Source organism: Kitasatospora sp. NPDC091276 (assembly GCF_040684355.1).
GTDB lineage: Bacteria > Actinomycetota > Actinomycetes > Streptomycetales > Streptomycetaceae > Kitasatospora.
This window is the reverse complement of sequence record NZ_JBFBFU010000015.1, coordinates 111705-166558: the sequence shown is the minus strand read 5'-3', so window position 1 is coordinate 166558 and position 54854 is coordinate 111705. Positions and strand designations below refer to the sequence as shown.

Annotated in this window: 55 protein-coding genes and 5 tRNA genes (2 of these 60 cut by a window edge); 30 read left to right on the top strand and 30 right to left on the bottom strand. The window is 73.1% G+C overall.

Going from position 1 to position 54854, the window contains the following annotated elements:
• The 7 genes in view from AB0O19_RS20730 to AB0O19_RS20700 are tightly spaced (at most 43 nt apart) and all read left to right on the top strand, a layout consistent with a single transcriptional unit that may run on beyond the window.
• On the top strand, positions 1-580 hold the end of the coding sequence (locus AB0O19_RS20730) for a sensor histidine kinase (protein WP_363621301.1). Its footprint begins 689 nt before the window's first position; the window shows 580 of its 1269 coding nt (coding positions 690-1269); the start codon falls outside the window, past its left edge; its stop codon occupies positions 578-580.
• The gene (locus tag AB0O19_RS20725; RefSeq protein ID WP_363581351.1) at positions 564-977 is read left to right on the top strand and encodes a roadblock/LC7 domain-containing protein; all 414 of its coding nucleotides are present in this window, start codon (positions 564-566) and stop codon (positions 975-977) included. Before AB0O19_RS20730 ends, AB0O19_RS20725 begins: the two co-directional genes overlap by 17 nt.
• Complete coding sequence (locus tag AB0O19_RS20720; protein ID WP_350880532.1) at positions 974-1321, top strand: DUF742 domain-containing protein; 348 nt, start codon at positions 974-976, stop codon at positions 1319-1321. The genes AB0O19_RS20725 and AB0O19_RS20720 overlap by 4 nt, the downstream gene beginning before the upstream one ends.
• 22 nt (positions 1322-1343) lie before the next feature.
• Positions 1344-1934 (top strand): ATP/GTP-binding protein, encoded by a 591-nt coding sequence (locus AB0O19_RS20715; RefSeq protein WP_363581620.1) that lies wholly within the window; start codon positions 1344-1346, stop codon positions 1932-1934.
• The gene (locus tag AB0O19_RS20710) at positions 1931-3379 is read left to right on the top strand and encodes a cytochrome P450 (RefSeq protein WP_363581353.1); all 1449 of its coding nucleotides are present in this window, start codon (positions 1931-1933) and stop codon (positions 3377-3379) included. Before AB0O19_RS20715 ends, AB0O19_RS20710 begins: the two co-directional genes overlap by 4 nt.
• Positions 3343-4449 carry a cytochrome P450 gene (locus tag AB0O19_RS20705; RefSeq protein ID WP_363621270.1) on the top strand — a complete coding sequence of 369 codons (1107 nt, stop codon included), beginning with the start codon at positions 3343-3345 and terminating at the stop codon, positions 4447-4449. The genes AB0O19_RS20710 and AB0O19_RS20705 overlap by 37 nt, the downstream gene beginning before the upstream one ends.
• A gap of 43 nt (positions 4450-4492) precedes the next feature.
• The gene (locus tag AB0O19_RS20700) at positions 4493-4750 is read left to right on the top strand and encodes a hypothetical protein (protein WP_350880538.1); all 258 of its coding nucleotides are present in this window, start codon (positions 4493-4495) and stop codon (positions 4748-4750) included.
• A 156-nt stretch (positions 4751-4906) separates the two neighbouring features.
• On the opposite strand, the gene AB0O19_RS20695 is transcribed toward AB0O19_RS20700, so the two are convergent.
• Both AB0O19_RS20695 and AB0O19_RS20690 read right to left on the bottom strand, forming a co-directional pair.
• The gene (locus tag AB0O19_RS20695) at positions 4907-5722 is read right to left on the bottom strand and encodes an isocitrate lyase/phosphoenolpyruvate mutase family protein (protein ID WP_363621268.1); all 816 of its coding nucleotides are present in this window, start codon (positions 5720-5722) and stop codon (positions 4907-4909) included.
• Between the two features lie 20 nt (positions 5723-5742).
• The gene (locus AB0O19_RS20690) at positions 5743-6228 is read right to left on the bottom strand and encodes a carboxymuconolactone decarboxylase family protein (RefSeq protein WP_363621266.1); all 486 of its coding nucleotides are present in this window, start codon (positions 6226-6228) and stop codon (positions 5743-5745) included.
• A 242-nt stretch (positions 6229-6470) separates the two neighbouring features.
• On the opposite strand from AB0O19_RS20690, the gene AB0O19_RS20685 reads away from it, so the two are divergent.
• From AB0O19_RS20685 to AB0O19_RS20675, 3 genes are all read left to right on the top strand, one after another.
• A complete protein-coding gene (locus tag AB0O19_RS20685; RefSeq protein ID WP_363621265.1) occupies positions 6471-7283 on the top strand; it encodes an NRDE family protein in 813 nt (270 codons plus the stop codon).
• Positions 7284-7495: 212 nt separating this feature from the next.
• Positions 7496-8416 carry an undecaprenyl-diphosphate phosphatase gene (locus AB0O19_RS20680; protein WP_363621263.1) on the top strand — a complete coding sequence of 307 codons (921 nt, stop codon included), beginning with the start codon at positions 7496-7498 and terminating at the stop codon, positions 8414-8416.
• Between the two features lie 51 nt (positions 8417-8467).
• A complete protein-coding gene (locus AB0O19_RS20675; RefSeq protein ID WP_363621261.1) occupies positions 8468-9895 on the top strand; it encodes a PLP-dependent aminotransferase family protein in 1428 nt (475 codons plus the stop codon).
• Positions 9896-9917: 22 nt separating this feature from the next.
• On the opposite strand, the gene AB0O19_RS20670 is transcribed toward AB0O19_RS20675, so the two are convergent.
• From AB0O19_RS20670 to AB0O19_RS20635, 8 genes are all read right to left on the bottom strand, one after another.
• A complete protein-coding gene (locus AB0O19_RS20670) occupies positions 9918-10115 on the bottom strand; it encodes a DUF6126 family protein (protein WP_363621259.1) in 198 nt (65 codons plus the stop codon).
• A gap of 32 nt (positions 10116-10147) precedes the next feature.
• Entirely contained in the window at positions 10148-10780 is a 633-nt protein-coding gene (locus tag AB0O19_RS20665; RefSeq protein ID WP_363621257.1) for an XRE family transcriptional regulator, read from the bottom strand.
• Between the two features lie 79 nt (positions 10781-10859).
• The gene (locus tag AB0O19_RS20660; protein WP_363621255.1) at positions 10860-12593 is read right to left on the bottom strand and encodes a pyruvate dehydrogenase; all 1734 of its coding nucleotides are present in this window, start codon (positions 12591-12593) and stop codon (positions 10860-10862) included.
• A 114-nt stretch (positions 12594-12707) separates the two neighbouring features.
• Positions 12708-15113: a glycosyl hydrolase family 65 protein gene (locus AB0O19_RS20655; protein ID WP_363621253.1), complete on the bottom strand. Its 2406-nt coding sequence runs from the start codon at positions 15111-15113 to the stop codon at positions 12708-12710.
• Between the two features lie 22 nt (positions 15114-15135).
• Complete coding sequence (locus tag AB0O19_RS20650) at positions 15136-15882, bottom strand: beta-phosphoglucomutase family hydrolase (RefSeq protein ID WP_363621251.1); 747 nt, start codon at positions 15880-15882, stop codon at positions 15136-15138.
• A 170-nt stretch (positions 15883-16052) separates the two neighbouring features.
• Positions 16053-16853, bottom strand: a complete 801-nt coding sequence (locus tag AB0O19_RS20645) for a VOC family protein (RefSeq protein ID WP_363581377.1) — start codon at positions 16851-16853, stop codon at positions 16053-16055.
• Between the two features lie 197 nt (positions 16854-17050).
• The gene (locus AB0O19_RS20640; RefSeq protein ID WP_363581379.1) at positions 17051-17500 is read right to left on the bottom strand and encodes an SRPBCC domain-containing protein; all 450 of its coding nucleotides are present in this window, start codon (positions 17498-17500) and stop codon (positions 17051-17053) included.
• 248 nt (positions 17501-17748) lie between these two features.
• Entirely contained in the window at positions 17749-19497 is a 1749-nt protein-coding gene (locus AB0O19_RS20635) for an LCP family protein (protein WP_363621249.1), read from the bottom strand.
• Between the two features lie 465 nt (positions 19498-19962).
• Here AB0O19_RS20635 and AB0O19_RS20630 point away from each other — a divergent pair, with 465 nt between their 5' ends.
• Positions 19963-21045, top strand: coding sequence for an acyl-CoA desaturase (locus tag AB0O19_RS20630; protein ID WP_363621247.1), 1083 nt, complete (start codon positions 19963-19965; stop codon positions 21043-21045).
• 129 nt (positions 21046-21174) lie between these two features.
• Here AB0O19_RS20630 and AB0O19_RS20625 read toward each other — a convergent pair.
• Both AB0O19_RS20625 and AB0O19_RS20620 read right to left on the bottom strand, forming a co-directional pair.
• Positions 21175-21247, bottom strand: a tRNA-Lys gene (locus AB0O19_RS20625).
• Positions 21248-21284: 37 nt separating this feature from the next.
• Complete coding sequence (locus AB0O19_RS20620; RefSeq protein ID WP_363621245.1) at positions 21285-22058, bottom strand: nucleotidyltransferase domain-containing protein; 774 nt, start codon at positions 22056-22058, stop codon at positions 21285-21287.
• Between the two features lie 172 nt (positions 22059-22230).
• Between AB0O19_RS20620 and AB0O19_RS20615 the strand changes: the two genes are divergently transcribed.
• Together AB0O19_RS20615 and AB0O19_RS20610 are read left to right on the top strand one after the other, a co-directional pair.
• Complete coding sequence (locus AB0O19_RS20615; protein WP_363621243.1) at positions 22231-22995, top strand: SDR family oxidoreductase; 765 nt, start codon at positions 22231-22233, stop codon at positions 22993-22995.
• A gap of 55 nt (positions 22996-23050) precedes the next feature.
• A complete protein-coding gene (locus AB0O19_RS20610) occupies positions 23051-23746 on the top strand; it encodes a tyrosine-protein phosphatase (protein ID WP_363621242.1) in 696 nt (231 codons plus the stop codon).
• Between the two features lie 17 nt (positions 23747-23763).
• Here AB0O19_RS20610 and AB0O19_RS20605 read toward each other — a convergent pair whose 3' ends face one another.
• Positions 23764-24213 carry an RICIN domain-containing protein gene (locus tag AB0O19_RS20605; protein WP_363621240.1) on the bottom strand — a complete coding sequence of 150 codons (450 nt, stop codon included), beginning with the start codon at positions 24211-24213 and terminating at the stop codon, positions 23764-23766.
• Positions 24206-24514: a hypothetical protein gene (locus AB0O19_RS20600; protein ID WP_363621238.1), complete on the bottom strand. Its 309-nt coding sequence runs from the start codon at positions 24512-24514 to the stop codon at positions 24206-24208. The genes AB0O19_RS20605 and AB0O19_RS20600 overlap by 8 nt, the downstream gene beginning before the upstream one ends.
• On the opposite strand from AB0O19_RS20600, the gene AB0O19_RS20595 reads away from it, so the two are divergent.
• Positions 24498-24833: a hypothetical protein gene (locus tag AB0O19_RS20595; RefSeq protein WP_063348325.1), complete on the top strand. Its 336-nt coding sequence runs from the start codon at positions 24498-24500 to the stop codon at positions 24831-24833. The genes AB0O19_RS20600 and AB0O19_RS20595 overlap by 17 nt on opposite strands.
• A gap of 80 nt (positions 24834-24913) precedes the next feature.
• On the opposite strand, the gene AB0O19_RS20590 is transcribed toward AB0O19_RS20595, so the two are convergent.
• From AB0O19_RS20590 to crcB (AB0O19_RS20565), 6 genes are all read right to left on the bottom strand, one after another.
• Positions 24914-25780 (bottom strand): TIGR02452 family protein, encoded by an 867-nt coding sequence (locus AB0O19_RS20590; RefSeq protein ID WP_363621236.1) that lies wholly within the window; start codon positions 25778-25780, stop codon positions 24914-24916.
• Between the two features lie 204 nt (positions 25781-25984).
• Positions 25985-28321: a DEAD/DEAH box helicase gene (locus AB0O19_RS20585; protein WP_363621234.1), complete on the bottom strand. Its 2337-nt coding sequence runs from the start codon at positions 28319-28321 to the stop codon at positions 25985-25987.
• A gap of 196 nt (positions 28322-28517) precedes the next feature.
• Positions 28518-28949, bottom strand: coding sequence for a hypothetical protein (locus AB0O19_RS20580; protein WP_363621232.1), 432 nt, complete (start codon positions 28947-28949; stop codon positions 28518-28520).
• A gap of 484 nt (positions 28950-29433) precedes the next feature.
• Entirely contained in the window at positions 29434-29808 is a 375-nt protein-coding gene (gene crcB, locus AB0O19_RS20575; protein WP_363621230.1) for a fluoride efflux transporter CrcB, read from the bottom strand.
• Positions 29805-30155 (bottom strand): DUF190 domain-containing protein, encoded by a 351-nt coding sequence (locus AB0O19_RS20570; RefSeq protein ID WP_063348329.1) that lies wholly within the window; start codon positions 30153-30155, stop codon positions 29805-29807. Before AB0O19_RS20570 ends, crcB (AB0O19_RS20575) begins: the two co-directional genes overlap by 4 nt.
• Complete coding sequence (crcB, locus tag AB0O19_RS20565; RefSeq protein ID WP_363581401.1) at positions 30152-30643, bottom strand: fluoride efflux transporter CrcB; 492 nt, start codon at positions 30641-30643, stop codon at positions 30152-30154. Before crcB (AB0O19_RS20565) ends, AB0O19_RS20570 begins: the two co-directional genes overlap by 4 nt.
• A gap of 70 nt (positions 30644-30713) precedes the next feature.
• Between crcB (AB0O19_RS20565) and AB0O19_RS20560 the strand changes: the two genes are divergently transcribed.
• The 4 genes from AB0O19_RS20560 to AB0O19_RS20545 all read left to right on the top strand — a co-directional run bounded on the left by AB0O19_RS20560 (position 30714) and on the right by AB0O19_RS20545 (position 31484).
• Complete coding sequence (locus AB0O19_RS20560) at positions 30714-31055, top strand: metallopeptidase family protein (RefSeq protein WP_350880588.1); 342 nt, start codon at positions 30714-30716, stop codon at positions 31053-31055.
• A gap of 126 nt (positions 31056-31181) precedes the next feature.
• A tRNA-Glu gene (locus AB0O19_RS20555) sits at positions 31182-31254 on the top strand.
• 55 nt (positions 31255-31309) lie between these two features.
• Positions 31310-31383 (top strand) — tRNA-Asp (locus tag AB0O19_RS20550).
• Positions 31384-31410: 27 nt separating this feature from the next.
• Positions 31411-31484 (top strand) — tRNA-Phe (locus AB0O19_RS20545).
• A gap of 265 nt (positions 31485-31749) precedes the next feature.
• On the opposite strand, the gene AB0O19_RS20540 is transcribed toward AB0O19_RS20545, so the two are convergent.
• Together AB0O19_RS20540 and AB0O19_RS20535 are read right to left on the bottom strand one after the other, a co-directional pair.
• Complete coding sequence (locus AB0O19_RS20540) at positions 31750-32730, bottom strand: hypothetical protein (protein WP_363621228.1); 981 nt, start codon at positions 32728-32730, stop codon at positions 31750-31752.
• Positions 32727-33257 (bottom strand): SigE family RNA polymerase sigma factor, encoded by a 531-nt coding sequence (locus AB0O19_RS20535; protein WP_350880600.1) that lies wholly within the window; start codon positions 33255-33257, stop codon positions 32727-32729. Before AB0O19_RS20535 ends, AB0O19_RS20540 begins: the two co-directional genes overlap by 4 nt.
• Positions 33258-33444: 187 nt before the next feature.
• On the opposite strand from AB0O19_RS20535, the gene hrpA reads away from it, so the two are divergent.
• The gene (gene hrpA / locus AB0O19_RS20530; protein WP_363621226.1) at positions 33445-37431 is read left to right on the top strand and encodes an ATP-dependent RNA helicase HrpA; all 3987 of its coding nucleotides are present in this window, start codon (positions 33445-33447) and stop codon (positions 37429-37431) included.
• A 118-nt stretch (positions 37432-37549) separates the two neighbouring features.
• A tRNA-Asp gene (locus AB0O19_RS20525) sits at positions 37550-37623 on the top strand.
• Between the two features lie 358 nt (positions 37624-37981).
• Here the strand turns inward: AB0O19_RS20525 and bldC are convergent.
• Together bldC and AB0O19_RS20515 are read right to left on the bottom strand one after the other, a co-directional pair.
• Positions 37982-38188 (bottom strand): developmental transcriptional regulator BldC, encoded by a 207-nt coding sequence (bldC, locus tag AB0O19_RS20520; protein WP_014137253.1) that lies wholly within the window; start codon positions 38186-38188, stop codon positions 37982-37984.
• Positions 38189-38673: 485 nt separating this feature from the next.
• Complete coding sequence (locus AB0O19_RS20515) at positions 38674-39570, bottom strand: hypothetical protein (protein WP_363621224.1); 897 nt, start codon at positions 39568-39570, stop codon at positions 38674-38676.
• A gap of 199 nt (positions 39571-39769) precedes the next feature.
• Between AB0O19_RS20515 and AB0O19_RS20510 the strand changes: the two genes are divergently transcribed.
• Complete coding sequence (locus AB0O19_RS20510) at positions 39770-40927, top strand: Glu/Leu/Phe/Val dehydrogenase dimerization domain-containing protein (RefSeq protein ID WP_363621222.1); 1158 nt, start codon at positions 39770-39772, stop codon at positions 40925-40927.
• A 416-nt stretch (positions 40928-41343) separates the two neighbouring features.
• Positions 41344-41601 carry a DUF3073 domain-containing protein gene (locus tag AB0O19_RS20505; RefSeq protein WP_063348338.1) on the top strand — a complete coding sequence of 86 codons (258 nt, stop codon included), beginning with the start codon at positions 41344-41346 and terminating at the stop codon, positions 41599-41601.
• A 161-nt stretch (positions 41602-41762) separates the two neighbouring features.
• Here the strand turns inward: AB0O19_RS20505 and purM are convergent, their stop codons facing one another.
• The 3 genes from purM to AB0O19_RS20490 form a co-directional block, all read right to left on the bottom strand.
• Entirely contained in the window at positions 41763-42848 is a 1086-nt protein-coding gene (gene purM, locus AB0O19_RS20500) for a phosphoribosylformylglycinamidine cyclo-ligase (protein WP_363581413.1), read from the bottom strand.
• 79 nt (positions 42849-42927) lie between these two features.
• Positions 42928-44511 carry an amidophosphoribosyltransferase gene (gene purF / locus AB0O19_RS20495; protein ID WP_350880611.1) on the bottom strand — a complete coding sequence of 528 codons (1584 nt, stop codon included), beginning with the start codon at positions 44509-44511 and terminating at the stop codon, positions 42928-42930.
• A gap of 242 nt (positions 44512-44753) precedes the next feature.
• Positions 44754-45608: a diacylglycerol kinase gene (locus AB0O19_RS20490; RefSeq protein ID WP_363621220.1), complete on the bottom strand. Its 855-nt coding sequence runs from the start codon at positions 45606-45608 to the stop codon at positions 44754-44756.
• A gap of 126 nt (positions 45609-45734) precedes the next feature.
• On the opposite strand from AB0O19_RS20490, the gene AB0O19_RS20485 reads away from it, so the two are divergent.
• From AB0O19_RS20485 to AB0O19_RS20475, 3 genes are all read left to right on the top strand, one after another.
• Entirely contained in the window at positions 45735-47018 is a 1284-nt protein-coding gene (locus AB0O19_RS20485) for an adenylosuccinate synthase (RefSeq protein ID WP_063348342.1), read from the top strand.
• 123 nt (positions 47019-47141) lie between these two features.
• Positions 47142-47771, top strand: a complete 630-nt coding sequence (locus tag AB0O19_RS20480) for a GNAT family protein (RefSeq protein ID WP_363621218.1) — start codon at positions 47142-47144, stop codon at positions 47769-47771.
• A gap of 60 nt (positions 47772-47831) precedes the next feature.
• Positions 47832-48032, top strand: coding sequence for a DUF397 domain-containing protein (locus AB0O19_RS20475; RefSeq protein WP_350880617.1), 201 nt, complete (start codon positions 47832-47834; stop codon positions 48030-48032).
• A gap of 51 nt (positions 48033-48083) precedes the next feature.
• Here AB0O19_RS20475 and AB0O19_RS20470 read toward each other — a convergent pair whose 3' ends face one another.
• On the bottom strand, positions 48084-48242 hold the full coding sequence (locus AB0O19_RS20470) for a hypothetical protein (RefSeq protein WP_350880619.1): 159 nt from the start codon (positions 48240-48242) through the stop codon (positions 48084-48086).
• A gap of 309 nt (positions 48243-48551) precedes the next feature.
• Between AB0O19_RS20470 and AB0O19_RS20465 the strand changes: the two genes are divergently transcribed.
• The 4 genes from AB0O19_RS20465 to AB0O19_RS20450 all read left to right on the top strand — a co-directional run bounded on the left by AB0O19_RS20465 (position 48552) and on the right by AB0O19_RS20450 (position 52026).
• Positions 48552-49403, top strand: coding sequence for a helix-turn-helix transcriptional regulator (locus tag AB0O19_RS20465; protein ID WP_363581421.1), 852 nt, complete (start codon positions 48552-48554; stop codon positions 49401-49403).
• Positions 49400-49600 (top strand): DUF397 domain-containing protein, encoded by a 201-nt coding sequence (locus tag AB0O19_RS20460; protein WP_063348346.1) that lies wholly within the window; start codon positions 49400-49402, stop codon positions 49598-49600. The genes AB0O19_RS20465 and AB0O19_RS20460 overlap by 4 nt, the downstream gene beginning before the upstream one ends.
• 197 nt (positions 49601-49797) lie before the next feature.
• A complete protein-coding gene (gene metG, locus AB0O19_RS20455) occupies positions 49798-51531 on the top strand; it encodes a methionine--tRNA ligase (RefSeq protein ID WP_363621216.1) in 1734 nt (577 codons plus the stop codon).
• 183 nt (positions 51532-51714) lie between these two features.
• On the top strand, positions 51715-52026 hold the full coding sequence (locus AB0O19_RS20450; RefSeq protein WP_063348348.1) for a metalloregulator ArsR/SmtB family transcription factor: 312 nt from the start codon (positions 51715-51717) through the stop codon (positions 52024-52026).
• Between the two features lie 45 nt (positions 52027-52071).
• Here AB0O19_RS20450 and AB0O19_RS20445 read toward each other — a convergent pair whose 3' ends face one another.
• The gene (locus tag AB0O19_RS20445; protein WP_363621214.1) at positions 52072-52980 is read right to left on the bottom strand and encodes a class I SAM-dependent methyltransferase; all 909 of its coding nucleotides are present in this window, start codon (positions 52978-52980) and stop codon (positions 52072-52074) included.
• A 147-nt stretch (positions 52981-53127) separates the two neighbouring features.
• Complete coding sequence (locus AB0O19_RS20440; protein ID WP_363621213.1) at positions 53128-54126, bottom strand: NAD(P)/FAD-dependent oxidoreductase; 999 nt, start codon at positions 54124-54126, stop codon at positions 53128-53130.
• A gap of 224 nt (positions 54127-54350) precedes the next feature.
• On the opposite strand from AB0O19_RS20440, the gene AB0O19_RS20435 reads away from it, so the two are divergent.
• Positions 54351-54854, top strand: partial view of an aldo/keto reductase gene (locus AB0O19_RS20435; protein ID WP_363621211.1) — the beginning only. 552 nt of this gene lie beyond the right edge of the window; only the first 504 of its 1056 coding nucleotides appear in the window; the start codon lies at positions 54351-54353; its stop codon lies off the right edge, out of view.

Below are 54854 nucleotides of genomic sequence, written 5' to 3'. Positions count from 1 at the left end.
GGCCGCCGCCGCCCTCGCCGGCGGCACCAGCCTGGAGGTCTCCCGGCTCGGCGAGGTGCCGCAACTGGGCCTCGCCGCGGTCGGCCGGCTGGCCGAGCAGTACGGCTTCCGGGTCACCCTCAGCTCGGCGCCCTCGCCGTACGGCGGCGTCCGCGTCGTCGTGATGCTGCCGAACGCCCTGCTCACCGAACCGCTGCCGCCCACCGTCCCCGGCCTCGGACCGGACGACCGGGCGTTCAGCACCGACCTCCGGCCGACCGGACACCCCGCCGGACACCCCCTGGTGGAGACCCCGCCGACCGGCCGACCCCCCGCGGCCGCCGACACCCCGCCGCCGCTGCCCCGCCGGAGCCACCGACGCGACCGCGCCGCCCGCCCCGCCCAGCACGCCTCTCCCGCGCCGCCGCCCGCCCCGCCGTACCGCTCGGCCCGGGACGCGCAGGCGTTCATGGCGATGTTCCAGGCCGGCACCGCCAGCGGCCGATCGGCCGCCCGGGCCCAGGCCCAGCCCGACCCTTCCCTGCCCGCTTCCCCCCGACTTCCCCAGCGCTCCGGAGAGTTCCATGACCACCACCCCTGATCTCGGCTGGATGCTCGCCGACATCGTCAACGTCCCGCAGGTCCAGCACGCCGTCGTCGTCTCCAACGACGGCCTGGAGATCGGCCGCAGCGCGAACATCGCGCGCGAGGACGCCGAACGGCTCGCCGCCGCCTGCTCCGGACTCCAGTCGCTGGCCCGCGGCGTCGCGACCGGGTTCGGCGGACCGGGCAGCGCCACCCGCCAGATCATCATCGAGTACGGCGGCGGCTACCTGTTCATCGTCGCCGCCGGGGTCGGCGCGCACCTGGCCGTGGTGACCAGCGACGCCGTGGACGCCGGCCTGGTCGCCTACCAGATGCAGGTCCTGGTCGAACGGATCGGCAGCCACCTCACCAGCCCGCCGCGGGTCGACCACGCGGCGGGGGGACACCGGTGAGCGGGCCGGTCCGGCCCTACGTCATCACCGGTGGCCGCAGCCGGTCCACCCGGGCCGAGCTGGCCATCGAGAGCCTGGTCAGCGCGTTACCCGAGCCGCCGGAGCTCCCCGACCACGCCCTGCTCAACCGCGAGCACCGGCGCATCCTCGCGCTCTGCCACAGCCTGCTGTCGATCGCCGAGGTGGCGGCCCACCTGGGGCTGCCGCTCGGCGTCGTCAAGGTGCTGGTCGGCGACCTCTGGGACCTCGGCGCCGTCCAGGTCCTCCCGCCCGTCCCGCAGGCCGAACGCCTGCCCGCAACCCTTCTGGAAGAGGTGCTCGTTGGCCTCCGCCAACTCCGCTGAAGCCCCCGGGGCCACCGCCGACCTGCCCGCCGAGCCGCGGTACCTGCCGTCCTCGGTCCAGGGCGCGGTGAAGATCCTGGTCACCGGTCCGTTCGGGGTCGGCAAGACCACGCTGGTCGGCTCGCTCAGCGAGATCACTCCGCTGCGCACCGAGGAGACGATGACCGCCGCCAGCAGCGGCATCGACGACCTCACCGGGCGCGGCGACAAGACCACCACCACGGTCGCGCTCGACTTCGGCCGGATCACGCTCAACCCGCGGCTCGCGCTGTACCTGTTCGGCACGCCCGGGCAGCGGCGGTTCTGGCCGCTCTGGGACGACCTGTCGCGCGGCGCGCTCGGCGCCATCGCCATGGTCGACCTGCGCCGCCCGGACGAGAGCTTCGACGTGCTCGGCCGCCTGGAGGAGCAGCGCATCCCGTTCGCCGTGGCGGTCAACACCTTCTCGGACACGCCGAGTTACCCCGAGGAGGAGCTGCGCTCCGCCCTCGACCTGCTGCCGGAGGTACCGATCCTGCACTGCGACGCCCGCGACCGGCGGCAGTCCTACGACCTGCTGATCGACTTCGTCGACCACCTGCACCGCAGCTCGATCCTGGAGCTCCAGGGATGACCGCGCCCGAACCCGGCACCGCCTCCCCCGGCTGCCCGGTCCCGCACGGCGGCAGCCTGCCCACCGGCATCCCGCTGACCCCGCTGTACGGCCACGCCGTCGCCGAGGACCCGCACGGCCTGTACGCCCGGCTGCGCCAGCGCTACGGCCCGGTGGCGCCGATCGAGCTGGAGCCCGGGGTCGAGGCCTGGCTCGTCCTCGGCTACGCCGAACTGCTCGAACTCACCCGCAACGAGGCACTGTTCTCCAAGGACTCGCGCCGCTGGCGGGTGCCCGCCGAGGGCCGGCTGTCCCCCGACTCCCGGCTGCTGCCGATGACCTCCTGGCGGCCCACCCTGCTCAACCTGGACGGCGCCGAGCACCAGCGGCTGCGCTCCGCCGTGTCGGACACCCTCTCCCAGATCGACCACCGCCAGCTGCGCGAGACCACCGAGGCCTGCGCCAACGACCTCATCGACAGCTGGGGCCCGGACGGCACCGCCGACCTGATCGCCCAGTACGCCCGCCCGCTGCCGCTGCTGGTCTTCACCCAGCTGGTCGGCCTGCCCCGCGAGGCCGGGCCCCACCTGGTCGAGCTGATCAGCCACTTCGTGGACAGCGGCCCCAAGTCGGTGCGCGCCAACGCCGAGTTCCAGGCGATCCTGGTCGACCTGGTCCGGCGGCGCCGCACCGCCCCCAGCGCCGACCTCACCTCCTGGCTGCTCGCCCACCCGGCCGCGCTCACCGACGAGGAGGCCGTGCACCACCTGGTGGTGATGCTGGTCGCGGGCAACGAGACCAGCATCAACTGGACCGGCAACACGCTGCGGCTGCTGCTCACCGACCGCCGGTTCCGGGCCACCCTCACCGGCGGGCGGCTCACCGTCTCCGACGCGCTGGAGGAGGTGCTCTGGCGCGACCCGCCGACGCAGAACTTCCCCGGCCGCTGGGCCACCGGCGACACCGTCCTCGGCGGCCAGTACATCAGCGCCGGCGACATGCTCGTCCTCGGCCTGGCCGCGGCCAACGCCGACCCGGCCGCCCAGGGCGTCGCCTCCGCCGCCCAGGGCTCGCTCGGCGGCAACCGGGCCCACCTCGCCTGGGGCGCCGGACGGCACGTCTGCCCGGCCCAGCACCCGGCCCGGATCATCGTCGAGACCGCCGTCGAGACCCTGCTGCACCGCCTGCCCGATCTCCAACTCGCCGTGCCGTCCGGCGACCTGGGATGGCGCCCGTCCCCGTGGTCACGGGCCCTGCTCGGCCTGCCGGTGCTGTACAGCGCCTTCACCCCGCCCCGCCCGCCAGCCCCCGAGAGGCCCGCATGGACACCGCCGTCGACCCCCGACCCGAGCCCGTCAGACTCGACCCCTTCGGACGCGACCAGCACCAGGAGAACGCCCGCCTCCGGGCGGCCGGCCCCGCGGTCCTGGTGGAGCTCCCTGGCGGGGTGGTGGTCTGGGCGATAACCCACCACGACACCCTCCAGGCGCTGCTCGCCGACCACCGGGTGGGCAAGAACGCCCAGCTGTGGACGACCTTCCGGGAGGGCCGGCTGCCCCAGGGCTGGCCGCTGCTCAACTTCGTCACCGTGCCCGGCATGGTCACCGCCGACGGCGACGACCACCGACGGCTGCGCGGCCTGGTCAGCCAGGCCTTCACCCCGCGCCGAATAGCCGACCTGGCGCCCGCGATCGAGGCCCGCGCCGTCTCGCTGCTCGACCGGGTCGCCGAGCTGGACGGCGCGTTCGACCTGCGCGAGCACTTCGCCTACCCGCTGCCGATGCAGGTGATCGGCGAACTGCTCGGACTGGCGCTGGACGAGCAGGACAGGCTGCACGAGCTCTCCGACACCCTGGTCTCCAGCTCGGCCACCCCGGCGGCGGCCGCCGCCGCGCAGCAGGCCCTGTACGCGCTGCTGGGCTCCGTGGTGGCGGCCAAGCGGGCCGCGCCCGGCGACGACCTCACCACCGACCTGATCGCCGCCCGCGAGGCCGGGGACCGGCTCAGCGAGGCCGAGCTGGTCGGCACCCTGCTGCTGATGCTGGTCGCCGGGCACGAGACCACGCTCAACCTGATCACCAACGCCGTCCGGGCCCTGCTCGCCCACCCCGACCAGCTGCGGCTGGTGCTCTCCGGCGAGCAGCCGTGGTCGGCGGTCATCGAGGAGACGCTGCGCTACGACTCGCCGGTCGGCCAGTTCCCGCTGCGCTACGCGACCGAGGACATCGAGGTCGGTGACGTGGTGATCCGGCGCGGCGAGGCGCTGCTCGCCTCCTACGCGGCGGCCGGCCGCGACGCCGGGCACCACCCGGACGCCGACCGCTTCGACGTCACCCGCCGGCCCAACCGGCACCTGTCGCTCGGTCACGGCCCGCACTTCTGCCTCGGTTCCGGGCTGGCCCGGCTGGAGGCCGAGACCGCGCTGCGGCACCTGTTCGAGCGGTTCCCCGGGCTGGCCCTCGCCGAGGGCGACGCGCCGGAGCCGATCGGCTCCTTCATCAGCAACAGCGTGCGAACCCTGCGGGTGACGGTCTGAGCCGTCCGGTTACCTGAAGGCGGCCCGGGTCGTTCGGCAGTGCATGAAGAAACTCGCCACCCTGGCCGCCCTCACCATGGCGGGCCTCGCGCTCGCCGCCCCGGCGGCGTCCGCCACCACCCAGACCGCGAGCTCCCCGGACGCCACCGGGGGCCTCACCGACGGTCTCAACCTCTCCCCGGCCGACCTCGCCATCCACGCCGCCGGCAAGCTGCCGGTGGTCGGCCACGCCGCCCAGGAGGTGGAGGCCGTCGGCACCAACCAGATGACCCACCCGGGGCTCAGCGGTCAGATCGGCTGACCCGGATCGGCCGACCACGCCCACCGGGCACCGCCCCGGTTGCCGCCACCCCCCGTCGGCGGCAGCCGGGGCTTCGCCGTACCCGGGCCCGCCCGGCGCCGTCCAGCCCGCGCCGGGCGGGCCCGCTCAGCGCCGGACGGACCGCGAGAAGCCCGCTCAGAAGAGGCCGTTCAGCTCCTGGTAGGTCAGTCCGCCCTCCAGCGCGGTGTAGGTGCCGCTCGCGTACACCTCCGCGGCGGCCCGGCGCACCGCCGCGTACGCCACCTCGGCCAGCCCGGGGCCGAGGCTCACCCGGGCCACGCCCAGCTTCGCCAGCTCCGGGACGGACGGCGCGCCCGGCCCCGCCAGCACGTTCAGCGGCACCGGGACGGCCGCGGCCAGCGCGGCGATCGTCTCCTCGTCCGCGACACCCGGCACGAACACGCCGTCCGCACCCGCCTCGACGTAGGCCCGCAGCCGGCGCACCGCGTCGCCCAGCCGGCCCTCCGGCGCGCCGATCCCGTGCAGGAACACGTCGGTGCGCGCGTTGACGAAAGCGGGCACGCCCGCCGCGTCCGCCGCCGCCCGGGCCGCCGCGATCCGCTCGGCGGCCTCGGCCGTCGGCCGGCCCTCGTCCTCCAGGTTGACGCCGACCGCGCCGGTGGCCAGCAGCGCGGCGACGGACTCGCCGACGCCGGCGGCGGTCCGCGCGAAGCCGCTCTCCAGGTCGGCGGTAACCGGCAGGTCCACCGCGCGGACCACCTGCGCCGTCCGTACGAGGACCTGTTCGAGGTCGGCGCCGCCGCCGTCCCGGCTGCCGAGCGACCAGGAGACGCTCGCACTGGCCGTCGCCACCGCCCGCGCTCCGGCGGCGGCGACCAGACGGGCGCTCGCCGCGTCCCACACGTTGGCGAGCACCAGCGGCTCGCCCGGCCGGTGCAGCTCCCGGAGCAGCCGGGCCCTCTCCTGCTGGACGTCCACCATGTCCGCCATGTCCGCCATGTTCCCGGGCCTCACTTGGCGGCCGGGCTGAGCCGGGAGGCCACCCCGATCCGGTTCCAGGCGTTGATGGTGACGATCAGCGCGATCAGCTGGGCCAGCTCGGTCTCGTCGAACCGGGCGGCGGCCTCGGCGTAGACCGCGTCCGGGACGTGTCCCTGGGTCAGCAGGGTGATCGACTCGGTGAGGGCCAGCGCGGCCCGCTCCCGGGCGGTGAACCAGGGGGTCTCGCGCCAGGCCGGGAGGGAGAGCAGCCGGTGGTCCTGCTCGCCGCCCTTCAGGGCGTCGGTGCTGTGCATGTCGATGCAGAAGGCGCAGCCGTTGATCATCGAGGCGTGCACCTTGACCAGCTCGGCGAGCGTGTGGTCGATGCCCTTCCGGGCGGCGCGGTCCACCGCGATCATGGCCTGGTAGAAGTCGGGGGCCAGGCTGTGCAGCGCGAGGCGCTGGGCGGGGGCCGGGACGGGCGCTTCGGTCGGCTGGTGCTCGTTCGTCGTCATGACCGCCAGCCTAGGGACCTGGTGGACCCGTTTCCTGGTGCATTCGAACCACAGAATCCTGGGCCACTTCGCGTGCACCCGGCCGTGGGGCGAGTGTGGCACGGCGGCGACCGAAAAGGGAGGGCCCGGGGGAACCTCCGGTCGCGGACGCGCACTCCCGGCGCGCGAACGGGAGTGCGAGGATCGACCGCGGGGGCGCCACCACGCGTGCCCCCGCCGGGCGAGGTCAGGGGGCCACGATCGTGTGTACGGCGTTCGTCAGCATCGAACCGGGGGCGGCCGTGCCGGTGCTGCTCCTCTCCGTCCGGGACGAGTACCTCGGGCGCGACTGGCTGCCGCCGGACCACCACTGGCCGGACCGGCCGGCCCTGGTCGGCGGACTCGACCTCGCCGCCGGCGGCACCTGGCTGGCCGTCGACCCCGGGCGGCGGACCGCCGCCTGCCTGCTGAACGGCTTCGGGCCGCTCGCCCCCGCCGACACCCGGCTCTCCCGTGGCGAACTGCCGCTCACCGCCGTCCGGGACGGCGGGATCGGCCACCTCGACCTCACCCCGTACGACCCGTTCCACCTCGTCCTGGTCCGGCCCGACGGCGCCCGGGTCGCCAGCTGGGGCGGCGGCCGGCTGGAGGAGCGCGAACTGCCGGTCGGCCTCAGCGTGGTGCTCAACGACGGGCTGGAGGGCACGGCCGCCAACCGGACCGCCTCCGAGCGGATCCGCGCGCTGATGGCCGCCCGCGCCGACCGCTTCCGGGCCCGCCTCGCCGCCGTGCCCCGGCCGGAGCCGACCGGCGACGGGCCCGCCGAACGGGCCTGGGGCGACTGGCTGCCGATCGTCGCGGGCGACGGCCTGCCGCTGGACGACGACGCGGCGCTGATCCAGCGGCGGGACTTCGGCGACGGGCGGATCTGGGGGTCCTCCTCGATCTCGCTGCTCGCGCTCGGGCCGGACGGGCCGCGCTACGACTTCGCCCCCGCGCCGGTGCCCGCCGGCGGCGGGGCGTGGCGGCGGGTGCCGCTCGGCGGAGGCGGGTCGGCGGCGCGGTCCGGCGACTGACCGGCGACTTACCGGCGACTCACGGCGGCTGACCGGCGACTGACCGGCGACTCACCGGCGGCTGACCGGCGGCTGACCGGCGGCTGACCGGCGACGGTGGCGCCCAGACGTCCGCTCGATGAACTTCTGGCGGCGGGGCTGCCGGGCGTCTACATGCCCGTAGTAGCTTCGCGGGGCTCCCCCGGATCCAGACCCCCGAGCGAAGGTGCGCGATGTCCACCCTGACCTACCCGGAAGCGATAGGCGTCGGCCTGCTGCAGGGTGTGACGGAACTCTTCCCGGTCTCCAGCCTGGGCCACAGCATCCTGCTCCCCGCCCTGATCGGCGGGAAGATCCAGCGGGACCTCGACATGACCGCCGAGGGCTCCTCCTACCTCGCCGTCCTGGTCGGCCTGCACCTGGCCACCGCGTTCGCGCTGGTGGTGTTCTTCCGCAAGGACTGGGTCCGGGTGATCGGCGGCTTCTTCAGCTCGGTCCGCCGCCGCCGGGTCGAGAGCCGGGACGAGAAGCTCGCCTGGCTGCTGATCATCTCCACCATCCCGGTCGGGGTGGCGGGCCTCGCCCTGGAGAAGGCGCTGCGCAACGCGCTCGGCAAGCCCGTCCCGGCCGCCGTCTTCCTGGCCCTCAACGGGCTGGTGCTGCTCGGTGCCGAACGGCTCAAGCGCGGCGGCACCGGCCGCCGGCGGGCCGGGCACGCCGCCCCGCCCGCCGAGGAACCGGGCCTCGACCCGGCGATCGCCTCCGACCACCGCCTCGCCCGGCTCAGCTTCGTCCAGGGCGCCTGGATCGGCGCCGCCCAGATCCTCGCGCTCTTCCCCGGTATCAGCCGCTCCGGTGTCACCATGAGCGCCGGCATCCTGCGCGGCCTGCACCACGAGGACGCCGCCCGCTTCTCCTTCCTGCTCGCGACCCCGGTCATCCTGGCCGCCTCCGTGCTGAAGGTGCCCGAGCTGTTCAAGCCGGAGAACTCCGCCGTCCTCGGCCCGGTCGTCGCCGGCAGCATCGCCGCCTTCGTCGCCGGCTACGTCTCGGTGCGCTTCCTCACCAAGTACTTCGAGACCCGCAGCCTGACGCCGTTCGCGCTCTACTGCTTCCTCGCCGGCGTCGGCAGCGCGGTCTACCTGTCGGTCTGATCCGCCACCGACTCGGGGGCGAGGATGCCGGGCCGCGCGATAATCGGGCCCGTGAGCAGCTCCTGGACCTCCTTCGGCGGCGACCTGCACCTGGACCTCACCGAGCGGCGCGCCGCCGGGGCCGGGCTGCGGGCCGCTCTGGAGGACGCGCTGCGCGAGGCCGTCCAGGACGGGCGGCTCGTGCCCGGCACCCGGCTGCCGTCCTCGCGGGCCCTCGGCGAGGACCTCGGGATCGCCCGGAACACCGTGGTCGAGGCGTACGGGCAGCTCACCGCGGAGGGCTGGCTCGCCTCCCGGCAGGGCTCCGGCACCACCGTCGCCCGGCGGGCCGCGCCCGGCCGGAGCCGGCGGGTGGCCCGGCCCGCGGCGGGGCGGCGGGCCGTCCGGCACGACCTGATGGCCGGGCGGCCCGACCTCTCGCTCTTCCCCCGCACCGCCTGGCTCGCCGCCGCCCGCCGGGCCCTCGCCACCGCGCCGCACGAGGCCTTCGGCTACGGCAGCCCGTTCGGCCGGATCGAGCTGCGGCGGGCGCTCACCGACTACCTGGCGCGGGTCCGCGGCGTCCGCACCGACCCCGACCACCTGCTGATCTGCACCGGTGTCTCCCAGGGCCTGGGCCTGCTCTGCGCCGCCCTGCGGGAGCGCGGGGACCGCGCCCTCGCGGTCGAGGAGTACGGGCTGCCGCCGCAGCACGCCGTCGCCCGGGCGGCGGGGCTGGCCACCGTCCCGGTGCCGCTGGACGGGGCGGGCGCCCGGGTCGAGCGGCTGGACGGCCGGTGCGGGGCCGTCCTGCTCACCCCCGCGCACCAGTTCCCCACCGGTGCGCCGCTGGCCGCCGACCGGCGGGCCGCCGCGGTGCGCTGGGCCCGCGAGCGGGACGGGTACGTCGTCGAGGACGACTACGACGGCGAGTTCCGCTACGACCGGCAGCCGGTCGGCGCGATGCAGGCGCTCGACCCGGAGCGGGTGGTGTACGCCGGGACGGCCGCCAAGAGCCTCGCGCCGGGCCTGCGGCTGGCCTGGCTGGCCCTGCCGGACGCGCTGGTCGAGCCGGTGGCCCGGTTGAAGACGCTGGCCGACACGATGTCCCCGGTGCTCGACCAGCTGACCCTCGCCGAGCTGATCACCTCCGGGACGTACGACCGGCACGTCCGCCGCTGCCGGCTGCACTACCGGCGCCGGCGGGACCGGCTGGTCGCCGCGCTCGCCGAGCACGCCCCGCGCGTGCGGGTCACCGGGATCGCCGCCGGGCTGCACGCCGTTCTCCAACTGCCGCCCGGTTCCGCGTCCGAGGCGGAGCTGCTGGCCCGGGCCGAGGCCGCCGGCCTGGCCCTCGAAGGGCTGTCCTGGCACCTCGCCGACCGGTCGGCCGCCGCCCCGGACGCCGCTCCCGCTCTGGTGATCGGCTACGCGTCCCCGCCCGAGCACGCCTTCCCGGCCGCGCTGGACGCCCTCTGCGAGCTGCTGCGCGAGCACTGAGGGCCGCGACCGCCCCGGTGAACTACTTGTTGCGGTTGCCCAGTTCGAACAGCAGCATGATGAAGCCGGCGAAGGCGTGGATGCCCGCGGTGTAGATCACCAGGCGGACCCCGACCCGGCGGTTGGCCGAGATGCCGGCGTCGACGGTCAGCGGGGCGGGGGTCGGAGCGGCCGGGGCGGTGGCCGCGGCGGCCTTCTCGGGGCTGGTGGGATCGGCCATGAGGGATCTCCTCCAAGGGTTCTGACGTTGGGTCAGTGGGTTGTTGCGGGGCCGCCGAGGCAGAGTTCGCCGCCGGGGCTCTGCAGCAGGGTGTGGACGAAGAGCAGTTCGACGCCGTCCGGCGCGTCGGCGGCGATGCAGTGCGGGGTGAGCGAGTCGAAGTGGGCGGAGTCGCCGACGTCGAGGCGGTGGACGCGGTCGCCGAGGGTCAGCTTGAGCCGGCCTTGCAGGACGTACAGCCACTCCTCGCCGGGGTGGACCCGGACCACCGTGTCCTGCACGCCCGGGGGCACGTGGACGCGCAGCGCCTGCATCGCCCGGCCGGGGGCGCCGGCCCGGCGGTAGCCCCAGCCCCCGGCGCGGCCGGGTTCGATGGCGCCGCCGCGCACGACCGGGTCGGGTTCGGCCATGGTCTCGCCGAGCAGGCCGGAGACGGAGGTGCCGTAGGCGCGGGCGAGGCCGAGCAGGACGGGGAGGGAGGGTTGGCGGCGGCCGGTCTCCAGCCGGGACAGATAGGCTGGGGAGAGCCCGACCCGGGCGGAGGCCACTTCGAGGGTCAGGCGGCTGCTGAGCCGGTGTTCCCGGAGGCGGGCGGCGAGGCCGGCCACTTCCTGGTCGTCGAGCCGGTCTCCCGGGGCGGCGTCCCCGGTCGGGCTGGTGGTCATGTGACCAGTGGACACCCGCCGTGCCGCTCGGGCAAGATTTTTGCCTCAGAGGCAAGAGGGCCCGGGTCCCCCTTCTCGGCTAGGGCCGCGGGATGTTGCGCAGGTTGCTGCGGGCCAGGTCGATCATGCGCCCGACCCCGCCGGAGAGCACCGTCCGCCCGGCCGCCAGCGCGAAGCCCTTCAGCTGGGCGGCCGTGATGTACGGCGGGATGGACAGCGCGTTGGGGTCGGTGACCACGTCCACCAGGGCGGGGCCGGGCCGTTCCAGCGCCTCCGCCAGCACCTCCCGGACCCTCGCCGGCTCGGTGACCCGCTTGGCCGGGATGCCCGTCGCCCGCGCGATCCCCGCGTAGTCGACGTCCCCGTTGTCGATCTCGTACTCCGGGTAGCCCGAGACCAGCATCTCCAGCTTGATCATGCCGAGCGCCCCGTTGTTGAAGACGACGGTCTTCACCGGCAGCCGGTGCTTGGCCACCGTCAGCAGTTCGCCGAGCAGCATGCCGATCCCGCCGTCGCCGGCCATCGCGATCACCTGGCGCCCGGGGCAGGCCAGTTGGGCGCCGATGGCGTGCGGCAGGGCGTTGGCCATCGAGCCGTGCAGGAAGGAGCCGATCACCCGGCGGCGGCCGTTCGGCTGGAGGTAGCGGGCGGCCCAGACGTTGTTCATGCCGGTGTCCACGGTGAACACCGCGTCGTCGGCGGCCACCTCGTCGAGCACCGAGGCGACGTACTCGGGGTGGATCGGCAGGTGCTTCTCGATGTCCCGGGTGTAGGCGCCGACCACGTCCTCCAGCGAGCGGCAGTGCTTGCGCAGCATCTCGTCGAGGAAGGCGCGGTCGCGCTTGGCGTCCAGCAGCGGCAGGACGGCCCGCAGGGTGGCGGCGACATCGCCGTGGACGGCCAGTTCGAGCGCGGTGCGGCGGCCCAGCCGGGTGGCGTCGTGGTCGACCTGGACGGTGTGCGCCTGCGGCAGGAAGGAGTCGTACGGGAAGTCGGTGCCGAGCAGCAGCACCAGGTCGGCGGAGTGCAGCGCCTCGTGGCAGGCGCCGTAGCCGAGCAGGCCGCTCATGCCGACGTCGTACGGATTGTCGTACTGGATCCACTCCTTGCCGCGCAGGGAGTGCCCGACCGGCGCGTTCAGGGCCCGGGCCGCCTCCATCACCTCGCCGTGCGCCCCGCGCACCCCCGTGCCGCAGAACAGGGCGACCTTGCGGGCCGCGTTGAGCAGCCGGGCCAGCTCCTGCACCTGGGACCACGGCGGCGCGGCGACGGCCTGCTCGGTGAGGAAGTGGCTGGTCCCGGTGGGTCCGGCGGCGGGGAGCGCGGCGACGTCCCCGGGGAAGGCCAGCACCGAGACGCCGTGCGAGCCGAGCGCGTGCTGGATGGCGATCCGCATCAGCCGGGGCAACTGGGCGGGGGTGGAGAGCATCTCGCACCAGGTGCTGCAGTCGGTGAACACCCGCTCGGGGTGGGTCTCCTGGAAGAAGCCGGTGCCGATCTGCCCGGACGGGATGTGCGAGGCGAGCGCCAGCACCGGCAGGCCGCTGCGCTGGGCGTCGTACAGGCCCTGGACGAGGTGGGTGTTGCCGGGCCCGCAGGAGCCTGCGCAGACCGCGAGCCGGCCGCTGAGCTCGGCCTCGGCCGCCGCCGCGAAGGCGCCCGCCTCCTCGTTGCGCACGTGCACCCAGCCGATGCCGTCGGTCCGCCGGATCGCGTCCACGACCGGGTTGAGGCTGTCTCCGACCACGCCGTAGACCCGCTCGACCCCGGCCTGCCGGAGCACCTCCACCATCTGTTCGGCCACGCTCGCCACGGGTGCTCTCCAATCGCCGGCCGCCGGCTGCCGCAGGACACCTGCACCCTCCGACGGCCGGGCCCGCCCCGCACCCGGAGCGGGCCCGAACAGGTGAACGACCGGTCGGCGCGGCTACTCCGCCGCCAGGTGGTCCTGCTGCCCGAGCTTGCCGCTGACCAGGCCCGCCTGCGCCTGCCGCCGGGCGGGCTCGCGGCCGGGCGGCTGGCCGCACCGCTCCTGGGCCGGCGGCGCGGTGGTCGGCAGGGTGACCGGCTCCCCGGCCTTCACCTGCACCGGCTCGCCGTCGTGCCACAGGTGCAGCACCTCGCCGCGGCGCAGCGTGTACGTCGTCCCCTCGTGGGTGATCTGGACGCCCAGCAACTGCCCGCGGACCATCAGCGAGAACCCGAGCCTCATCAGCCCGCCCGGCAGCCGGGGCCGGAAGGACAGCGACTCGCTGTGGTCGCGCAGCCCCCCGAAGCCCGCCACCAGGGCGATGCAGGCACCCGCGAGCGAGGCCATGTGCAGGCCGTCGCGGGTGTTGCCGCCGAGGTCGTGCAGGTCCATCAGCGCCGCCTCGGCCGTGTAGTCGTACGCGAGGTCGAGCTGGCCGACCTCGGCGGCGATCACCGCCTGGGTGCACGCGGAGAGCGAGGAGTCGCGGACGGTGAGCCGCTCGTAGTAGGCGAAGTTGCGGGCCTTCTGCTCGTCGGTGAACGCGTCGCCGCGGACCTGCATGGCGAGCACCAGGTCGGCCTGCTTGACCACCTGCTTGCGGTACAGGTCGAAGTACGGGTAGTGCAGCAGCAGCGGGTACTTCTCGGGCGGGGTGTGCTCGAAGTCCCAGACCTGGTGGTGGGTGAAGCCGTCGGCCTGCGGGTGCACGCCGAGGTCCTCGTCGTACGGGATGTACATCGCGGCCGCGGCGTCCCGCCAGGCGGCGGTCTCCTCGGTGTCGACGCCGAGTTCGGCGGCCTCGTGCGGGTGGCGGGCGGCGGCCTCGGCGGCGGCGCGCAGGTTCGTCTGCGCCATCAGGTTGGTGAAGACGTTGTTGTCGGCGACGGCGCTGTACTCGTCCGGGCCGGTGACGCCCTCGATGCGGAACTTCCCCGAGACGTCGTGGTGGCCGAGCGAGCGCCACATCCGGGCGGTCTCCACGAGCAGTTCGAGCCCGTACGCGCGCTCGAACTCGGCGTCCCCGGTGGCCCGGACGTAGCGGGCGACGGCGGCGGCGATGTCGGCGCCGATGTGGAAGGCGGCGGTACCGGCCGGCCAGTACCCGGAACACTCCTCTCCGCGGATGGTCCGCCAGGGGAACACCGCTCCGGCCAGGCCGAGTTGGGCGGCCCGTTCGCGGGCCAGCGGCAGCGTGGTGTGCCGCCAGCGCAGGGCCTGGTTGACGGCCCCGGGCAGGCAGTAGGTGAGCACCGGGAGGACGAAGGTCTCGGTGTCCCAGAAGCTGTGCCCGTCGTAGCCGGGGCCGGTCAACCCCTTGGCGGGGATGGCCCGTTCCTCGCTGCGGGCGCCGGCCTGGAGGACGTGGAAGACGGCGAACCTGACGGCCTGCTGGAGTTCGACGTCGCCTTCGATCTCGACGTCGCTGGCCTCCCAGAACTCCTTGAGGTAGGCGGCCTGTTCGGCGGCCAGACCGTCCCAGCCGGTGTACCGAGCGGCGGTCAGCGCGGCCTCCACCTGGTCCCGGACGGCGGGCTGCGAGCGCGTCCCCGACCAGCCGTAGGCCATCAACTTGACCAGCCGCAGCCGCTGTCCGGGCCGGAGCACGGTGGTGACGCTGATCCGGCAGTGGTCGGCCTCGGCCTCGGCGACGGTTTCGAGCTCCTCCGGGCCCTCGATCACGTGGTCCATCCCGGCGGCGACCCGGATCGCGCTGTAGCGGGTGCGGTGCACCAGGACGGCCTTGGTGTCGCTCGCGTGGTGCACCTCGGGCTGAAGCGGCGCCTCCAGGACGGCGGAGGCCCGAGGATCGCCCTCGGGGCCGCCGGGCAGCTGCTCGTTGGCGACCAGCTCGGACTGGAGCACGATCCGCACCGGTCCGTCCACCGCCTCGACGCTGTAGTCGACCGCGGCGATCGCGCGCTGGGTGAGCGAGACCAGCCGGGAGGAGCGCACCCGGATGGTCCGGCCGGCCGGGGAGGTCCACTCGGCCTCGCGGTGCAGTATCCCCTCCCGGAAGTCCAACCAGCGCTTGTGGCGGACGAGTTCGCCGTAGCGCAGGTCGAAGGGCTCGTCGTCGACCAGCAGCCGGATGATCTTGCCGTTGGTCACGTTGATGACGCTCTGGCTGGACTCCGGGTAGCCGTAGCCGCCCTCGCCGTACGGCAGCGGGCGGAGCTCGAAGACACCGTTCAGGTAGGTGCCGGGGAGGCCGTGCGGCTCGCCCTCGTCCAGGTTGGCGCGCAGGCCGATGTGGCCGTTGGAGAGCGCGAACAGCGACTCGGCGCGGGCCATCGCGGTCAGGTCCAGGCCCTGCTCGGCGATCAGCCAGGGGTCGACGGAGAAGTTGTCCAAGCCACTCATGCGACTGCCTCGCTCCGCTCACTCATGCCCGCTCCTCCAGCAGTTCGGCGAGGTCGTCGACGACCACGGTCGCGCCGTCCCGGCGCAGTTCGGCGGCCTGCCCGGTGCGGTTGACCCCGACCACGGCCCCGAAGCCGCCCGCCCGGCCGGAGGCCACCCCGGCGAGCGCGTCCTCGAAGACGGCGGCGTGCGCGGGCTCGACGCCCAGTGTGCGGGCGGCGTACAGGTAGGTGTCGGGGGCGGGTTTGCCGGGCAGGCCCTCGCGCTGGGCGACGACGCCGTCCACGATCACGTCGAACAGCCCCTCGATGCCCGCCGCCCGCAGCACGTCCCGGCAGTTGGCGCTGGAGGACACCACGGCGCTGGGCAGCCCGAGCGCGCGCAGCCGGTGCACGTACGCGACCGAGCCGTCGTACGGCTGGACGCCCTGCTCGCGGATCAACCGCAGGACGGTGTCGTTCTTGGCCCGGCTGATCCCGTGCACGGTACGGGTGTTGGGCGGATCGGCGTCGGTGCCCTCGGGCAGGTCGACGCCCCGGCTGTGCAGGAACGCCCGGGTGCCGTCCAGTCTCGGGCGGCCGTCCACGTAGGTGTCGTAGTCGGTGACGGCGTCGAAGGGGACGAACTGCCCGCCGGTGCGGGCGGCTTCGGCGCGCAGGAAGGAGTCGAAGGTGTCCTTCCAGGCCGCGGCGTGCACCTTGGCGGTCTGGGTGAGGACCCCGTCGAGGTCGAAGAGGAAAGCGCGGATGTCGTCCGGTAGCCCCAGCATGGGTGCAGTCTTACCCGGGAACGCGGGGAAGCCGCCCATTTCCCGGCGGCGCGTCGCGGGAAGGGCGGCTTCCGGTTGCCCGGGTGCTCGTGGGTTGCCCGGGTGCTCGTGGGTGGCCAGGTGGGCTCGTGGGTGCCCGGCGCTGTCACGGCGAGGGGTGCCCGGCGCTGTTACGGAGAGTCGGGCATCTGCGCCTCGGCGGCCTCCGCCACCGCGAACACCGCGCCCTGCGGGTCCTGGACGACCGCCATCCGGCCGGACTGCATGTCGAACGGCGGCTGGATCACCGAGCCGCCCGCCTTGACCAGGGCGTCCACGGTGGAGTCGGTGTCGTCCACCGAGAAGTAGGCCATCCAGTGCGAGGGCGTGCCCGCCCCCAGGTACCCGGGGATCGGCTGCATGCCGCCCACCGTACGGTCGCCGGCGTTGAGCGAGAAGTACCCCTCCATGCCCTGGATGGTCGCCGGGCGCAGCCCGAGCGCCGGGAGGTAGAAGCGGCCGGCCGCTTCGGTGTCGGCGGTGTTGAGCTCGTTCCAGACCAGTGCGCCGGGCTCGTTGACCACGCCCGCGCCGATGAAGTCCATCGCCTGCCAGACGCCGAACACCGCGCCGGTCGGGTCGGCGGCGACCAGCATCCGACCGATCACGCCGACGTCCATCGCCGGGTAGAGGATCGTGCCGCCGTGCTCGGCGATGGCGGCCCCGCTCACGTCGGCGTCGTCCGAGGCCAGGTAGGTGGTCCAGGCGACGGGCGGCAGCGGCTGGCCCTCGGGCGCGGACCGCGCCATGATCCCGGCGACCGGCCGGTCGTTGAGCATGCACACGGCGTAGCCGCCGAACTCGGCCGGGCCGACCTCGCCCTGCCAGCCGAACAGGTCGCGGTAGAAGTCGAGCGCGGCCTGCTGGTCGCTCGCCATCAGGTCGATCCAGCACGGGGTGCCGGGCTTGTACGGAGCGGTGACTACGGGCATTGCTGGGCCTCCCGAAGGCAGTGGTCGTCGGGGCGGGCGGGTCCCGGCCGCCCGGTGCCGGGCTGCCGGTGCCGGCCGTCGGCGCGAACGGCGGGTACACCGCCCACCATCGGCCCGGCGCCGCGATCCCGCCACCGGACGGCGCCCTGGCGGGCGATCGGACGGGCCCGGGGCCCGTTCAGCCGCCGGCGGGCCGTTCACGCGGCGTCGTGCCGCTGGGCCGTGACGAAGTACGGCTGCACCTTGCCGCTCTGCACGTAGTCCTTGAGCCGGACCAGCAGTTCGGCCCAGGTGCCGGCGACCAGCGGGACGCCGTCCTCGCTGCCCGGCTGCCAGCCGCCGTGCCGGAACAGCAACCGGGTGCGGCCGGGCTCGTCGGGCTGGTCGGCGAGGTCCCAGCTGATCCAGGTGCCGGCCCAGTGCGGCGGGAAAGCCCCGGCGTTGGCCCACACCACCCGGTCCAGGTCGGCCCGCTCGCGGCGCAGCCGGAACGGCTCGGGGACGCCGGGGAAGTCGAACAGCAGGACGTCGCCCTCCCGGTCCACGCCGGTGGTCCACCAGCTGGTCAGCCCGCCGTGCGTGTTGAGCGCGGCGAGGACGACGGCCCGGGGTGCGGCGATGTCGAACTGGAGGGCGATCTCGGGCATGGGGGTCCGCCTTTCGGTGCGCGCCCCCCCTCGTCCGTGGGCCGGGTCCGGTGTGCCCGGGTCCGGTGCGTCGGGGTCCGGTGCGTCGGGGTCCGGTGCGTCGGGGTCCGGTGCGTCGGGCCCTCGTCCATCAGGTCGCCCGCGTGCCGGGCGCCTCCCCGGTTTCTCCGGCCACCATGGCACGACCCCCGGGCCCGCGCGCCCTGGACGGCGCGGGCCCGGGGGTCGTCCCCACGGCTCGGGTGCGGTCAGCCGCCGCTGCCGTAGGTGGTGTTCGCGCAGATGTCGTCGTCCGCCGAGCGGGCGTCGTTGGTGACGGTGGTGGGCAGCGGCGCCGGGGGCGCCGGGGTGCCGTTCGCGGCCGCGCCGCCCGTCCCGGTGGACGGGCCGGTGGCCCCGCCGCCGTTGGCCGCGGAGAAGTCCTTGCCGACGATCAGGGTCACGCCCGCCGAGTTGCCGGCCTCGACGCTGGCGCCCGGGAACAACGCGGCGACCTTGTCGGCGTTCGCCTTCTGCCCGGAGCCGTACTCGATCATGGTGGTCTTGTACTTGGTGCTCGCCGCCTGGCCCGCCGTGGTGGCGGCGAACTTGGCGGCCTTCAGCTGCGCGGTCGCCTTGCCGGCCAGGCCGTTCTCGGTCGTCCCGTTGTAGACCGCCACCTTGATCGACGAGTTGCCGGCGTCCGCGACCGGCGCGGCGGGCGCGCTGGGCGCGGCCGACTGCGGCGCGGCCGGTGCGCTCGGGCTGGCGGCGGCGTCCGGCTGCTGGCCGGTGGCGTTCTGCCCGTCGATGGTCTGGTCGGCCTTGAGGGTCTCCCAGAGCTTGTTGGCGTCCGGCTGGACCAGGTCGAGGTCCTTGTCCTGGGTGCGGTAACGCCAGGGCGCCGTCACGAACTTGAGGTCGTGCATGTCGATGTTCTTGAGCGACAGCCCGAAGGAGAGCAGCTTGTCCGCGGAGGCCAGCCCCGGGTCGACCACCAGCGACTTGGTCGCGGCGTCGGCCAGCGGCAGCAGGTTGGTGGGGCTCAGCCCGTCCTTCTTGACCTTGCTCGCGAGCGAGCTGAGGAAGGCCTGCTGGCGCTTCATCCGGCCGATGTCGGAGCCGTCGCCGATGCCGTGCCGCAGCCGCACGTAGTCCAGCGCCTGCTGGCCCTGCACGGTCTGCTTGCCCTGCGGCAGGACGAGGTCGCCCTTCCTGTGCAGGTTGGGGTTGACGTCGCCCTCGTAGATGGCCTTCGGCAGGCAGATGTCGACGCCGTTCACGGCCTTGGTCATCGCGGAGAAGCCGTTGAAGTCGACCACGATGGTGTGGTCGACCCGGATCCCGGTGAGCTTCTCCACCGTGTTCTGGGCGCAGGCCGGGTTGCCGCCGTCGCTGCCGCCGACCGAGAAGGCCGCGTTGAACAGGTCGCTGGACGACCCCTTGGTCCACTTGCCGTTGGGCAGTTTGCAGGGCGGGATCGGGACCTTCGCGTTGCGCGGGATCGAGATGCCCACGGCGTGCTTGTGGTCGGCGTAGACGTGCAGCAGGATCGTGGTGTCCGAGCGGGCGCCGCCGTCCGCGGCGCCGCCGCCGAGGTCGGAGTTGTTGCTGCCGCGGCTGTCCGAGCCGATCAGCAGCACGTTGACCGGCTTGTTGCCGTCCGCGTCGGCCTGCGCCTCCGGCGGGCGGTCGGTTGCTATCGCGTCGCCGTCGAAGGACTTGATGTTGGCGTTCAGCTTGAAGTAGATCGCCCCGCCGGCGCCCGCGATCAGCACCAGCACGCCGGCCGCCGACCAGGCGACGATCTTCTTCACGTTCTTCTTGGGCTTGCGGCTGTTGCGCGCCGCCGCCCGGCCGCCGCCGGCCGCCGCCTCCGGCCTGCCGCCGTCCTTGCCCGCGCCCCGACCGCCCTCCTTGCCCGCGTCCTTGCCGCCGTCCTTGCCACCGCGGCCACCGCCCTTGCCCTGGGCGGCGCGCCGGGCCTCCGCCCGGCCCCCGGTACGCGGCGGAGGCACGGACCCATCGCTCCCCGTCGTGAGCGCGCCGGGTGCGTTCTCGCCCCGAGCCGGGCCCTCGCCCCACTGACCTGACATGCGCGTACCTTTCACCGACGGAAGCGACGCCCCGGACGATCTGGCGCACCGCACACAGGGAGACGGTCGGGACCGTTCCCAGGTTGCACATACGAACATCGGTACAAACCGATGAACGTGGCTTCCGATCATATTTAGGCCCGACGCGATCACCGACCTCCGGTCCACCACCAACCCCGGCCACCACGGCGCAAGCTCGCCACAGAACGCCCGAAACCAGCCGATTACGACGTGACCTACGCCACCTCCCCCCGCCCCTGCGGCACCATCAGGCACCACGCGCCGCACGTCCGCGGCCACCCAGGACGGTCCGGGGGTTTTCCTCACCCCGCCCCAGGGGGATGCCCCCGTTTCTCAAGGCCCGTTCGCTAGACCAGACTCAGCACCATGACCACCGACACCGCGGGGACGCCGACCGCGAAAACCCGGCCGCAGCCGCCCGCCGGACCACCGGACACCGCCCCGCCCGGAACCGGCGGGAGCGACTTCGCCCAACTGAGCCGCCGGATCACCGCCGAGGGCCTGCTCGACCGACGCCCGGTCTACTACACCGTCCGCGCGGGCCTCGTCCTCGCCGCGTTCCTCGGCGGCTGGTGGGCCATGTTCGCCCTCGGCGACACCTGGCTCCAGCTCGGACTGGCCGCCGCCATGTCCATCGTCTTCGCCCAACTGGGATTAATGGCACATGACCTGGCGCACCGTCAGGTGTTCACCGGGCGCCGCGCCGGCGAGATCGGCGGCCGCATCGTCGCCAACCTCCTGATGGGCATGAGCTACGGCTGGTGGATGAACAAGCACACCCGCCACCACGCCAACCCCAACCACGAGGAGCGGGACCCGGACGTCTCCCCCGACCTCGTCGTCTGGTCCCAGGACCAGGCCAGGAGGGCCAGCGGAATCGCCCGCTTCATCGGCCGCCGCCAGGCGTTCCTCTTCTTCCCGCTGCTCCTGCTCGAAGGCCTCAACCTCAGCTACAACAGCTTCCGCGCGCTGCGCAGCCCGATCATGAAGCGCCCCTACCTGGAGGGCTTCCTGCTGGTCGCCCACTTCGCCGCCTACCTCGGGCTGGTCTTCGCCGCCCTCCCGGTCGGCAAGGCCTTCGCCTTCCTCGCCGTCCACCAGGCCCTGCTCGGCGTCTACTTGGGCTGCGTCTTCGCCCCCAACCACAAGGGCATGCTGATGGTGACGCCCGGCATGCGGCTCGACTTCCTCCGCCGCCAGGTCCTCACCTCCCGCAACGTCCGCGGCGGCTACTTCATCGACGCCCTGATGGGCGGCCTCAACTACCAGGTCGAGCACCACCTCTTCCCCAGCATGCCCACCCCGGCCCTGCGCCGCGCCGCCATCCTCACCCGCGACTTCTGCGCCGAGAAGGAGATCACCTACTACGAGACCGGCCTCTTCCGCTCGTACCGCGAGATCCTCACCCACCTCCACCAGACCGGCGCCCCGATCCGCGCCGCGGCCTGATCCGCCCCACGACCCACACCGCACCGCGGCACCCCGGCTACTCGACCAGCCGGGGTGCCGCAGTGCGTTCACCGGCGGCGGACATGCAAAAGGCCAGGTCAGAGGGTGTCTGACCTGGCCTCAGTTCGGTGGGCCACCAGGGGCTCGAACCCTGAACCTACGGATTAAAAGTCCGCAGCTCTGCCAATTGAGCTAGTGGCCCGCGGCCCTCGTCCCGGTTGGGGAGGGCCACCGTGATCCTACCCGGTGGGGCGCAGGGCTCCGCCAGTGGATTGCGCGGGCGCGCCGGGGGCGGGGGGCGGAGCGTAGTGGGCGGCACGGACGCGGCGGAGCCAGGATTCGGCGGGGCGCGGGTCGGGGGCGGCCGGGAGGACGCCGGGGCGGGCGAGGCGGTCGGCGGCGTCGGCGAGCAGGGATTCGGCGACGGCGGGGCGGTCGGCGATGCGTTCGCCGAGGTCGCGGACGTGTCCGGGGTCGGCGAGGCGGACCGGGTTGTGGCCGGTCTCGTGCAGCCGGACGGCCTGTTCGACCAGCCGGACCAGGTGCCGGGCGTGCTTGGCGGCCCGGCGGCGGGTGGCCGGGTCGGTCGTGTCGCGGGTCAGCAGTTTGCGGAACTGCTGCTCTGCGTAACCGAGATAGGCCTTCCGGACGCCCGACTCACTGAGGAAGCTCGAGCGGATCTCGACCAGTTCGGCACCGAGCGGAGTGCGGATCTCGTACAGGTCGTCCGGCAGCCAGACGAGCTCGGAGGCGGTCGGATTGCAGGACAGCGCCAGGCGGCACCACTTGGCGGCCTCGTGCAGGGTGACGTCGGGCCCGGTGGTGACGTGCGACTCGGCCGGGCGGTGCAGGCCGTGCAGTTCCTCGGTGGGGGCGGCGTACAGGCCGAGCCGGTCGACGTCGGAGCCGGCGTGGGCGAAGCCGTACGCGGTGGAGCCGACCACGCCGGCGAGCAGGACGGTGCCGGGGACGGCAGGTACGGGTGCGGGTGCCGGTGCGGGTGCGTCGGACATCGCCGGTCTCCTCCCTCGACTCTCTCGACTCTCTCGACGCCTCTCGACCTGGCAGTCGGCAGGGCTGCGGTGGCGACGCCGCTACCGCATCCTCGCCGGTCCGGGCCGCGCCGGGCGAACGATTTCCGCTCCGGGGCCCGCCCCGGCCGGTCCGCCGGGTAGCGTACCGAGCATGTCGACCACCACCTCCGACGACGGCGTCCTGATCGTCACCGGCGCCGGCCGCGGCATCGGCGCCGCCACCGCCCTGCTCGCCGCCCGGCACGGCTACCGGGTCTGCGTCAACTACCGCACGGACGAGGCCTCGGCCACCGCCGTGGTGGACGCCGTCCGGGCCGAGGGCGGCACCGCGCTCGCCGTCCGGGCCGACGTCACCCGCACCGCCGAGGTGGAGCGGCTGTTCACCACCGTGGACGCCGAACTCGGGCTGCTCACCGGCCTGGTGAACAACGCCGGCACGCTGGAGAAGCAGTGCCGGCTGGAGGACATCGACGAGGACCGGCTGAACCGGATCTGGGCCGCCAACATCACCGGCCCGTTCCTGTGCGCGGCCCAGGCCGTGCGCCGGATGTCCACCCGGCACGGCGGCCGCGGCGGTGCCATCGTCAACGTGTCCTCGGCCGCCTCGCGGCTCGGCTCGCCCAACGAGTACGTCGACTACGCGGCCGCCAAGGGCGCCGTCGACTCGATGACCCGCGGCCTCGCCCTGGAGGTCGCCGCCGAGGGGATCCGGGTCAACGCCGTCCGCCCCGGCCTGATCCACACCGACATCCACGCCCTCGGCGGCGAGCCCGGCCGGGTCGACCGGGTCGCCCCCGGACTGCCGATGCGGCGCGGCGGACGGGCGGAGGAGGTCGCCGAGGCGATCCTCTTCCTGCTCTCCCCCGCCGCCTCGTACACCACCAACGCCTTCCTGGACGTCTCCGGCGGGCGCTGAAAGGTTCCCTCCGGTTTCCTTCCGCCGGCCCGCCCCCCGCCCGTACCGTGGGGCCATGACCGATGCCTTCATCGACATCCCCGGTGTGCGCAACTTCCGTGACGCGGGCGGGATAGGCGCCCTGCGGCGGGGCGTGCTCTACCGCTCCGGCTCCTTCCACACCCTCACCGAAGAGGGCGCCCGGCGCCTCAAGGCCCTCGGCCTGCGCACCGTCCTCGACCTGCGCAGTCCGGTCGAGCTGGAGGTCTGGCCCGACCTGCGGCACGGCCTCGACCACGAGGCCCTCAACCTGCCGACCCTGCCCGCCAACCGCGAGGACGTCGACCAGCCCTGGCCCGAGGACCAGGCGGCGCTCTACCCCTTCATGGCCCGGACCGCCGGCCCGTCCCTCGCCGCCGTCGTCCGCCGCCTCGCCGCCCCCGGCGCGCTGCCCGCCCTCGTGCACTGCGCCGTCGGCAAGGACCGCACCGGCCTGACCATCGCCGTCCTGCAGTCCCTGCTCGGCGCCTCGGAGGCCGACGTCACCGCCGACTTCCTGCTCTCCAACGTCGGCCTCGGCCTCGACCGGGGCCCCACCCCCTACGTCGACGAGACCGGCACCGAACGCGTCTCCCGCCCCGTCACCGCCGAACTCCTCGCCTCCGCCCTGGGCTGGATCCACACCCAGCACTCCTCCGTCCCCGCCTACCTCCGCGCCCACGGCGTCACCGACGAGGAACTGACCGCCCTGCGCGCCAACCTGTCGGCCTGACCGGCCCGGGGACGCACCTACTCCTGGCGTTCGAAGCGCCACCACTGGGCGGGCGAGTCGGTGTCCTCCCACTGGTGGACGGTGGGGTCGGGCGGTGCGGCGGCGGTGAGGGGCTTGCCGCTGATGAAGCTGGTGATGGTGTAGGTGCCGGGGGCGTCCACGTGGGCTTCGAGGAGCCACTCCTGGGCGCCGAAGGCGTTGGCGGACCACTGCTGGATGGGGACGCCGTCGTCGGTGGAGGCGCCGGTGACGTCGAGGCGCTTGCCGCTGGCGGCGTTCTCCAGGTGGCAGAGGGCGCCGCCCGGGTGGACGGCGGTGAGCTGCCAGAGCTGGGCGTCGGAACCGTCGTCCGCGCCCTGGCGGACGCGGGCGCCGCTGCGCCGGCTGCCGTCGGCGACTTCGAGCAGCAGGCCGCTGTCGACGTTGCGGATCCGGTAGCGGCCGTCGGTGATCGCGGTGTCAGTCACGCTCGCAGTCTGCCACCGGGGGCTGACAGGCCTCGGAGTCGAGGACGGCGGAGCGGACGGCGAAGCGGACGGCGGGGAGGACGGCGGAGCGGACGGCGGGGAGGACGGCGGAGCGGACGGCGAAGCGGACGGCGGGGAGGACGGCGGAGCGGACGGCGAAGCGGACGGCGGGGAGGACGGCGGCCTGCTGGAGGCCGGAGGCCCGGACCGGCGCGCGGGGCGGGCGGGCTATGGTCGGAAGCCGGAACAGGAAGTCAGGACAACCTCTACGAGTGGAGTCGACGATGGCGAAGGTCCCCAACGTGCTCTCGGCCGCCGCGCCCGCCGCGCTGACCGCGGCGAGCGGCCTGGTGGGCGGTTACGGCGTCGCCCGCTGGAGCGGCCGGCGCGAACTGGGCGGCGCCGTGCTGGCGGTGGCCGGTGCCGGGGCGGCCGCGCAGTGGCACCGCAGCTCGGGCGCGGCCACTGCGGCGGCGCTGACCGGTCTGTACGTGGCGGCGTTCGGCGGTTCGCATCCGCTGGCGAAGAAGATCGGCGCCTGGCCGTCGGTCTTCGCCGTCACCGGTGTGGTCGCGGCGGCCTCTACGGCCGCGACGGCGCTGGCCGCCCGCAAGCGGTAGCAGCACCCGGCGCGAGCCGCGCGCCGGCCCGCTCACCGGCCTCGGCAGCGACACCTGGCGGCGATACCCGGGCGGCGGCCTCAGCGCACCGCCTCGCCGGGCTGCGCCGCCCCGCCGAACCGTGCCTCGAACGCGGCCCGGTTCGCCGAGACCGGTGAGCGGTCCCAGACCGCGAACACCACCCGTTCGAAGGCCGCCCCGTACCGGGAGAGCGCGCCCTCGAAGGCCTCGGCGACCTGGGCCGGGTCGTTGCGGAACACCCCGCAGCCCCAGGCCCCGAGCACCAGCGTGCGGACCTCGTGCCGGGCCGCCGCCGCGAGCACCCGGACGGCCCGCTCGGCGAGCACGCCCCGGACATCCACGTCGGCCGAACGCCGTTCCAGCTGGCCCGCGTTGGGCGCGGGCGAGGTCAGGAAGGTGACCGGGTACGGCCGCGCCAGCAGGTCCCCGCCCCGGCCGCGGATCACCGGGACGTCGGGCGAGACGATCACCCGGTGGCTGTACCGGAGGTCGGCGGAGGCGCGGTGCGCCTCGTAGTAGTCCGGCGCCTCCAGCAGGCAGGTGTAGAGCAGCGCGCTGCGGCACAGGTCCTCCTCCTGGGCGCGGGCGCCGCGCAGGTAGCCGCCGCCGGGGTTGCGCGCGGAGGCGAAGTTGAGCACCCCGACCGGGCCCGCCCCGCCCTCGACCAGGCGCCGGGCGGCCTCGATGCTGCCTTCGGCCGTCACCTCCACCGCCCCGACGGGCCCACCGGGCCCACCCGGCCCGGGCCCCGGGCCCCCGCCCCGCAGCAGCGCGTCCAGCGCCGGCGGCGCGTACGACACCGTGCCGGCCCTGGCGGCCGCCAACTGCTCCCCCACCGTGACGAGTTCGCCACCGGCCGCCCGGTAGCTCCCCCGCTCGGCGATCTCCTCGTTCACCCGGGCCACGTCGTGCAGTCTGCTGCTCATGTCCGGGACGCTACGGGACTTCCGCCGGGCCGCGCCACAGGTTATTCTCAGCCGCAGAACAACGCCTCGGGGGCACGAGGGGTACCGGGGGAGGTACCCGGGGGCATCGGGGGAACGCGACGGGCCCGCTCCAGTGCGTGGAGCGGGCCCGTCGCGTGTGTTCAGGTGTTCAGCTACCGGTGGTCAACCACCGGCCGTACGGCGTCAGTTCTTCCAGCGCGGCTTGCGGTCGTCGCGGTTGAAGCCACCGGAACGGTCGCGGTCGAAGCCACCCGAGCGGGCGCCGCCACGGTCGTCACGGTCACGGCCGAAGCCACCACCGGAGGCCTGCGGACGGCCGCCGGAGCGGTGGTCGTCACGACGCGCGAACGGACGGTTGTTGCTGCCGCCGCGCTCGTCGCGGTCCCGGCCGAAGGACGGGCGGTCACCGAAGGTGCGGGCCGGACGGTCGCCGAAGGAGCGGCCGCCGCGGTCGTCGCGGTCACGGTTGAAACCGCCGGAACGGTCGCGGTCGAAGCCACCACCGGTGCGGGCCGGACGGTCACCGAAGGAGCGGCCGCCGCGGTCGTCACGGTCACGGTTGAAGCCGCCCGAGCGGGCGCCGCGGTCGTCGCGGTCACCGAAGGAACGGCCACCACGGTCGTCACGGTCACGGTTGAAGCCACCGGAACGGCCACCGCGGTCGTCGCGGTCACCGAAGGAACGGCCACCACGGTCGTCACGGTCACGGTTGAAACCGCCGGAACGGCCGCCACGGTCATCGCGGTTGAAGCCGCCGGAACGGCCACCGCGGTCGTCGCGGTCACCGAAGGAACGGCCACCACGGTCGTCACGGTCACGGTTGAAGCCACCGGAACGGCCGCCACGGTCATCGCGGTCACGGTCACGGCCGAAGGCCGGACGCTCGGTGCGCGCCTCGCGGTACGACGGCGTGCGCTCCTCGGCCTGCGGCGCGGCGGCCGGAGCCGGCGCCTCGGTGGCCGGGGTCTCCGCAGCGGCCTCGTCGCCCGCCTCGGCGGCCGGGGCCTCGTCCTCGATGCCCAGCTCGGCCCGCTCGCGGGCGGCCCGCGCGGCCAGGCGGTCGGCCTCCTCGCGCAGCTCGGTGGTGCGGCGCTGCGCGCGCTCCAGCTGGCGGGTCATGTCGGCGAGCTCGCGCTCGGCGGCACCGGCGATGCCGGCCGCGCTCTCGGCCTGGACCTCGATCAGCGAACGGGCGCCGGTGATCTTGGCGACCTCGGCGTCGAAGGCGTGGTCGAGGATGTGGCGCGAGGCGTCGACGCCCGCGTCCTCCATCAGGCGGAAGACGCCGCGGCGCTGGTGCGGCAGCACCAGGGTGACGACGGCGCCGGAGCGCCCGGCCCGGGCGGTGCGGCCGGAGCGGTGCAGGTAGTCCTTGTGGTCGCCGGCCGGGTCCACGTTGAGGACCAGGTCGATGCCGTCGACGTGGATGCCGCGGGCGGCGACGTCGGTGGCGACGACGACGTTGACGTAGCCGTCCTTGAAGTCGCCGAGGACGCGGGTACGGGCGCCCTGGGTCATCCCGCCGTGCAGCGCGTCGGCCTTCACGCCGGCCTCGATGAGCTGCTCGGCGACGCGGTCGGCGCCCATCTGGGTGCGGACGAAGATGATCGTGCGGCCCTTGCGGGCGGCGATCGCGTTGGTGATCGGCGCCTTGTCCTTGGGCTTCACCACGAGGATGTGGTGGGTCATGGTGGTGACCGCGCCGGCCGACGGGTCGACCTCGTGGGTGACCGGGTTCTTCAGGTAGCGCTTGACCAGAGTGTCGATCTCGTTCTCCAGGGTGGCGGAGAACAGCAGGCGCTGGCCACCGGCCGGCACCTGGTCGAGGATCTCGGTGACCTCGGGCAGGAAGCCCATGTCGGCCATCTGGTCGGCCTCGTCGAGCACGACGGTCCGGACGTCGGCCAGCTTGGCGCTGCCGCGGTTCAGCAGGTCGCGCAGACGGCCGGGGGTGGCGACCAGGACGTCGACGCCGCGCTCCAGCGCGTAGATCTGGTTCGACATCGAGGTGCCGCCGCAGACGACCTTGAGCTTGAGGCCGAGCACCGAGCCGAACGGCTCCAGGGCGTCGGCCACCTGCATGGCCAGCTCGCGGGTCGGGACGAGGATCAGGCCGCGCGGGTGCTTGGGCTTGGTGCGCTCGCCGTCGGCGAGGCGGGTCAGCAGCGGCAGGCCGAAGCTGAGGGTCTTGCCGGAGCCGGTACGGCCACGGCCCAGCACGTCCTTGCCGGCCAGGGCGTCCGGGATGGTCGCGGCCTGGATCGGGAACGGGGTGGTGACACCGCGCTTGGCGAGGGCGCGCACGACGTCGTCGTGCAGGCCGAGGTCGCCGAAGGTGATGGTGGGCTCGGCGGCCTCGACGGCCTCCTCGGCCTCGGCGGCGTCGGCGTTCAGCTCGACGTCGGCGTCGGTGGGCTCGACGGCCTCGACGGCGTCGGTGAGGGTGTCGGCGGTGTCGGTGACATCGGCGGCGGCCTCGCTCGCGGGCATGGCGAAGCGGGCGTCGTCAACGAGAGACATGTAAAACCTTCCGGAAGTGGCACGCGCCAAAGTCCGGGGGTTCTGTTTCACAACCGCCTCTATGCGGTCAGCCACGGATCGCCGGAACGCGCCAAGGGCGCCAGATGGGAATAGGGCGCCAGTCAAATGAATCAAACGAACGATCTACCACCATAGACGAACCTCGGGATCAGAGGCAAATGCCCTGGCCAGCCCGCTAATGCCCACCCGCATGCGGGCTCGGGGCCGAGGAACCGGAGTTGCCGGCCGAGGGCTCCGGGGTCGGTGGGACGGTCGCGGCGGGTGAGCTGTGCTCGGGCTCGGGGGACGTCGAGGGGTGGCTGCTCGGCGTGGCCGACGGCGTGCCCGCCGTGCCGCCGGAGCGGCCCTCACCGGTGCCACCCGCCCCGCCCGCGCCGCCGGTGCCCGCCGCACCACCGGTACCGGCCGACGCACCGCCGCCCGGCCGGGGCGCGGGGCTGGCACTCACGCCCCCCGCTGAACCGTTCACGCCGGTGCCGGCCGGTGCGGCGTCCACGGCGGGCGCCCCCGGCACCGGGACCACGCCGGCGGCCGCGCCGTTCGCGCCGGGTGCCACCTCGCCCGCCGCCGCAGCCGTCACCCCGGCCGGCGCGTTCTCGCTCTGCAAGCCCCCCGAACGCTCCGGGCGCCCGGACGCACTCCCCGGATGCGCGCCGCTCGGCGAGGCCGACGGCCCGCTCGTCACCCCCGGCTTGCCCGCCGGACCGACCTGCCCGACCGGCGCCACCCCGTGCTTCACCTCCGCCTCAGGACCGACCGACATGCACCCCGTCAACCCCAGCCCGGCCACCGCCAGCACCGAAGCCGTACGCACCACCGCCCGAACCGCCCGCACCGAAGCCACCGAGCTCCCTCTCCACCGCCCCACCCGGGCCGCCCACTGCTCGCGCGGCCGCTTTTCGGTGCCCAACGCGCGCCCGCCCCGACGGGACACGGGCAGCGCGCCAGGAAGCGTCCGGGCCGCATCCGCCACAACCCGCCGAACCGGCAGGCAAGCAGACCGGCGGACGGACAGGCGGACAGGCGGGCAGGCGGGCAGGCGGGCAGGCGGGCAGGCGAGCAGACCGGCGGACGGACAGGCGGGCAGACGCTCAGCCCCAGAACGCCGAGGCCAGCCCCGCCCCCGCGTACACCGCGGCCAGCCCCGCCACCACGCTGCCCGCCACGTTCGCCAGCGCGTACCGCCCCGCCCCGGTCTCGACCAGCCGCAGCGTCTCGTACGAGAAGGTCGAGTACGTGGTCAGCGCCCCGCACAGCCCCGTCCCCAGCAGCACCTGGACGTGCGGGGACGCGGCCCTTGCCGCCACCGCCCCGGTCACCAGGCCGAGCACCAGGCAGCCGGCCACGTTCACCGCGAACGTCCCCCAGGGGAACACCGAGTCGTGCCGGGCCTGCACGGCCCGGTCGGTCAGGTACCGCAGCGGCGCGCCGACCGCCGCGCCCGCCACCACCAGCAGCCAGTTCACCCCGAAGCCCCTTCCCGCCCCACGTACCTGACCACTTCGCAGCGGTCCAGCAGCACCAGACCCTCCGCCACCAGCCCGTCCAACTGCGGCAGGAACGCCCGCACCCGCTCCTCCTCGTCCACGATCACCACCGCCACCGGCAGGTCCTCGCTCAGCGACAGCAGCCGCGCCGTGTGCACCAGCGACGACGCCCCGAACCCCTCGATCCCCCGGAACACGCTCGCCCCGGCCAGCCCCGCCGCCCGCGCCCGGTGCACGATCTCGCTGTACAGCGGCCGGTGGTGCCAGCGGTCGTTCTCCCCCACCAGCACGGTCAGCCGCAGCGCCGGCCCGCTCAACCTGCTCACCGCACGCCCCCACGGGCGATCAGACGGCGCGTCAGCGCGGCCGCCGCCCACACCGCGCCGAGCGCGCCCAGCAGCGTCAGCCCCAAGTACGCCAGCCCGAGCCCGAGCCGCCCCTCCTCCACCAGCCGCCGGATGTCCACCGCGTACGTCGAGAAGGTGGTGAAGCCGCCCAGCACCCCGGTGCCGAAGAACGGCCGCAGCAGCGGGTGCGCCGGACGCCCCTCGGTGATCACCACCAGGAAGACCCCGATCACCGCGCACCCGACCACGTTGATCAGCAGCGTCGTCCACGGGAACGCCGCCGGCCCGTTCGCCCAGGCCAACCCGGCGCCGTACCGGGCCACCGCCCCGATCGCCCCGCCCACCGCGATCACGGCCACGGCCGGCCCCTGCCCGCGCCACACCGGCGGCCGTCTCCGGGCGGCCGTCCCGTCGCCCACCGGCCGGGTCCGCGCCGGGCCGTCCACCGTGCCGTCCGAGGTCGCCATAACCCCATCAAACACCGGCTTCCGCCGTCTGGCACAGCGTCACTCCAGACCCGACAATGAACCGGTGGAGATGACCCGGGAAGAGTTCGAGACGCTGGTCAGCGACGCCCTCGACCAGATTCCCCCGCAGCTCGCGGCCATGATGGACAACGTCGCCGTCTTCGTCGAGGACGAACCCGACCCCGCCGACCCGGAACTCCTCGGCCTCTACGAGGGCACCCCGCTCACCGAACGCGGCGAGTGGTACGCGGGCGTCCTGCCCGACCGGATCCTCATCTACCGCGGCCCCACCCTCCGGCACTGCGAGACCCACGACCAGGTCGTCGCCGAAGTCCGCACCACGGTCATCCACGAGGTCGCCCACCACTTCGGCTTCGACGACCACGAACTCGACGAACTCGGCTGGTCCTGACCCCCGCCCCGGGCGGCCCTCGGACGGCCCCCACCCACCCGGCCGAAACCCGTTTTGGCGATCCGCCCTGCATCCCATATGCTTCTCGACGTCCCCGAACGCTGGAAACAGCGGGACAGGCCGCAAGCCCTCATCGTCTAGTGGCCCAGGACGCCGCCCTTTCAAGGCGGTAGCACGGGTTCGAATCCCGTTGGGGGCACGCAGTACCGTAGTAAAAAGCAGTGCCGCAAGACCTTAGTGGGAAACCACTACAAGGTCCCGTGGAGCAGTTGGTTAGCTCGCCACCCTGTCAAGGTGGAGGTCGCGGGTTCAAGTCCCGTCGGGATCGCTCGTCTCGCAAGAGACGGTGTAGTACGGCCAGGTAGCTCAGTTGGTACGAGCGTCCGCCTGAAAAGCGGAAGGTCGCCGGTTCGACCCCGGCCCTGGCCACAGATCGGAAGCCCCGCAGCGTGATCGCTGCGGGGCTTCCGCCGTCCCGGGGGCCGGGCGCCGACCACGCTGGGTGCCGGACACCGGTGGGATTCGGTTCGGGAGGCGTCGCACTCATGGCCCCGGAGCCCTTCGGCTTCGAGCTGGCCACCGGCGACCTGCTGCCCTACTGATCCCGGGCGGCTCCCCCTCGGGCGGGCTGACCCGAGGGGGACGTGGGCCGGTCGCGCGGGCGGCGCCGGGGCCGGCACAGCGCCGGGCGGGTTCAGTAGGAGCGGAACCAGCTGGCATCGGTGCCCAGCACGGAGCCGTCCGCCGCGTAGTACGTGAACGTGCGGGCCTGGGCGCCCGGCTTCTTGGCGATCGCGTACCAGCGCGTCGGGGAGTCCCCGAGGGCGACCGGCACCGACGCGCTGACGCCGCCGGTGTCCCAGGTGACCACGACCTTCGCGACCTGGGGCCGGACCCCGGCGATCACCACCGGTGAGGCGCCCAGCTCCCCGCCCTTGAGCCCGAGCATCGTCCCCCCTCCGGAGGTGGCCCGGTCGATGATCGCCCCGTCCGGCGCCCCCGGGGCGGGGGTGTCGTGCATCGCGTCGTCGACCTGGCGCTGCCCGTCCACGGTGGCGTAGAGGTTCACCAGGTCCACGTCCGGGCGCCAGCTCCGGTCGATGTCCGCCCTGGTGGTCTCCGGCAGTTGCGGGATGGCCGCGTGCCGGTCCGCCCAGATCAGCCGGGCCTGCCGGAGGGCGTCCTCCTTGGTGGCGGCCGCCGGCCAGAACGCGGCCCACGCCTGCCACTGCCTGCCGTTCGTGCTGCCCTGGCCGACCACGACCCGGACCGGGGTGAACGGATCCCGCGCGGGAGCGGTCGGTGTCGCGGCGGTGCCCGCGGTGCCTGCGGTGCCCGCGGCGGCCTCGGCGGTGGTGACGGTCCGGGCGTCCGCCACCACCGCCCCCGCGTCGGCCGCGTCGCCCGGCCCCCGCCCCCGCCCGAGCCCGCCGAGTGCCGTCCCCCCGACGACGGCCGCCGCGACCAGCGCCGCCACCGCCCCGCTGGTCAGCAGCCGCCGGCGCCGCAGCCGGCGCCGCCCCCCGGCGACCAGCCGGTCGTACGGGACGGCCCCGATCTCGACGCTTCCGGCCAGCTCGCCCAGGACCCGCGCCGCCGAGGCCTCGGACCCCGCCCCGGCCCCTTCCTCGCCGCCCACGTTCCCCACGGCCCCCACGTTGCCCTCGTTGCTCATCTTCCGCCTCCGATGCTCGCCAGCCCGTTGAGTGAGGAGGCCTCCCGCAGCTTGGCCAGGCCCCTGGCCGCCTGGCTCTTCACCGTCCCGACCGAGCAGCCCATCGCCGCGGCGGTCTGGGTCTCGGTGAGGTCCTCCCAGTACCGCAGCACGACGGCCTGCCGCTGCCGGGGCGGCAGCGTGCCGAGGGCCGTGAGCAGCGCCGCCCGTTCGTCCAGCCGCGCGTAGCCGTCGGGGCCCTCGGGTGCGGCCCGGTCGGGGACGGCGGTGACCAGTTCCTCGGCCGCTCGGCGGCGGAACCGGCGGGCGTGCTCGTTGATCAGGATCCGGCGCACGTAGGCGTGCGGGTCGTCGGCCGCCCGGACCCGGCCCCAGGCGACGTACGCCCGCTCCAGGGCCTGCTGGACCAGGTCCTCGGCGGTGTGCCGGTCCCCCGCGAGCAGGTACGCCGTCCTGAGCAGCCGCGTCCACGCGCTGCCGGTGAACGCGCGGAACTCCTCGTCCCTCGCGGTCTTCTGGGCTCCCATGAGCACCTCCTCAACCCCCAGAGCCCGAAACCGCCGCGAACCGTTGCCCGGCCCGGCCCGGAGCCGCCCGGCCCGACGTCACCGGCACCCGGGCCCGCCGTTCGCGCTCGGCCGCCGGGGGCTGTGACACTGGAGAGGCTCGAAAACCGAGGTGCGCGCCGCCGTGCCTCCTTGCGAACCTAGAGGGATGCCCGCAGTGAGTTCTCCCGCAGTCCAGTCCGCCCCCGCACCCGCCGAGGGTCCCGGTATCGGTGAGCTGGCCGCCCGCCTGCCCGAGCTGACCCTGCGCGACCAGGTGCGGATCGGGCGCCGACTGGAGGGGGCCCGTCGGGTCCGCAAGCCCGAGGCCCGGCAGAAGGTCGCCGCCCAGATCGCCGCCGACATCGACCGCGCCGAGCTGCTGGTCGAGCAGCGCAGAGGTGCCGTCCCGCCGATCAGCTATCCCGCCGAGCTGCCGGTCAGCCAGAAGAAGGACGAGATCCTGGCGGCCATCCGGGACCACCAGGTGGTGATCGTCGCGGGTGAGACCGGCTCCGGCAAGACCACCCAGATCCCGAAGATCTGTCTGGAGCTGGGCCGCGGCGTGCGCGGTCTGGTCGGCCACACCCAGCCGCGCCGGATCGCCGCCCGTACGGTCGCCGAGCGGGTCGCGGAGGAGTTGCGCAGCCCGCTGGGCGAGGCGGTCGGCTGGAAGGTCCGGTTCACCGACCAGGTCGGCCAGGACACCCTGGTCAAGCTGATGACGGACGGCATCCTGCTCGCGGAGATCCAGACCGACCGCGAACTGCTCCAGTACGACACCCTGATCATCGACGAGGCGCACGAACGCAGCCTCAACATCGACTTCATCCTCGGCTACGTCAAGCAGCTGCTCCCGCGCCGCCCGGACCTCAAGGTCGTGATCACCTCCGCGACCATCGACCCGCAGCGCTTCGCCCGGCACTTCGACGACGCCCCGATCATCGAGGTCTCCGGCCGCACCTACCCGGTGGAGGTCCGGTACCGCCCGGTCGTCGACGACCTGGACGAGGACGACGACGCGACGGACGCCGACCGCGACCGGGACCAGATCCAGGCGATCTGCGAAGCGGCCCAGGAACTCCAGGCCGAGGGCCCGGGCGACATCCTGGTCTTCCTCTCCGGCGAGCGCGAGATCCGCGACACCGCCGACGCCCTGGACAAGCTGAAACTCAAGTCCACCGAGATCCTGCCGCTGTACGCCCGGCTGAGCTCGGCCGAGCAGCACCGGGTGTTCCAGCGCTCCGGCAGCCGCCGGATCGTCCTCGCCACCAACGTCGCCGAGACCAGCCTCACCGTCCCCGGCATCAAGTACGTGATCGACCCGGGCACCGCCCGGATCTCCCGCTACAGCCACCGCACCAAGGTGCAGCGGCTGCCGATCGAGGCGATCAGCCAGGCCAGCGCCAACCAGCGCAAGGGCCGCTGCGGCCGCACCTCCGACGGCATCTGCATCCGGCTGTACTCGGAGGAGGACTTCCTCTCCCGCCCCGAGTTCACCGACGCCGAGATCCTGCGCACCAACCTGGCCTCGGTGATCCTGCAGATGACGGCGGCGGGCCTCGGCGACATCGCCGCCTTCCCGTTCCTGGACCCGCCGGACTCCCGCAACATCAAGGACGGCGTGCACCTGCTGCACGAGCTGGGCGCGCTGGACCCGGACGAGAAGGACCCGCGCAAGCGCCTCACCGCGCTCGGCCGCCAGCTGGCCCAGCTCCCGGTGGACCCGCGGATGGCCCGGATGGTGCTGGAGGCCGACAAGAACGGCTGCGTGCGCGACGTGATGGTGATCGCCGCCGCGCTGTCCATCCAGGACCCGCGCGAGCGCCCCGCCGAGAAGCGCCAGGCCGCCGACGAGCGGCACCGCCGGTTCAACTCGGAGACCTCCGACTTCCTGTCCTACCTGGCGATGTGGCGCTACGTCCGGGAGCAGCAGCGCGAGCTGTCCTCCTCGGCCTTCCGCCGGATGTGCAAGGCGGAGTTCCTCAACTACCTGCGGATACGGGAGTGGCAGGACATCTACACCCAGCTGCGCACGGTCGCCAAGCAGTTGGGCGTCACCATCGAGGAGCCGCACGAGGACGCCGAGCCGGACGCCGACCGGATCCACCAGTCGCTGCTGGCCGGCCTGCTCTCCCACATCGGCCTGTTCGACGTGGAGAAGCGCGAGTACGGCGGCGCGCGCGGCGCCCGGTTCGCGGTGTTCCCGGGCTCGGGCCTGTTCAAGAAGCCGCCGCGCTGGGTGATGTCGGCCGAGCTGGTGGAGACGTCCCGGCTGTGGGCGCGGATCAACGCCAAGATCGAGCCGGAGTGGGTGGAGCCGCTGGCCGGCCACCTGATCAAGCGGACGTACAGCGAGCCGCACTGGGAGAAGAAGGCCGGAGCCGTCCTGGCGTACGAGCGGGTGACGCTCTACGGGATGCCGGTCGTCACCCAGCGCAAGGTCAACTACGGCCGGATCGACCCGGAGCTGTGCCGCGAGCTGTTCATCCGCAACGCGCTGGTCGAGGGCGACTGGGAGACCCACCACCGGTTCTTCGCCGAGAACCGCAAGCTGCTCGGCGAGGTCGAGGAGCTGGAGAACCGGGCCCGGCGCCGGGACATCATGGTCGACGACCAGACCCTGTTCGAGTTCTACGACGCCCGGCTGCCGGAGGACGTGGTCTCCACCCGGCACTTCGACTCCTGGTGGAAGAAGGCCCGGCACGAGCAGCCGGACCTGCTCAACTTCGAGAAGTCGATGCTGATCAACGACTCCGCGGACGGCGTCACGGAGGCCGACTACCCGGACCACTGGCAGCAGGGCAAGCTGCGCTTCCAGCTGACCTACCAGTTCGAACCGGGCAGCGACGCGGACGGCGTGACCGTCCACATCCCGCTGCCGGTGCTCAACCAGGTCACCGCGGAGGGCTTCGACTGGCAGATCCCGGGCCTGCGGACGGAGCTGGTCACCGCGTACATCAAGTCGCTGCCGAAGGCGATCCGGCGCAACTTCGTGCCGGCGCCGGACTTCGCGAAGGCGGCGCTGCGCGCGGTGAAGGACCGCCAGGAGCCGCTGCTGCCGTCCCTGGAGCACGCCCTCAAGCGCCTGACGGCCATCACCGTGCCGCCGGAGGCCTGGGACGACGAGCGGGTGCCGGACCACCTCAAGGTGACCTTCCGGGTGGTGGACGGCCGCCGCAAGCTCGCCGAGTCCAAGGACCTGGAGGAGCTGCGGCTGCGGCTCAAGCCGAAGCTCAAGGAGACGCTGTCCTCGGCGGCCTCCGGCCAGGGCATCGAGCAGGGCGGGCTGACCGCCTGGCCGGGCGGCCTGCCCGTGCTCCAGCGCACCTTCGAGCAGCGCTCGCGCGGCCACTCGCTGCGCGCCTACCCGGCCCTGGTGGACGAGGGGGCGTCGGTCGGCGTGAAGCTGTTCGACACCCCGCAGGCGCAGACGCGGTCGATGTGGGAGGGCACCCGCCGGCTGCTGATGCTGACCACCACCTCCCCGGCCAAGTCGATCCAGGGCCGGCTGGGCAACCAGGCGAAGCTGGCGCTCTCGCACAACCCGCACGGCTCGGTGAACGCCCTCTTCGAGGACGTGGTGGCCTGTGCGACGGACCGGCTGATGACCCTGGCCGGCGGACCGGCCTGGGACGAGGCGGCCTTCGGCACGCTGCACGACAAGGTGCGGGCGGACCTGTACGACCTGTCCGCGGACACCACGCTGAAGACGGCCACCGCACTGATCGCCTTCCACAAGGCCTCGACCCGGCTGAAGTCGGTGAGCAGCCCGGTGCTGCTGAACGCGGTGAACGACATCCGGCTGCACCTGGCCTCCCTGGTGCACCCGGGCTTCGTCACGGACACCGGCTGGCAGCGGCTGCCGGACCTCAAGCGCTACCTGCTGGCGGTGGACCGCCGGCTGGAGGCGCTGCCCAACCACCCGCAGCGGGACGCCCAGCAGCTGCTGAAGGTCCAGCAGGTGCAGCGGGAGTACGGGGAGCTGCTGGCGGCGGTGCCGGCCGGCCGGCAGCCGTCCGCGGAGGTGCTGGCGATCCGCTGGATGATCGAGGAGTTGCGGGTCAGCTTCTTCGCCCAGTCGCTGGGCACGCCGAGCCCGGTGTCGGAGAAGCGGATCACCAAGGCGATGGAGGCCGCCAGGGCCACGCTCTGAGCTGGGCGGCGGCCTCCTCGGGGGCCCTCAGGTGCCAGTTCGACCTGGGGGCCCACCATGGGCTACGATCTGTCTTGTTCGCAGCGCGGCAAGCGAGTGAACGAGATCAGAAAACTCTGGTCCCGTGGAGCAGTTGGTTAGCTCGCCACCCTGTCAAGGTGGAGGTCGCGGGTTCAAGTCCCGTCGGGATCGCCGCAGTGCGAGAGGCCCGGAACCGTCAGGTTCCGGGCCTCTCGCTTTTGGGCGTCCGGTGCCTATCCCGGACCAGGTCCAGACCACAAGTGACAGACGGTGTGACGGTCGTCACTTATCTTTTCCCGAGAACACCCCCGCACCACCCCCACCAAGACCTCACTAATTTAATATGTAAAATTGTACAGCCATTAACTGTAAATCCCCCCCGCATCATGCGCATCGAATCGTTATCCGGAGTTCAGCATTCCGTACGTTGTGCCGAGTACCCGGGCACCGCGAGCGGACATGGCAAAGGGGCCGCTTACCGGACCCGGCGGAGTCCGGTAAGCGGCCCCTTTAAAGAGCCTTCGGCCTATCAGGCCTCAGTGCGCTGAGCGGGAATCCCGGCCAGCAGAGCGCGCACCTCCGCCTCGCGGTAACGGCGGTGACCGCCGAGCGTGCGAATGGACGTCAGCTTGCCCGCCTTGGCCCAACGAGTGACCGTCTTCGGGTCCACGCGGAACATGGTGGCGACCTCTGCCGGCGTCAGCAGGGGCTCAGCATCAGGGGTACGAGCGGTCATGAGCGGCCTCCTCGGGAGAACCGAACCAGGGCGGTTCTATCCTTCAAATTCTGCACCTTGGCCCGCGATGCCCGAAATGGCATAGACGGGCCGAGTCGGTTATAGGACGAACGGCTTGTCCTGGTGTCTACAACTACACCATCCGTCCAGCCCTATCGACCAAACCGCCAAAATTGACCCCTCACGGGTTCAAGAGCGACGGATGGCGATGGACCACCCCATAACGGGCAGTCACGCGGCCGTGACGCCTGGTTACGAGGGGACCAGACCCCCTGTTTCCCCGCAAAGCACGCATCGACTCCAGAACCACCCAAAAGTGGGCATGCCCGCGTGAAGTTGGGCTGGTTGTCCCATTTTTGCACATAGGGGTAAGTTCGCGTCAACGGTGAGTAGTGTCACGTTCGACAGCTATTGACCCGAACCAGGACCTTGGTCATCCAGCTCGGGCCATAGGACTCTTACAGTCATACACGGGTGGTCGGACGTCAGTTCGCGTACCGCAGCGCCAGCACCCTCCGCCAGCGCGCCGTCAGTTCCCCGTACGCGCGCAGCGCCTCCGCGGTGTCCCCCGCCCGCAGCGCGCGGAGCCCCTCCTCCAGCTCCCCCGCCGAACGGTCCGCCAACAGCCGCTCCGGCCCCAGCAAATGCACCAGCCCCCCGTAGTCCAGCTCCACCAGCGAGCGCGGATGGAATTCCTCCAGCCACCGCCCGATCCGTTCCGCCCCCCGGACCAGTTCCCCGTCCGGCACCTCTTCACGCAGCGCCCGGAAGGCCCGGGCCACCCGGCGGCGCGCCTGCGCCATCGGCACCAGGTAGAACAGCGCCGCCGCCCGCCCCGGCTTGCCCCGCTCCTGCGCCGGCACGAAACAGCGGTCCTCGTCCCCGAACGGCAGGAACCAGCGCACCGGCACCTCCCACCGGCTGGTCAGGATCCACGGCCGGGCGTCCGGATGGCCGGCCCGCCAGCGCTCCCGGTCCGCCTCCGCCGCCGCCCGGGCCACCGGCGGCACCGCGGTGTCCAGCAGCGCCACCGGCGCGGCCGCCCGCAGCTCCTCCAGCGCCTGCCAGCTGCGCAGCCTGGTCGCCCACGGGCAGACGTACAGCACGCCGTCCACCACCCGCAGGTAGGCCCGCCCGCTCTCCCGCTCGGGCAGCGCCCGGGGCGTCCGGGCGGCCAGCTCCGCCAGCGCCTCCCGCTGCTCCTCCAGGACGGCCGCGGCCACCGGCTGCGCCGCCTCGACGGCGTCCGGACCGCGCTCCGCCGCGTAGGCCTGCCAGCGCGCCCGCTCGGACTCCGGGTAGGCGGCCAGCGGCTCGTAGACCCGCAGGTGGGCGGCGTAGGGCGGCAGTACCGAGGTGCGCACGACGGTCACGTCCTGCATGGTCGCACGCGCCGACCGGCCCCGGGAGGGCGCGCCCCCGAACCCCTTCGCGCCCGCACCGCGCACCCCCGGCGTCCCATTCCCCGGACCGCGGGGACAAGCTCGGACAAGAGGGCGGATCGGCGACGCTCCCGCGACTACGCTTCGCCCTAGGCGCCCGCACCACAGCAGGCGGGCCTTCGATACTGGAGTCACCACAGTGACCGACGTACAGACATCCGCCACGCACCCCGCACCCGGAGTGCTCAGCAGGATCTTCCGCGCCGAGCAGGACGGCGCCCCCGGCGACGGCCACGAGCAGGTCGTCCTCTGCCACGACCGCAGCTCCGGGCTCAAGGCGATCATCGCCATCCACTCCACCGCGCTGGGCCCGGCCCTCGGCGGCACCCGCTTCTTCCCGTACGCCTCCGAGGAGGCGGCCCTGGAGGACGCGCTCAACCTGTCCCGCGGCATGTCCTACAAGAACGCGCTGGCCGGGCTCGACCTCGGCGGCGGCAAGGCCGTCATCATCGGCGACCCCGCCAAGGACAAGAACGAGGCGATGCTCCGCGCCTACGGCCGCTTCGTGGAGTCCCTGCGCGGCCGCTACATCACCGCCTGCGACGTGGGCACCTACGTGCAGGACATGGACGTCATCGCGCGCGAGACGCAGTTCGTGACGGGCCGCTCGCCCGAGCACGGCGGCGCCGGCGACTCGTCCATCCTGACCGCCTTCGGCGTCTTCCAGGGCATGCGCGCCACCGCCCAGGCCCGCTGGGGCCAGCCGACCCTGCGCGGGAAGCGGGTCGGCGTCGCGGGCGTCGGCAAGGTCGGCCACTACCTGGTCGGCCACCTCGTCGCGGACGGCGCCACCGTCGTCATCACCGACGTCTCCGAGACCGCCGTGAACCGCGTCCGCGCGGCCCACCCGGAGGTGGAGGTCGTCGCCGACACCGCCGCCCTGCTGCAGGCCCGGCTGGACGTCTACGCCCCCTGCGCCCTGGGCGGCGCGCTGACCGACGACACGGTGGCCGCGCTCGGCGAGTCCGGCACCACGATCGTCTGCGGCGCGGCCAACAACCAGCTAGCCCACCCGGGCGTCGAGAAGGACCTCGCGGACCGCGGCATCCTCTACGCGCCGGACTACCTGGTGAACTCCGGCGGCGTGATCCAGGTCGCCGACGAGATCGAGGGCTTCAACTTCGACCGGGCCAAGAACAAGGCCACCAGGATCTTCGACACCACCCTGGAGATCTTCACCCGGGCCGCCTCCGACGGCGTCCCGCCGGCGGTCGCCGCCGACCGCCTGGCCGAGAAGCGGATGCGCGAGATCAGCGCGCTGCGCACGGTCCTGCTGCCGGGCGCCCGCCGGGCCTGATCCGGCGCCCCCGGAACCTCGGACGCGCGGGGGGCGGCCGCACCCCCGTGACCCGCCCCCGGGCGGGAGGGGCCCAGCCGTCCCCCGCGCATCACGATGTGGAACCGGATTCTCACTTCTGCGCCCGATCGGGTGATCCAAGGTCCCCCTTGGGGGGATAATCGGTCCTGGAACGACGGACCTGAGACACCTCCGGACAGCGCGCAAACCGCCGCAAAACCTCCCCTGACCTGGGAAGACCTGGTCTCGGGTGCGGCCGGTGCGCGCCACGTCACACCGACGACGTACCGTCCAGCGGCGGAAACAGGTACCGTTAATGCTCCAAGGGACGGTCCTCCCATTCGGGCAGGCCGGTCCTGATCATGAACACGTGTCAGACTCGGGGCCGTGAGCCCCATCGTTGAGGGGGTCGACCCATGGGGCGCGGCCGGGCCAAGGCCAAGCAGACGAAGGTCGCCCGCGAGCTGAAGTACAACAGCGGCGGGTTTGACGCTAACCGTCTGTCCAACGAGCTGGGCGCATCGCCGTCCACCGCTCCGATCGACCCGGAGCCGATCGAGGAGGAGGAGGACGACGACCCGTATGCCGAGTACGCCGCCCGCTATGCCGACCTCGACGACGAGGACGACACCGAGCCGGGCACCGGGCCGTCGCAGGCCTCTCGCCGCTCGTAGCCAGTAGTTTCGCCGACCGGCCCAGGCGCCCAGCGCGCCAGGCCGGTCTTCGGCGTTCCCGCGTACCGGATGGTGTACCGGGTGGTCGCCGCCCCGGGTGGCTGGACGACGAGAGGGCCCCTCCGGTGCGCCGGAGGGGCCCTCTCGTCGTCCAGCCGGGCTCAGCCCGCGGTGAAGCCCTCGTAGGCGTTGTAGAGCGCCGCGCCGGCCTCGTGCTCGCCGGTGCGCTCGACGATGTCGCCGAGCAGCCAGGCCTCGACGCCGCGGTCCTCCAGGATCGCCAGCACGGCGTCCACCGAGGACGGCGGGACGACCGCGACCATGCCGACGCCCATGTTGAGCGTCTTCTCGATCTCCAGGGTGGCCACCTTGCCGACCTGGGCGACGGTCTGGAAGACCGGCAGCGGGGTCCAGGTGCCGCGGTCCAGGCGGGCGTGCAGGCCCTCCGGGACGACCCGGGCCAGGTTGGCCGCCAGGCCGCCGCCGGTGACGTGCGAGAAGGCGTGGATCTCGGTGGCGCGGGTGAGCGCCAGGCAGTCCAGCGAGTAGATCCGGGTCGGCTCCAGCAGCTCCTCGCCGAGCGTGCGGCCGAACTCCTCGACCTTGCGGTCCAGCTTCCAGCCGGCCTCGTTCAGCAGCACGTGGCGCACCAGCGAGTAGCCGTTGGAGTGCAGGCCCGAGGCCGCCATCGCGATCACCACGTCGCCGGCCCGCACGCGGTCGGCGCCGAGCAGCGCGTCGGCCTCGACCACGCCGGTGCCGGCGCCCGCGACGTCGTACTCGTCCGGGCCGAGCAGGCCCGGGTGCTCGGCGGTCTCGCCGCCGACCAGGGCGCAGCCGGCCAGCGCGCAGCCCTCGGCGATGCCCTTGACGATCGCGGCGACCCGCTCCGGCACGACCTTGCCGACGCAGATGTAGTCGGTCATGAACAGCGGCTCGGCGCCGCACACGACCAGGTCGTCGACGACCATGCCGACCAGGTCGTGGCCGATGGTGTCGTGCTTGTCCATGGCGGCCGCGATGGCCACCTTGGTCCCCACGCCGTCGGTGGCCGAAGCCAGCAGCGGCCGCTCGTAGCGCTTGAAGGCGGACGCGTCGAAGAGGCCGGCGAAGCCGCCGAGACCGCCGACCACCTCGGGGCGGTTCGCCTTCTTCACCCACTGCTTCATGAGCTCGACGGCGCGGTCGCCCGCCTCGATGTCGACGCCGGCTGCGGCGTAGGTGGCGCCGTTCTGGTTGCTGGTCACTACGGTGCGGCCCTCTCGGGTCTGGTGGGGGCTGGAACAGCGGTGGGGCCCCGTTTCGCGGGACCCCACCGTGGATTCGTTACGGGCGGCGCAGCGCGTCGGCCGCGCCCGCCCCGCCGAGCAGCGACTGGACGCCGTCCAGGTCGCTGCCGCTGGTCGGCTTGCCGCGCACGGCCGGCGGCTGCTGGCTGCCCTTGATCTCGGCCTCCAGCAGGAGCTTGCCGAGCAGTGCCGGGTCCGGCAGCTCCATCGGGTACTCGCCGTCGAAGCAGGCCCGGCAGAGCCTGTCCTTGGGCTGCTTGGTGGCCTCGATCATGCCGTCGATCGAGATGTAGGAGAGCGAGTCCGCGCCGAGCGTGCGGCCGATCTCCTCGACGGTCATCCCGTTGGCGATCAGCTCCGCCCGGGTGGCGAAGTCGATGCCGAAGAAGCACGGCCACTTCACCGGCGGCGAGGAGATCCGGATGTGCACCTCGGCGGCGCCGGCCTCGCGCAGCATCCGCACCAGCGCGCGCTGGGTGTTGCCGCGGACGATCGAGTCGTCGACGACCACCAGGCGCTTGCCCGCGATGACCTCGCGCAGCGGGTTGAGCTTGAGCCGGATGCCGAGCTGACGGATGGTCTGGCTGGGCTGGATGAAGGTGCGGCCCACGTAGGCGTTCTTCACCAGGCCGGAGCCGTACGGGATGCCGCTGGCCTCGGCGTAGCCGATCGCGGCGGGGGTGCCGGACTCCGGCGTCGCTATCACCAGGTCGGCCTCGACGGGCGCCTCCTTCGCCAGGCGGCGGCCCATCTCCACGCGGGAGAGGTGCACGTTGCGCCCGGCGATGCTGGTGTCGGGGCGGGCCAGGTAGACGTACTCGAACACGCAGCCCTTGGGCTTCGCCTCGGCGAAGCGGGAGCTGCGCATGCCGTTCTCGTCGACGGCGATCAGCTCGCCGGGCTCGACCTCGCGGATGAACGAGGCGCCGCAGATGTCCAGCGCCGCCGTCTCGGAGGCGACCACCCAGCCGCGCTCCAGCCGACCGAGCACCAGCGGGCGGATGCCCTGCGGGTCGCGGGCGGCGTAGAGGGTGTGCTCGTCCATGAAGACGAGCGAGAACGCGCCCTTGACCTTGGGCAGCACGACCTTGGCCGTCTCCTCGATGGAGAGGTCCGGGTGGCCGGCGAGCAGCGCGGTCACCAGGTCGGTGTCGTTGGTCGCGGCGCTCCGCCCGGAGCGGGAGACGTGCTCCTCACCGGGCAGTTCGGCGACCATCGCCGCCAGTTCGGCGGTGTTCACCAGGTTTCCGTTGTGCCCGAGGGCCAGCGAACCGTGCACGGTCGCGCGGAAGGTCGGCTGGGCGTTCTCCCAGACCGAGGACCCGGTGGTCGAGTAGCGGGCGTGTCCGACGGCGATATGCCCGTGCAACGACCCCAGGGAGGCCTCGTCGAAGACCTGGGACACGAGCCCCATGTCCTTGAAGACGAGAATCTGGGAGCCGTTGCTCACTGCGATGCCCGCGGATTCCTGACCGCGGTGCTGCAGGGCGTAAAGGCCGAAGAACGTGAGCTTGGCGACCTCCTCGCCGGGAGCCCAGACACCGAAGACGCCGCAAGCGTCCTGGGGGCCTTTCTCACCGGGAAGAAGATCGTGGTTGAGTCTTCCGTCACCACGTGGCACGTCTTCGAGTCTAGGGCAGCGGGCACGGGCTTCCGGAACCCGGGCGGCCGGGATCGTCTGGCGATCGGCCGGTAACGCGCGTAGACAAAACCCCTTACCGGGTGGGGATTTCGGGTGGGGGGAATTCCGGCCGGAGGCGGTTGGCCTTGTGGTTCGCGCCTGTTGGGGCGTTCCGTGTGCGGAGGGCCGGGAGTCGGGGCGACGGCGAAAGTGAGCCTGCTCACCCGGGGTTCACCCCGGCGTCACGCGGCGGGCAGCAACAGGCCCCAGGCGCCCGGGTGGACCGTCCAGGTGCGGGCGCGGACCGGACCGACGGGGTGGCCGTCCGCCTCGTAGCCGAAGCCGCGCCCGACCACCGAGACGCTCTCCGCCCGGGCGCGCACCAGGGCGCCGGGTGCGCGGATCACCACCTCCAGCACGCCGGCGGCGTCCGCCTCTGCGCCCGGCAGGGTCAGCTGGACCAGCCGCACCGGCCGGTGCACGTCGGCGAGCAGCCGGCCGTCGGCCTCGACCCGGACCCGGGGGTTGTGCTCGGCGGAGGACCGGCCGTCCGCCGCGAGTGCGTTCGCCTGCTCGGCCGCAGCAAGTTTCGCCCATAGCGAACGCCAACCACCCGTACGGCCTGCCGGACGCCGCGTCCCGGCACCGGTGATCCGCACCCCTCCCAGCGCCACCCCGCCGCCGTCGTCCACCAGCAGGTCGAGCTTGCGCGCCGCACCCGACAGCACCGCCCGCGCGGCCCGGACCGGCTCGCCCGGCACCCCGAGCGCGCGGGCCGCGGCCAGTTCCTCCGACCGGCCGACCGGAACCATGCCCACCGGATCGGCGCCCAGCTCACGCTGGCGGTACAGGGCTTGGAGCACCCGCTGCAACGCCAGGTCGGAACCGATCACGACCGGGCGCCGACGGCCCCGGTGCGAAAGCACCCGGTCGAGTTCGGACGGGCTCTCCGGATAGACCACCTTGACGTCCGCGCCTCCGCAGAGCACGTCCTTCGCGATCCGCACCGACTCGCCGTCGGTCTGCCGGGCCGCCGGGTCGAGGAGCAGCAGGAGCGGCTCGGGGCCGCCGGTTGCGGGCGTGGACAGGGACGACACGACCGGTCCTTCCTCAGGTAATCTCTCGGTGCAAGAGCCCCTTGCGCTACTGCGCCAGGGGCTTCGTCTATCTCGGGGCAGACTGCGGCCTACGCAGGATGCCCCAACCGGAAGGGGTGTACGCCTGTGCCGGCACTCGTGCTCGTTGGCGCTCAGTGGGGGGACGAGGGCAAGGGGAAGGCCACCGACCTCCTCGGCGGCTCCGTCGACTACGTCGTCCGCTACCAGGGCGGCAACAACGCCGGTCACACGGTGGTCATCGGCGACCAGAAGTACGCCCTGCACCTGCTCCCCTCCGGCATCCTCAGCCCTAACGTGACGCCGGTCATCGGCAACGGCGTCGTCATCGACCCGGGCGTGCTGCTCTCCGAGCTGAGCGGCCTCAACGACCGTGGCATCGACACCTCCAAGCTGCTGGTCTCGGGCAACGCCCACCTGATCACGCCGTACCACCGCACCCTGGACAAGGTCACCGAGCGCTTCCTCGGCAAGCGCCGGATCGGCACCACCGGCCGCGGCATCGGCCCGACCTACGCGGACAAGATCAACCGCGTCGGCATCCGGGTCCAGGACCTGTTCGACGAGTCGATCCTGCGCCAGAAGATCGAGGCGGCGCTGCACGACAAGAACCAGATCCTGGTCAAGCTGTACAACCGCCGCGCCATCCCGGCCGAGCTGGTCGTCGAGGAGTACCTCGGCTACGCGGACAAGATCAAGCCCTTCCTCGCCGACACCACCCTCGTCCTGGACCAGGCGCTCAAGGCGAACAAGGTCGTCCTGCTGGAGGGCGGCCAGGGCACCCTGCTCGACGTCGACCACGGCACGTACCCCTTCGTGACCTCGTCGAACCCGACCTCGGGCGGCGCCTGCACCGGCGCCGGCATCGGCCCGACCAAGATCGACCGGGTCATCGGCATCCTCAAGGCCTACACCACCCGCGTCGGCTCCGGCCCGTTCCCGACCGAGCTGCTGGACGAGGACGGCGAGGCGCTGCGCCGCATCGGCGGCGAGCGCGGTGTCACCACCGGCCGTGACCGTCGCTGCGGCTGGTTCGACGCGGTCATCGCGCGCTACGCGACCCGGGTCAACGGCCTCACCGACTTCTTCCTCACCAAGCTCGACGTGCTCACCGGCTGGGAGCAGATCCCGGTCTGCGTCGCGTACGAGATCGACGGCAAGCGGGTCGAGGAACTCCCGTACAACCAGTCCGACTTCCACCACGCCAAGCCGATCTACGAGACGCTGCCGGGCTGGACCGAGGACATCAGCAAGGCCAAGACCTTCGCCGAGCTGCCGAAGAACGCGCAGGCGTACGTGAAGGCGCTGGAGGAGATGTCCGGCGCGCCGATCTCCGCCATCGGCGTCGGCCCGGGCCGCGACGAGACGATCCAGATCAACTCGTTCATCTGAGCCCGATCCGGTCGAGGGCCCCGCGGGACGTCCCGCGGGGCCCTTCGCTTTGCCCGCTCCGCCGATTTTGCACTAGTGCAGAAGTTCATTGCATCTAGTGCAGCATGGCGCTACCTTTCCGGCATGACCGCACAGCCGCCCACGCCCGTGACCCTCACCGGCCGCCACGTCCGCCTGGAGCCCCTCGGCCGCCACCACCTGCCCGACCTGTGGGCCGGCGTCGGCCCCGACCCGGAGGTCTGGCGCTGGATCCCCTCCCTCCCGCCCGCGACCGAGGAGGAACTGGGCGCGATCCTCGACGCCCGGCTCGCCGAGGTGGCGGCCGGGTCGGCGGTGAAGTTCGCCGTGATCGACCTCCCCAGCGGCCGGGCCGTCGGCATCACCGGCTACTACGACGTCAGGCCCGTCGACGAGGTCGTCGAGATCGGCGGCACCTGGTACGCCCGCTCGGTCTGGCGCACGCCCGTCAACACCGAGGCCAAGCTGCTGCTGCTCTCGCACGCCTTCGACGACCTGGGCATGGGCCGGGTCTACTGGAAGACGGACGCGCTCAACGAGCGCTCCCGCAACGCGATCCTGCGCCTCGGCGCCCGGTACGAGGGCGTCCACCGCCGTGAGAAGCGGCGCGCCACCGGCGTGTGGCGCGACACCGCCTACTTCTCGATGCTCGCCGACGAGTGGCCCGCCGCCCGGATCCGCCTCGTCGAGCGCCTTTCGCGCGGTGCCCAACCCTCCGTGCGCCCCCGTTCCTGAACGGCCCCCCGGGAGTTGTCCAGGGTGCCAGGCAGGAACCGCGATGGGAGTAGGAAACCGATGACCCAGCAGTGGCAGAAGTCCACCAGCAGCACCCGGGACGGCGGCGACTCCGTGGAGGTGTCCGTCAACGAACGGGGGCTGATCGAGGTCCGCGAATCCGAGAGCCCCGACGCGATCATCGTCACCACCCCGCAGAAGTTCGCGCTCTGGATCGAGGGCGTGAAGCGCGGCGAATTCGACCACTTCGGCGACGGCTGACCGCACCCTCCGGTGGCCCCCCTCCCGGCGGGGGGCCACCGCTGCCGCGCGCTATTTCTTCTCGACGGCGGCGGAGGAATGGCGGACGACGAACTCGCGTTTTACGGAACGCGGTTCGCGGGGTTGGGCGTTGACCAGCCAGACCAGCCAGCCGACGAATAGCACGGCGAGCAGGAGGGCGGACAAACCGGCGACGAGCAGGCCGTTCACCGGGTGGCGGGAATGCGGTGGGCGGGGGTGAGAAGCAGCGGAAGCGGCATGACAGTCTCCGGTCGGTGATGTCGAGCGTGCCGACCATGCATCTGGTGTGTATTTACGGCTGATTGGCGGCTGTTTAGGCCACAACAAGTCAGTGACTGACGCGGGAACGACCATAGGGTCGAGGTGCAAGACTTGCTACCGAGCGGGAGAACGTTCACTCCATCGTGGGGTATCCCCCATTTCAGTAGCTAGGGCCGGGTGAGCACGGCACACTTCACCGGAAGCATCGACCCGAGCCGCGATCCGGAGAAGAGAGTCATGCCACCCCGCTTGTCGCCGACCGTGCGTCAGCAGCGCCTTGGCATCGAGCTGCGCAAGATGCGCGAACGCGTGGGCGTGACGCCCAAGAGCCTGGCCGCCACCCTGGGCACCGACCTGCCCAAGATCTCGCAGATGGAGAACGGGAAGTCCGGCATCAGCGCCGAACGGCTCCGGCTCTGGGCCCGCACCTGCCACTGCGCCGACGGCCCCTACCTCGACGCGCTGCTCGCGATGACGCAGGACCGGCGCAAGTACTGGTGGGACGGCTACCGCGGCCGGCTGCCCGGCGGGCTCATCGACATCGCGGAGATGGAGCACCACGCCGAGTCGCTGGCCATCCTGCACACCACCTTCATCCCCGGACTGCTGCAGACCTCGGCGTACGCCTCCGCGGTGTTCGCCCGGGTCCGGCCGCCGATGCCCCAGCCGGACGCCGACGCCCGCACGGCATTCCGGATCCAGCGCCAGCGGCTGTTCACCGAACGCCCGAAGCCGTACGCCGCGTACATCCACGAATCCGCGCTGCGCATGCAGTTCGGCGGGGCGGTGGTGCTGCGCGACCAACTGCTCGACGTGCTGGAGCATTCCGAGCGGCCCGGGGTGGAGATCCGGACCATCCCGTTCAGCGTCGAGACCTTTCCCGGGTCCGGAGAGAGCCTCTACCTCGCCCGCGGGCCCGTTCCCGAGCTCGACACCGTGCAGATCGACCTCTCGAACGGGCCGAAGTTCGTGCACACCGACACCGAACTGCAGACGTACCGACAGATCAAGGAGGAGACCGCCGCGGTCGCCCTCGGGCCGGCCGAGTCCCGGGACTTCATCCGGGCCTTACTGAAAGACTTCTCATGACTGAGTGGCGGAAGTCCTCGTCCAGCGGCGAGAGCAACGAGTGCGTCGAGATCAGAGCCGCCGACGGTCTGGTGGAGATCCGCGAGTCGGACCGCCCCGAGATCGTCGTCCGGACCACGCCGCGCAAGTGGGCCGCGTTCGTCCGCGGGGTGAAGGCCGGGGAGTTCGACCGGTACAGCGACTCCGTCGGGCCCTGAGCCGCACCCGCCCCCGAGCAGCACCCGCCCCCGAGCAGCGCCGCCCTTGAACCGCGCCCGCCCCTGAGTCCGCCCCCCTGAGCCGCACCGCCCTCCCGGCCCGGCGGCGGTAGGCTTGGCAGCCCACAGTGGACCCCTGCGCCTGGCACAGCACTCCGGGTGGGGTGCGCGTGCGGGAGAAATCGGAGCATCCGAGGATGGCTCGGCACCTGGTCACCAGCGCCCTTCCGTACATCAACGGGATCAAGCACCTGGGCAACATGGTCGGGTCGATGCTCCCGGCGGACGTCTACTCCCGCTACCTGCGCCAGCGCGGCCACGAGGTGCTCTACATCTGCGCGACCGACGAGCACGGCACGCCCGCCGAACTGGCCGCGCAGGAGGCCGGGCTGCCCGTCGCCGAGTTCTGCGCCCAGGCGCACGACGCGCAGAAGGCGGTGTACGACGGCTTCGGGCTGTCCTTCGACCACTTCGGCCGCAGCTCCTCCCCGCAGAACCGCGAGATCACCCAGGAGATCGCCCGCGAACTCCAGCGCAACGGCTTCATCGAGGAGCGCGCGATCCGGCAGGTGTACTCCAACGCCGACGGCCGCTTCCTGCCGGACCGCTACATCGTCGGCACCTGCCCGCACTGCGGCTACGACAAGGCGCGCGGCGACCAGTGCGAGAACTGCACCCGGGTACTGGACCCGACCGACCTGCTGGAGCCGCGTTCGGCGATCAGCGGCAGCTCCGACCTGGAGGTCCGGGAGACCAGGCACCTGTTCCTGCTCCAGTCGGAGCTGACCGACGAGGTCGAGCAGTGGATCGCCGCCCACGGCGACGACTGGCCGGTGCTGGCCTCCTCGATCGCCCGCAAGTGGCTCACCGAGGGCCTCCAGGACCGCGCGATCACCCGCGACCTGGAGTGGGGCGTCCCGGTGCCGGCCGACGTCTGGCCGGAGCTGGCGGCCGAGGGCAAGGTGTTCTACGTCTGGTTCGACGCCCCGATCGAGTACATCGGCGCCACCAAGGAGTGGGCGGACGCGGCCCCGGCCGGGCAGGCCCGGGACTGGAAGTCCTGGTGGTACGAGGCCGACCACAGCGTCCGGTACACCGAGTTCATGGCCAAGGACAACGTCCCGTTCCACACCGTGATGTTCCCGGCCACGATCCTCGGCTCGCGTCGGCCGTGGAAGAAGGTCGACTACGTCAAGGCCTTCAACTGGCTGACGTACTACGGCGGGAAGTTCTCCACCAGCCAGAAGCGCGGCATCTTCACCGACGTCGCCCTGGAACTGCTGCCGGCCGACTACTGGCGCTACTTCCTGATGGCGCACGCCCCCGAGTCGGACGACTCCAGCTTCACCTGGGACCTCTTCGCCTCCGTCGTCAACAAGGACCTCGCCGACACCCTCGGCAACTTCGTCAACCGGGTCCTCACCTTCAGCCGCAAGCGCTTCGGCGACGCCGTCCCGGCCGGCCACGCGCCCGGCGAGGCCGAGCAGCGCCTCGGCGAGCAGATCGCCGCCCTGCTGGCCGAGTACGAGGCCCAGCTGGACGGGCTCAACTTCCGCAAGGCCGCGCAGGGTCTGCGCGCGCTGTGGAGCGCGGGCAACGCGTACCTGGACGAGAAGGCGCCCTGGCTCCAGGTGAAGACCGACCCGGACGCGGCGGCGCTGACCCTGCGCACCGCGATGAACCTGATCCAGTTGTACGCGGTGGTCTCCGAGCCGTTCATCCCGACCGCGGCGGCCGCGATGCGCGGCGCCTTCGCCCTGCCCGGGGACGCTCCGGCGGCCGGCCTGTCCTGGGTCGGCCCGGAGCGGGCGCGGGCACTGGACCTGGTGCCGGCCGGGACGGCGTTCACCGTGCCGCCGGTGCTGTTCGCCAAGATCACCGACGAGGACCTGGCCGCCTGGACCACCCGCTTCGGCGGCCAGGAGGGCTGAGCCCCGGCGGGCGGCCCGGGACCCGGTCCGCCCGCCACCCGCCTGACACCGGGGTGGATCTGACGCATCATCACCGATGGTGCGTCCAGGTCGTCGGCACCCCACCGGGCGGCACCGCACTGCCCCACTGACCGGCGTCGGCTCGCCGAGGCCCTGCTGTCACACGCCGGTACGCTTCCAGCCATGGATGTTGACCTGGTCACCGCCCTGCGGGCGATCGCCAACCCGACGCGCCTGCAACTGCTGGCATGGTTGCGCGAACCCGAACGTCACTTCCCCCTGGAGGAAGCGGTCGCCGACCCGCGCGAGGTCGGCGTCTGCGTCAGCCACATCCAGGCCAAGGCCGGCCTCGCCCAGTCCACCGTCTCCGCCTACCTCGCCGAACTCCAGCGTGCCGGCCTCGTCCGCGCCACCCGCATCGGCAAGTGGACCCACTACCGCCGCGACGAGGCCCGCATCGCCGCCCTCATCACCGCTCTCGGCCACACCCTGTAGGCCCCTGCCGGTAGGCCCCTGCTGCGGCCGGGGCGGTTGCGGCCGTCAGCCGGCCTTGCGGGCGGTGTGGACGGTCATGGCCGAGAGGAAGAAGGCGTCCGGGCGGTTCAGGATGCCGGTGGGGGTGTCCTCGGCGAGGAGGGCGTCGAGGGTGGTGCGGTCCTCGGGGGCGAGGTTGTCGGCGAGCTGGTCGCGCAGACGGGCGAGTTGGGTGTGGAGGTGCTCGCGGGCGGGGCGGGCGAGCGGGGCCGGGTGGTCGATCAGGAAGGTGCGGGTGCCGCTGGGAGTCAGGCCGGCGCGGGTGAGCATGGCCGGCCAGTCCTCCACCTCCTCGGTGGCGCCGGGCAGTTCGGCGCGCATGGTGCTGAAGCCGTCCTCGTGCACGGCGTCGAGCCGGGCCTGGAAACCGGGCCGGCCGAGGCCGAAGTCGCGCGGCAGGTAGCGCAGCGGCAGGCCGCGTTCGGCGACGGCCAGCAGGCCGCCGGGCCGGAGCGTCGCGGCGAGGGAGGTCAGGGCGGCCTGCTGGTCACCGAGGTGGTGGATCGCGTTGCCTGACCAGATCAGGTCGGCCTCGCCGAGCTTGCCGAACTCGGCGGGCAGGTCGGCCTGCTGGGTGCCCAGACGGCCGCCGGAGCGGGCCCGGGCGCGCTCCAGCAGGGCGGCCGACTGGTCGACGGCGACCGTCTCGGCCTCGGGGAAGGCGTCCGCGAGCAGTCCGGCGATCACCCCGGGCCCGCTGCCGACGTCGAGGACCCGCCGCACCCCGCCGGTCTCGCCGTGCAGGGACCGCAGCCACTGCGCGGCCCCGGTGATGGCGGGGGCACGCAGTTCGGCCTCCCGCTCCAGGTGGGCGGCGAGGGCGTCCCAGTCGAAGTCGGCGGCGGGGACGTCGCCGTGGTGGTGACCGTGCTGGTGGCCCTGGCCGTGCTGGTGCTGGTGCTGGTGTTCGGACATCGTGGGTTCTCCGATCGCGGATGACGGAAGGTCGGACGGGTGACGCCGGTCGGACGGGTGACGCCGGTCGAACGGGCGACGCGGGCGAATGGGTGACGCGGGCGAACGGGTGACGCCGGACGAAGGTGCCGGGGGAGTTTCCCCCGTTCAGGCGGGAACGGCGGCGCCGGACGCGCGGTGTTCGGCGACCGCCCGTCCGATCTCCTCCGCGACGAGGTCGTGGTCGAGGTCGAACGCCGCCGCAGCGCCCATCCCGGCGGCGACGACGACCTGCGCCCGCGGGTCGGCGACGTTGCCGACCGCCCAGACGCCGGGGACGCTGGTGCGGCCGGCCCGGTCGGTGGTGACCCAGCCGTTCTCGTCCCGGGCGCATTCCAGGCCGAACAGCAGCGCGTCCCGGGGCACCGGCTGCGGGAAGACGAACACGGCCTCGCGCGGCACCACCCGGCCGTCGGCGAGTTCCACACCGCGCAGCCGGTCGGCGTCCGTCACCAGCTGGGTGATCCGGCCTTCGACGACCCGGACGCCGCGGGCGGCGAGCCGCTCCCGCTCGGCCCCGGTCGGCGTGAGGGTGTGCGTGATCAGGACGACGTCCGCGGACCACTGCCGGAGCAGCAGCGCCTGGTCGACCGCGCCCGGGCCGGTGCCGAGCACGCCGAGCGGGCGGTCGCGGACCTCGTAGCCGTGGCAGTACGGGCAGTGCAGCACGTCGCGGCCCCAGCGTTCGAGCAGGCCCGGGAGCTCCGGGAGCCCGTCGCGCAGGCCCGTGGCGACGACCACCCGGCGCGCGTGCAGCACGGGGCCGCCCGCCAGGTGGACGGCGAAGCCCGTCCCCGCGCCTTCGGCGTCCGCGACGCCCTCGACGTGGTCGGCCCGGGCGTCGATCAGGTCGACCCCGTAGCCGGCGACCTCCGCTCGGCCGACCTCCAGCAGCGCCGCCGGGGGCATGCCGTCCCGGCTCAGGTACCCGTGCATGTGGGCGGCGGGGGCGTTGCGCGGCTGGCCCGCGTCCACCACCGCCACCCGGCGCCGGGCCCGGCCCAGCACCAGCGCGGCGCTCAGCCCGGCCGCACCCGCGCCGACCACCACCGCGTCGTAGTCGTCCCGGGGGGCCGTCGGCCCTGCCGTCCTCATCGTGTCGCCCATGGCGCTCACCTCCACCGCCAGGCTGCGACCGGACCGACCATATCGGCAAGCTTTGTTGCCGTTTCCGCAAACGAAGCACCCCGACCGGCCACCGCCCGTCCGCTCCACGCCACGGACCCGGACTCCCCCGGTGGACGGGGATTCGGACCGACCCTTGCCATGGAGTGCACTCCAACTCCTAGCCTCTGACGCACCACCGACCCACCACCAGGGGGAGCAGCACCATGCGCTACCGCGTCCTCGGCGGCACCGGCATCGAAGTGAGCACCTACTGCCTCGGCACGATGATGCTCGGCTCCGTCGGCAACCCCGACCACGACGACTGCGCCCGGATCATCAACACCGCGCTCGACCGGGGCATCAACTTCGTGGACACCGCCGACATGTACTCGGCCGGCGAGTCCGAGGAGATCGTCGGCAGGACGCTGGCCGCCCGCGGCGACCGCGACGAGATCGTGCTCGCCACCAAGGGGCACTTCCCGATGGGCGAGGGCCGCGGCCGCGGCGGCAACTCCCGGCGCTGGATCCTCCGGGCGGTCGAGGACAGCCTGCGCCGGCTGCGCACCGACCGGATCGACCTCTACCAGATCCACCGGCCGGACCACACCACCGACGTCGAGGAGACCCTGTCCGTCCTCGGCGACCTCGTCCGGTCCGGCAAGATCCGCGCCTTCGGCTGCTCCACCTTCCCCGCCGAACAGATCGTCGACGCGCACCACGTCGCCGAA

Coding starts and splice junctions, on each gene's coding strand:
- AB0O19_RS20725 (WP_363581351.1), top strand. CDS start 564: ATGACCACCACCCCTGATCTCGGCTGGATGCTCGCCGACATCGTCAAC.
- AB0O19_RS20710 (WP_363581353.1), top strand. CDS start 1,931: ATGACCGCGCCCGAACCCGGCACCGCCTCCCCCGGCTGCCCGGTCCCG.
- AB0O19_RS20700 (WP_350880538.1), top strand. CDS start 4,493: ATGAAGAAACTCGCCACCCTGGCCGCCCTCACCATGGCGGGCCTCGCG.
- AB0O19_RS20695 (WP_363621268.1), bottom strand. CDS start 5,722: ATGGCGGACATGGTGGACGTCCAGCAGGAGAGGGCCCGGCTGCTCCGG.
- AB0O19_RS20690 (WP_363621266.1), bottom strand. CDS start 6,228: ATGACGACGAACGAGCACCAGCCGACCGAAGCGCCCGTCCCGGCCCCC.
- AB0O19_RS20680 (WP_363621263.1), top strand. CDS start 7,496: ATGTCCACCCTGACCTACCCGGAAGCGATAGGCGTCGGCCTGCTGCAG.
- AB0O19_RS20670 (WP_363621259.1), bottom strand. CDS start 10,115: ATGGCCGATCCCACCAGCCCCGAGAAGGCCGCCGCGGCCACCGCCCCG.
- AB0O19_RS20665 (WP_363621257.1), bottom strand. CDS start 10,780: ATGACCACCAGCCCGACCGGGGACGCCGCCCCGGGAGACCGGCTCGAC.
- AB0O19_RS20655 (WP_363621253.1), bottom strand. CDS start 15,113: ATGAGTGGCTTGGACAACTTCTCCGTCGACCCCTGGCTGATCGCCGAG.
- AB0O19_RS20650 (WP_363621251.1), bottom strand. CDS start 15,882: ATGCTGGGGCTACCGGACGACATCCGCGCTTTCCTCTTCGACCTCGAC.
- AB0O19_RS20645 (WP_363581377.1), bottom strand. CDS start 16,853: ATGCCCGTAGTCACCGCTCCGTACAAGCCCGGCACCCCGTGCTGGATC.
- AB0O19_RS20640 (WP_363581379.1), bottom strand. CDS start 17,500: ATGCCCGAGATCGCCCTCCAGTTCGACATCGCCGCACCCCGGGCCGTC.
- AB0O19_RS20630 (WP_363621247.1), top strand. CDS start 19,963: ATGACCACCGACACCGCGGGGACGCCGACCGCGAAAACCCGGCCGCAG.
- AB0O19_RS20620 (WP_363621245.1), bottom strand. CDS start 22,058: ATGTCCGACGCACCCGCACCGGCACCCGCACCCGTACCTGCCGTCCCC.
- AB0O19_RS20615 (WP_363621243.1), top strand. CDS start 22,231: ATGTCGACCACCACCTCCGACGACGGCGTCCTGATCGTCACCGGCGCC.
- AB0O19_RS20610 (WP_363621242.1), top strand. CDS start 23,051: ATGACCGATGCCTTCATCGACATCCCCGGTGTGCGCAACTTCCGTGAC.
- AB0O19_RS20595 (WP_063348325.1), top strand. CDS start 24,498: ATGGCGAAGGTCCCCAACGTGCTCTCGGCCGCCGCGCCCGCCGCGCTG.
- AB0O19_RS20590 (WP_363621236.1), bottom strand. CDS start 25,780: ATGAGCAGCAGACTGCACGACGTGGCCCGGGTGAACGAGGAGATCGCC.
- AB0O19_RS20585 (WP_363621234.1), bottom strand. CDS start 28,321: ATGTCTCTCGTTGACGACGCCCGCTTCGCCATGCCCGCGAGCGAGGCC.
- crcB (WP_363581401.1), bottom strand. CDS start 30,643: ATGGCGACCTCGGACGGCACGGTGGACGGCCCGGCGCGGACCCGGCCG.
- AB0O19_RS20560 (WP_350880588.1), top strand. CDS start 30,714: ATGACCCGGGAAGAGTTCGAGACGCTGGTCAGCGACGCCCTCGACCAG.
- AB0O19_RS20540 (WP_363621228.1), bottom strand. CDS start 32,730: ATGAGCAACGAGGGCAACGTGGGGGCCGTGGGGAACGTGGGCGGCGAG.
- AB0O19_RS20535 (WP_350880600.1), bottom strand. CDS start 33,257: ATGGGAGCCCAGAAGACCGCGAGGGACGAGGAGTTCCGCGCGTTCACC.
- hrpA (WP_363621226.1), top strand. CDS start 33,445: ATGCCCGCAGTGAGTTCTCCCGCAGTCCAGTCCGCCCCCGCACCCGCC.
- bldC (WP_014137253.1), bottom strand. CDS start 38,188: ATGACCGCTCGTACCCCTGATGCTGAGCCCCTGCTGACGCCGGCAGAG.
- AB0O19_RS20515 (WP_363621224.1), bottom strand. CDS start 39,570: ATGCAGGACGTGACCGTCGTGCGCACCTCGGTACTGCCGCCCTACGCC.
- AB0O19_RS20505 (WP_063348338.1), top strand. CDS start 41,344: ATGGGGCGCGGCCGGGCCAAGGCCAAGCAGACGAAGGTCGCCCGCGAG.
- AB0O19_RS20480 (WP_363621218.1), top strand. CDS start 47,142: ATGACCGCACAGCCGCCCACGCCCGTGACCCTCACCGGCCGCCACGTC.
- AB0O19_RS20475 (WP_350880617.1), top strand. CDS start 47,832: ATGACCCAGCAGTGGCAGAAGTCCACCAGCAGCACCCGGGACGGCGGC.
- AB0O19_RS20465 (WP_363581421.1), top strand. CDS start 48,552: ATGCCACCCCGCTTGTCGCCGACCGTGCGTCAGCAGCGCCTTGGCATC.
- AB0O19_RS20460 (WP_063348346.1), top strand. CDS start 49,400: ATGACTGAGTGGCGGAAGTCCTCGTCCAGCGGCGAGAGCAACGAGTGC.
- metG (WP_363621216.1), top strand. CDS start 49,798: ATGGCTCGGCACCTGGTCACCAGCGCCCTTCCGTACATCAACGGGATC.
- AB0O19_RS20450 (WP_063348348.1), top strand. CDS start 51,715: ATGGATGTTGACCTGGTCACCGCCCTGCGGGCGATCGCCAACCCGACG.
- AB0O19_RS20445 (WP_363621214.1), bottom strand. CDS start 52,980: ATGTCCGAACACCAGCACCAGCACCAGCACGGCCAGGGCCACCAGCAC.
- AB0O19_RS20440 (WP_363621213.1), bottom strand. CDS start 54,126: ATGGGCGACACGATGAGGACGGCAGGGCCGACGGCCCCCCGGGACGAC.